At 47.0% G+C, this 57671-nt stretch carries 59 protein-coding genes and 1 other annotated feature (1 of these 60 only partly in view); of the genes, 34 read left to right on the top strand and 25 right to left on the bottom strand.

From position 1 onward, the window contains the following. The first annotated feature begins 40 nt into the window (after positions 1 to 40). The gene (gene lipA, locus A8709_RS03125; RefSeq protein ID WP_084224643.1) at positions 41 to 988 is read left to right on the top strand and encodes a lipoyl synthase; all 948 of its coding nucleotides are present in this window, start codon (positions 41 to 43) and stop codon (positions 986 to 988) included. Between the two features lie 40 nt (positions 989 to 1028). After that, positions 1029 to 1349, top strand: coding sequence for a YutD family protein (locus A8709_RS03120; RefSeq protein WP_065850742.1), 321 nt, complete (start codon positions 1029 to 1031; stop codon positions 1347 to 1349). Between the two features lie 65 nt (positions 1350 to 1414). Here the strand turns inward: A8709_RS03120 and A8709_RS03115 are convergent, their stop codons facing one another. The 4 genes from A8709_RS03115 to ylbJ form a co-directional block, all read right to left on the bottom strand. Further along, entirely contained in the window at positions 1415 to 2227 is an 813-nt protein-coding gene (locus A8709_RS03115; RefSeq protein WP_065850741.1) for an NAD kinase, read from the bottom strand. Between the two features lie 82 nt (positions 2228 to 2309). Beyond that, entirely contained in the window at positions 2310 to 2981 is a 672-nt protein-coding gene (locus tag A8709_RS03110; protein ID WP_065850740.1) for a flagellar brake protein, read from the bottom strand. Between the two features lie 134 nt (positions 2982 to 3115). Continuing rightward, a complete protein-coding gene (glgP, locus tag A8709_RS03105; protein WP_065850867.1) occupies positions 3116 to 5665 on the bottom strand; it encodes an alpha-glucan family phosphorylase in 2550 nt (849 codons plus the stop codon). 46 nt (positions 5666 to 5711) lie between these two features. Beyond that, positions 5712 to 6950, bottom strand: a complete 1239-nt coding sequence (gene ylbJ, locus A8709_RS03100; protein WP_065850739.1) for a sporulation integral membrane protein YlbJ — start codon at positions 6948 to 6950, stop codon at positions 5712 to 5714. Between the two features lie 325 nt (positions 6951 to 7275). Between ylbJ and A8709_RS03095 the strand changes: the two genes are divergently transcribed. Further along, on the top strand, positions 7276 to 7668 hold the full coding sequence (locus tag A8709_RS03095; protein WP_065850738.1) for a globin domain-containing protein: 393 nt from the start codon (positions 7276 to 7278) through the stop codon (positions 7666 to 7668). A gap of 51 nt (positions 7669 to 7719) precedes the next feature. After that, a complete protein-coding gene (locus A8709_RS03090; RefSeq protein ID WP_065850737.1) occupies positions 7720 to 8421 on the top strand; it encodes a DUF2225 domain-containing protein in 702 nt (233 codons plus the stop codon). A 66-nt stretch (positions 8422 to 8487) separates the two neighbouring features. Here the strand turns inward: A8709_RS03090 and A8709_RS03085 are convergent, their stop codons facing one another. The 3 genes from A8709_RS03085 to A8709_RS03080 are packed head-to-tail and all read right to left on the bottom strand — an operon-like array spanning position 8488 to position 10039. Continuing rightward, entirely contained in the window at positions 8488 to 9597 is a 1110-nt protein-coding gene (locus tag A8709_RS03085) for a GGDEF domain-containing protein (RefSeq protein ID WP_065850736.1), read from the bottom strand. Positions 9598 to 9624: 27 nt separating this feature from the next. Next, positions 9625 to 9870, bottom strand: coding sequence for a hypothetical protein (locus A8709_RS33475; protein ID WP_084224625.1), 246 nt, complete (start codon positions 9868 to 9870; stop codon positions 9625 to 9627). 4 nt (positions 9871 to 9874) lie between these two features. Then, positions 9875 to 10039 (bottom strand): YycC family protein, encoded by a 165-nt coding sequence (locus A8709_RS03080; RefSeq protein ID WP_065850735.1) that lies wholly within the window; start codon positions 10037 to 10039, stop codon positions 9875 to 9877. A 146-nt stretch (positions 10040 to 10185) separates the two neighbouring features. Between A8709_RS03080 and A8709_RS03075 the strand changes: the two genes are divergently transcribed. Next, positions 10186 to 12003: a M3 family oligoendopeptidase gene (locus A8709_RS03075; RefSeq protein ID WP_244163077.1), complete on the top strand. Its 1818-nt coding sequence runs from the start codon at positions 10186 to 10188 to the stop codon at positions 12001 to 12003. Between the two features lie 118 nt (positions 12004 to 12121). Here the strand turns inward: A8709_RS03075 and A8709_RS03070 are convergent, their stop codons facing one another. Continuing rightward, complete coding sequence (locus A8709_RS03070; RefSeq protein WP_065850734.1) at positions 12122 to 13381, bottom strand: methyl-accepting chemotaxis protein; 1260 nt, start codon at positions 13379 to 13381, stop codon at positions 12122 to 12124. 329 nt (positions 13382 to 13710) lie between these two features. Between A8709_RS03070 and A8709_RS03065 the strand changes: the two genes are divergently transcribed. Further along, entirely contained in the window at positions 13711 to 14064 is a 354-nt protein-coding gene (locus A8709_RS03065; protein WP_208607632.1) for an O-methyltransferase, read from the top strand. Between the two features lie 36 nt (positions 14065 to 14100). On the opposite strand, the gene A8709_RS03060 is transcribed toward A8709_RS03065, so the two are convergent. Genes A8709_RS03060 through A8709_RS03050 form a run of 3 tightly spaced genes read right to left on the bottom strand, consistent with a single transcriptional unit; the run spans position 14101 to position 17037 of the window. Then, positions 14101 to 14931, bottom strand: coding sequence for an ABC transporter ATP-binding protein (locus A8709_RS03060; RefSeq protein ID WP_065850732.1), 831 nt, complete (start codon positions 14929 to 14931; stop codon positions 14101 to 14103). A 37-nt stretch (positions 14932 to 14968) separates the two neighbouring features. After that, positions 14969 to 16018 (bottom strand): FecCD family ABC transporter permease, encoded by a 1050-nt coding sequence (locus tag A8709_RS03055; protein WP_065850731.1) that lies wholly within the window; start codon positions 16016 to 16018, stop codon positions 14969 to 14971. After that, the gene (locus A8709_RS03050) at positions 16015 to 17037 is read right to left on the bottom strand and encodes a FecCD family ABC transporter permease (RefSeq protein ID WP_065850730.1); all 1023 of its coding nucleotides are present in this window, start codon (positions 17035 to 17037) and stop codon (positions 16015 to 16017) included. Before A8709_RS03050 ends, A8709_RS03055 begins: the two co-directional genes overlap by 4 nt. A gap of 187 nt (positions 17038 to 17224) precedes the next feature. Between A8709_RS03050 and A8709_RS03045 the strand changes: the two genes are divergently transcribed. Next, positions 17225 to 18220 carry an ABC transporter substrate-binding protein gene (locus A8709_RS03045; RefSeq protein ID WP_065850729.1) on the top strand — a complete coding sequence of 332 codons (996 nt, stop codon included), beginning with the start codon at positions 17225 to 17227 and terminating at the stop codon, positions 18218 to 18220. A 70-nt stretch (positions 18221 to 18290) separates the two neighbouring features. On the opposite strand, the gene A8709_RS03040 is transcribed toward A8709_RS03045, so the two are convergent. Next, positions 18291 to 18527: an alpha/beta-type small acid-soluble spore protein gene (locus A8709_RS03040; protein WP_056613391.1), complete on the bottom strand. Its 237-nt coding sequence runs from the start codon at positions 18525 to 18527 to the stop codon at positions 18291 to 18293. Between the two features lie 156 nt (positions 18528 to 18683). On the opposite strand from A8709_RS03040, the gene A8709_RS03035 reads away from it, so the two are divergent. From A8709_RS03035 to ilvD, 6 genes are all read left to right on the top strand, one after another. Beyond that, entirely contained in the window at positions 18684 to 19181 is a 498-nt protein-coding gene (locus tag A8709_RS03035; protein WP_065850728.1) for a hypothetical protein, read from the top strand. A 1-nt stretch (position 19182) separates the two neighbouring features. Continuing rightward, positions 19183 to 19830, top strand: a complete 648-nt coding sequence (rnhA, locus tag A8709_RS03030; RefSeq protein WP_065850727.1) for a ribonuclease H — start codon at positions 19183 to 19185, stop codon at positions 19828 to 19830. A 164-nt stretch (positions 19831 to 19994) separates the two neighbouring features. After that, the gene (locus A8709_RS03025; RefSeq protein WP_065850726.1) at positions 19995 to 21083 is read left to right on the top strand and encodes a sugar ABC transporter substrate-binding protein; all 1089 of its coding nucleotides are present in this window, start codon (positions 19995 to 19997) and stop codon (positions 21081 to 21083) included. A 68-nt stretch (positions 21084 to 21151) separates the two neighbouring features. After that, a complete protein-coding gene (locus tag A8709_RS03020; protein WP_065850725.1) occupies positions 21152 to 22669 on the top strand; it encodes a sugar ABC transporter ATP-binding protein in 1518 nt (505 codons plus the stop codon). A 10-nt stretch (positions 22670 to 22679) separates the two neighbouring features. Further along, on the top strand, positions 22680 to 23666 hold the full coding sequence (locus tag A8709_RS03015) for an ABC transporter permease (RefSeq protein WP_065850865.1): 987 nt from the start codon (positions 22680 to 22682) through the stop codon (positions 23664 to 23666). Positions 23667 to 23793: 127 nt separating this feature from the next. Further along, positions 23794 to 25479: a dihydroxy-acid dehydratase gene (gene ilvD, locus A8709_RS03010; RefSeq protein WP_065850724.1), complete on the top strand. Its 1686-nt coding sequence runs from the start codon at positions 23794 to 23796 to the stop codon at positions 25477 to 25479. A gap of 114 nt (positions 25480 to 25593) precedes the next feature. On the opposite strand, the gene A8709_RS03005 is transcribed toward ilvD, so the two are convergent. Continuing rightward, complete coding sequence (locus tag A8709_RS03005; RefSeq protein WP_065850723.1) at positions 25594 to 26766, bottom strand: permease; 1173 nt, start codon at positions 26764 to 26766, stop codon at positions 25594 to 25596. A 118-nt stretch (positions 26767 to 26884) separates the two neighbouring features. After that, positions 26885 to 27154, top strand: a binding site (T-box leader). 73 nt (positions 27155 to 27227) lie between these two features. On the opposite strand from A8709_RS03005, the gene trpS reads away from it, so the two are divergent. Further along, a complete protein-coding gene (gene trpS / locus A8709_RS03000) occupies positions 27228 to 28211 on the top strand; it encodes a tryptophan--tRNA ligase (RefSeq protein ID WP_065850722.1) in 984 nt (327 codons plus the stop codon). Positions 28212 to 28279: 68 nt separating this feature from the next. Here trpS and A8709_RS02995 read toward each other — a convergent pair whose 3' ends face one another. Further along, on the bottom strand, positions 28280 to 28465 hold the full coding sequence (locus A8709_RS02995; protein ID WP_065850721.1) for a DUF5325 family protein: 186 nt from the start codon (positions 28463 to 28465) through the stop codon (positions 28280 to 28282). Between the two features lie 152 nt (positions 28466 to 28617). Between A8709_RS02995 and A8709_RS02990 the strand changes: the two genes are divergently transcribed. Further along, positions 28618 to 28848 (top strand): alpha/beta-type small acid-soluble spore protein, encoded by a 231-nt coding sequence (locus A8709_RS02990; protein ID WP_065850720.1) that lies wholly within the window; start codon positions 28618 to 28620, stop codon positions 28846 to 28848. Positions 28849 to 28995: 147 nt separating this feature from the next. Here A8709_RS02990 and A8709_RS02985 read toward each other — a convergent pair whose 3' ends face one another. Beyond that, positions 28996 to 29982 carry a metal-dependent hydrolase gene (locus A8709_RS02985; protein ID WP_065850719.1) on the bottom strand — a complete coding sequence of 329 codons (987 nt, stop codon included), beginning with the start codon at positions 29980 to 29982 and terminating at the stop codon, positions 28996 to 28998. A 125-nt stretch (positions 29983 to 30107) separates the two neighbouring features. Between A8709_RS02985 and A8709_RS02980 the strand changes: the two genes are divergently transcribed. Beyond that, entirely contained in the window at positions 30108 to 30404 is a 297-nt protein-coding gene (locus A8709_RS02980; RefSeq protein WP_065850718.1) for a hypothetical protein, read from the top strand. 46 nt (positions 30405 to 30450) lie between these two features. Here the strand turns inward: A8709_RS02980 and gerQ are convergent, their stop codons facing one another. The 7 genes from gerQ to urtA all read right to left on the bottom strand — a co-directional run bounded on the left by gerQ (position 30451) and on the right by urtA (position 36860). Next, positions 30451 to 30903: a spore coat protein GerQ gene (gene gerQ / locus A8709_RS02975; RefSeq protein ID WP_065850717.1), complete on the bottom strand. Its 453-nt coding sequence runs from the start codon at positions 30901 to 30903 to the stop codon at positions 30451 to 30453. Between the two features lie 164 nt (positions 30904 to 31067). Further along, positions 31068 to 31760 carry a response regulator transcription factor gene (locus A8709_RS02970; protein WP_065850716.1) on the bottom strand — a complete coding sequence of 231 codons (693 nt, stop codon included), beginning with the start codon at positions 31758 to 31760 and terminating at the stop codon, positions 31068 to 31070. A 219-nt stretch (positions 31761 to 31979) separates the two neighbouring features. After that, a complete protein-coding gene (urtE, locus tag A8709_RS02965; protein ID WP_065850715.1) occupies positions 31980 to 32675 on the bottom strand; it encodes an urea ABC transporter ATP-binding subunit UrtE in 696 nt (231 codons plus the stop codon). Next, on the bottom strand, positions 32668 to 33462 hold the full coding sequence (urtD, locus tag A8709_RS02960; protein WP_065850714.1) for an urea ABC transporter ATP-binding protein UrtD: 795 nt from the start codon (positions 33460 to 33462) through the stop codon (positions 32668 to 32670). The genes urtE and urtD overlap by 8 nt, the downstream gene beginning before the upstream one ends. A 41-nt stretch (positions 33463 to 33503) precedes the next feature. Further along, positions 33504 to 34580 carry an urea ABC transporter permease subunit UrtC gene (gene urtC, locus A8709_RS02955; protein ID WP_065850713.1) on the bottom strand — a complete coding sequence of 359 codons (1077 nt, stop codon included), beginning with the start codon at positions 34578 to 34580 and terminating at the stop codon, positions 33504 to 33506. 21 nt (positions 34581 to 34601) lie between these two features. Next, positions 34602 to 35507 carry an urea ABC transporter permease subunit UrtB gene (gene urtB / locus A8709_RS02950; RefSeq protein WP_065850712.1) on the bottom strand — a complete coding sequence of 302 codons (906 nt, stop codon included), beginning with the start codon at positions 35505 to 35507 and terminating at the stop codon, positions 34602 to 34604. Positions 35508 to 35603: 96 nt separating this feature from the next. Next, complete coding sequence (gene urtA / locus A8709_RS02945) at positions 35604 to 36860, bottom strand: urea ABC transporter substrate-binding protein (RefSeq protein ID WP_065850711.1); 1257 nt, start codon at positions 36858 to 36860, stop codon at positions 35604 to 35606. Positions 36861 to 37143: 283 nt separating this feature from the next. Between urtA and A8709_RS02940 the strand changes: the two genes are divergently transcribed. From A8709_RS02940 to A8709_RS02905, 8 genes are all read left to right on the top strand, one after another. Next, positions 37144 to 37446: an urease subunit gamma gene (locus tag A8709_RS02940; RefSeq protein ID WP_065850710.1), complete on the top strand. Its 303-nt coding sequence runs from the start codon at positions 37144 to 37146 to the stop codon at positions 37444 to 37446. 39 nt (positions 37447 to 37485) lie between these two features. Further along, positions 37486 to 37869: an urease subunit beta gene (ureB, locus tag A8709_RS02935; RefSeq protein ID WP_065850709.1), complete on the top strand. Its 384-nt coding sequence runs from the start codon at positions 37486 to 37488 to the stop codon at positions 37867 to 37869. Continuing rightward, complete coding sequence (ureC, locus tag A8709_RS02930) at positions 37850 to 39565, top strand: urease subunit alpha (protein WP_065850708.1); 1716 nt, start codon at positions 37850 to 37852, stop codon at positions 39563 to 39565. Before ureB ends, ureC begins: the two co-directional genes overlap by 20 nt. Before the next feature lie 29 nt (positions 39566 to 39594). After that, positions 39595 to 40347, top strand: a complete 753-nt coding sequence (locus tag A8709_RS02925; RefSeq protein WP_244163076.1) for an urease accessory protein UreF — start codon at positions 39595 to 39597, stop codon at positions 40345 to 40347. 52 nt (positions 40348 to 40399) lie between these two features. Further along, positions 40400 to 41059 carry an urease accessory protein UreG gene (gene ureG, locus A8709_RS02920; RefSeq protein ID WP_065850707.1) on the top strand — a complete coding sequence of 220 codons (660 nt, stop codon included), beginning with the start codon at positions 40400 to 40402 and terminating at the stop codon, positions 41057 to 41059. Beyond that, a complete protein-coding gene (locus A8709_RS02915) occupies positions 41052 to 41912 on the top strand; it encodes an urease accessory protein UreD (RefSeq protein WP_065850706.1) in 861 nt (286 codons plus the stop codon). The genes ureG and A8709_RS02915 overlap by 8 nt, the downstream gene beginning before the upstream one ends. A gap of 787 nt (positions 41913 to 42699) precedes the next feature. Continuing rightward, complete coding sequence (gene cyoE, locus A8709_RS02910) at positions 42700 to 43677, top strand: heme o synthase (protein ID WP_065850705.1); 978 nt, start codon at positions 42700 to 42702, stop codon at positions 43675 to 43677. A gap of 23 nt (positions 43678 to 43700) precedes the next feature. Next, positions 43701 to 44333 carry an SCO family protein gene (locus tag A8709_RS02905; protein ID WP_065850704.1) on the top strand — a complete coding sequence of 211 codons (633 nt, stop codon included), beginning with the start codon at positions 43701 to 43703 and terminating at the stop codon, positions 44331 to 44333. 7 nt (positions 44334 to 44340) lie between these two features. Here the strand turns inward: A8709_RS02905 and A8709_RS02900 are convergent, their stop codons facing one another. Both A8709_RS02900 and A8709_RS02895 read right to left on the bottom strand, forming a co-directional pair. Then, positions 44341 to 44694 carry a toprim domain-containing protein gene (locus A8709_RS02900; protein ID WP_065850703.1) on the bottom strand — a complete coding sequence of 118 codons (354 nt, stop codon included), beginning with the start codon at positions 44692 to 44694 and terminating at the stop codon, positions 44341 to 44343. Positions 44695 to 44864: 170 nt separating this feature from the next. Continuing rightward, on the bottom strand, positions 44865 to 46031 hold the full coding sequence (locus A8709_RS02895) for an MFS transporter (RefSeq protein ID WP_065850702.1): 1167 nt from the start codon (positions 46029 to 46031) through the stop codon (positions 44865 to 44867). A gap of 109 nt (positions 46032 to 46140) precedes the next feature. Between A8709_RS02895 and A8709_RS34380 the strand changes: the two genes are divergently transcribed. From A8709_RS34380 to A8709_RS02855, 9 genes are all read left to right on the top strand, one after another. Further along, positions 46141 to 46296, top strand: coding sequence for a hypothetical protein (locus tag A8709_RS34380; RefSeq protein WP_167356985.1), 156 nt, complete (start codon positions 46141 to 46143; stop codon positions 46294 to 46296). 54 nt (positions 46297 to 46350) lie between these two features. Then, positions 46351 to 46785: a hypothetical protein gene (locus tag A8709_RS02890; RefSeq protein ID WP_065850701.1), complete on the top strand. Its 435-nt coding sequence runs from the start codon at positions 46351 to 46353 to the stop codon at positions 46783 to 46785. A gap of 34 nt (positions 46786 to 46819) precedes the next feature. Continuing rightward, complete coding sequence (locus A8709_RS02885) at positions 46820 to 47968, top strand: transglutaminase domain-containing protein (RefSeq protein ID WP_065850700.1); 1149 nt, start codon at positions 46820 to 46822, stop codon at positions 47966 to 47968. A gap of 46 nt (positions 47969 to 48014) precedes the next feature. Continuing rightward, positions 48015 to 48740: an HAD-IA family hydrolase gene (locus A8709_RS02880; RefSeq protein WP_065850699.1), complete on the top strand. Its 726-nt coding sequence runs from the start codon at positions 48015 to 48017 to the stop codon at positions 48738 to 48740. Positions 48741 to 48767: 27 nt separating this feature from the next. Beyond that, a complete protein-coding gene (locus A8709_RS02875; protein WP_065850698.1) occupies positions 48768 to 50831 on the top strand; it encodes a peptidoglycan D,D-transpeptidase FtsI family protein in 2064 nt (687 codons plus the stop codon). A 332-nt stretch (positions 50832 to 51163) separates the two neighbouring features. Beyond that, positions 51164 to 53038: an asparagine synthase (glutamine-hydrolyzing) gene (gene asnB / locus A8709_RS02870; protein WP_065850697.1), complete on the top strand. Its 1875-nt coding sequence runs from the start codon at positions 51164 to 51166 to the stop codon at positions 53036 to 53038. Positions 53039 to 53083: 45 nt separating this feature from the next. Continuing rightward, positions 53084 to 53821: a Cof-type HAD-IIB family hydrolase gene (locus tag A8709_RS02865; RefSeq protein WP_065850696.1), complete on the top strand. Its 738-nt coding sequence runs from the start codon at positions 53084 to 53086 to the stop codon at positions 53819 to 53821. Positions 53822 to 53899: 78 nt separating this feature from the next. Then, positions 53900 to 54379, top strand: coding sequence for a DUF456 domain-containing protein (locus A8709_RS02860; protein ID WP_065850695.1), 480 nt, complete (start codon positions 53900 to 53902; stop codon positions 54377 to 54379). Between the two features lie 48 nt (positions 54380 to 54427). Further along, positions 54428 to 56119: a putative polysaccharide biosynthesis protein gene (locus tag A8709_RS02855; protein WP_065850694.1), complete on the top strand. Its 1692-nt coding sequence runs from the start codon at positions 54428 to 54430 to the stop codon at positions 56117 to 56119. On the opposite strand, the gene A8709_RS02850 is transcribed toward A8709_RS02855, so the two are convergent. After that, positions 56120 to 57424 carry a DUF2515 family protein gene (locus tag A8709_RS02850; RefSeq protein ID WP_084224624.1) on the bottom strand — a complete coding sequence of 435 codons (1305 nt, stop codon included), beginning with the start codon at positions 57422 to 57424 and terminating at the stop codon, positions 56120 to 56122. 196 nt (positions 57425 to 57620) lie between these two features. Here A8709_RS02850 and A8709_RS02845 point away from each other — a divergent pair, with 196 nt between their 5' ends. Continuing rightward, positions 57621 to 57671: the beginning of a DUF4183 domain-containing protein gene (locus A8709_RS02845; protein ID WP_167356984.1), read on the top strand. 297 nt of this gene lie beyond the right edge of the window; 51 of the gene's 348 nt are visible here — the first part of the coding sequence; the start codon lies at positions 57621 to 57623; its stop codon lies beyond the right edge, outside the window.

Raw genomic sequence — 57671 nt, 5'->3', positions numbered from 1 at the left:
TTGGTCCATCTTGATCAGTGTATCACAACTGACCCCCAAAGTGGATTGTTTTGTCAGTCATTCATGTTATAATAACATCATTGAGAAACCAAATAAAAAGGCGGGAAAGACAGTGCCTAGAAAAGTACTAGAGAGAAAACCAGATTGGTTAAAGATCAATCTTAAAACGGATGAGAATTTCAAAGAAATCAAGTCCATGATGCGTTCCAAAACGTTGCATACGGTTTGTGAAGAAGCCAAATGTCCGAATATCCATGAATGTTGGGCGAATCGGACAGCGACTTTTATGATATTAGGTGATATTTGTACGCGTGCTTGCCGTTTCTGTGCAGTTAAAACAGGTCTCCCAACGGAGCTTGATCTAGAAGAGCCAGAACGTGTTGCGGATGCTGCGTTACAAATGGGACTCCGCCACTGTGTTGTTACTTCTGTGGCGCGCGATGATCTGGCAGATGGCGGCGCGAGGATCTTCGCTGAGACGATCAAAGCGATTCGGCGCAAGCTGCCGATGTGTACGGTCGAAGTGCTGATTCCTGACTTCTTGGGTCGAGAAGAGTCACTGGCTACCGTGCTTGCAGCAAAGCCTGATATTCTGAATCACAATATGGAAACGGTTGAGCGGATGTCTGACCGTGTGCGTTCCAAAGCTAAATATTCTCGTTCGCTGGAGTTGCTGCAGCGTTCGAAAAAGATCGCACCGAACATCCCAACGAAATCCAGTGTCATGATTGGTGTAGGGGAAGAGTGGGACGAGTTGCTTCAAACGATGGAAGACTTGCGTAAGGTTGACTGTGATATCATGACGATCGGTCAATATTTACAGCCTTCCACAACACACTTGTCTGTGGCTAAATACTACACACCTGAACAGTTCGCTTTGCTGAAGGAAGAAGGCATGAAACGCGGCTTCAAACATGTGGAATCGGGGCCTTTGGTACGCAGCTCCTATCACGCCCACGAACAGGTGAAAGCAGCTTCTAATGTCTAGAACTATGAACGGATCATAGAAAGGAGAGCTTCCTACCACCATGATTCATATCGCAAATAAAACATATGAGCTCGTCACCGATCACAAAAATGGTTGGAATTTCGAAGTATTCAAAGAACGCTTCAGCGAAGTGCTGGAGCGATATGATTATATTGTCGGCGATTGGGGCTACAGTCAGTTAAGGTTAAGAGGATTTTTCAAAGAAATCCATCCGAAAGCGACGAAAGAATCATCCATCGCGGCACTCCAAGATTACCTGAATGAGTACTGCAATTTCGGCTGTGCGTATTTCATTATCGAGAAAGTTAATGCACCGAAGCAGCAAACACCAGCGGAAGTGATTAGTTCAACAACGGTCTAATCGCTTTATCCAAAAAAACGCCATCTGAACTCCAAAAAAGGAGAGCGGATGGCGTTTTCTTATATTTATTTGACTTCAAGACCAACGAACGCTTCGCGGACGCGATTCCAGAAAGGAAACGAACGAAACCGTGCGAATTTCACTTTCACATTGGGTGCTACTCGGCAGCGAATGGAAACGACATCTGCACGTTGCATATATTTATGATCCAAGGACAGCAGCATATTCTGCTGCGCTTTTGGATAAATGTCGCAGTGATGATGCTTCGGCAAAATCATTGACGAACCTAACGTACGGTACACGCGATTGTTAATCGACGCGATTTCGGCAATTTGGATGGCTTCCAATGATGGATGGACCATGGCGCCGCCTAAGCTCTTGTTATAAGCCGTGCTTCCTGCGGGTGAGGAGATACATATGCCATCTCCGCGGAACATTTCGAACATTTCGTTGTTGACGTCAAGTCTAGCGACGAGTGACACTTCAATGCCTCGAATCGTAAATTCGTTGAGTGCCAGATGCGTTTCAACACCCTTGTCCGTTGTGATTTCAATCTCGACAACAGGGTACTGCACGACTTGCAGCTCCTCGTGCGTCTTCACGCTGAACATGAGCGAAGCTAAATGATCGAGCTCCTTAGGTTTCCAATCCGCGAAAAAGCCAAGGTGGCCCGTATGGATCCCGACGAATGCAATGTGGTCTAATTGGTCGACATATTTATGAAAAGCTTGCAGCATCGTGCCGTCTCCGCCGATGGACAAAACGATATCGGGATTGACTTCATCCCTTGGCATACTGTGCTGAGCGGCGAGAGTGTGGAACCGTTCGGTCAGCTCCTTGGAGATGTCATCGCCTCGTTCAATGACGTTGTATTTCAATCTTGTTCCTCCTAAGAGTTTTCGTGGAAAACCTTCTTTATAAGCATGCGCTGAGGTTGGTCAGCGTCCGCTTTCACGTTCATTAAAAATTGGAGCAGTACGCATCTATTTCTTGGAGAATGGACTCAGGCGTGTGCTGAAATTCAGCAGCGATCCGATAGAAGTCATTGCTAAAATGCGTAACCCTGACAATTTCACCATAGACAGTAATCGGTTGTGAGAAATTCGGAAGTATGAAGCTGAACTCCAGAATCAATGGGTAGAATAGTCGGTTGGATGTAACAAATGACAAACCGCCTGCGCTGATATCGAGAAGTTGTCCAGTAAAAGCGACACCTTTCTGTACAGATAAACTTCTTATGCCAGCTACACGTAATGTGATTGGTGTACGCAAGGTCAGTTTAGCTCGCGGATAGCGTCTGTTTTGATGCTGAAACACTTCTTCAGGAAGAGATAAGGTCAAATAGCAGATCGTCTTCTTCAGTTCAAGCTGAATCAAATCGACATATGCATAATATAAAAGGGGACCGTCTTTAAATGAAAACTCGACGAATGAAACATGTTCAAGTTTGTCGAAAGGGTAGAGCCCCAACTGTTCCAGACAAACCGTTATCGAATCTTCACCTATTTTGTCGATGGCAAAGTTATCTTCAAAACAGAAAGGCTGGCCATCTTTACACTCACCAACAATGATAATATGACAATCCTGATTGGGAGAGATGGGTGCCAATTCTAGTACCTTATTCCATTCCATAGCATCACCAAGTCGTTAGATTTACATGCACATCTGCCTACACATCCAGTAAATTCTCTTCTCATCATAATTTATATATGACAATAAGAAAAGCCCCAAACGGGGCTTTATCAGCGGTTTTCGGATTTTTTTTGTTAAGACAAGGTGCTCGTAACTAACGAAAGTTCAAAGGAGTGAGCGAAGTTGGTTGAGATGGGTCGAACGCGAATGGAGAAGTGGGGTCCATGGATCAGATGAGAGGGAATCGTCGCTTGAAAGCTCTGTGTTTGATCGAGCAGCTCCCCAATCGGCGTCATGAGGATCATTTTTTGCTCCCAAGATTCGTCATTTTCTTCATAATAAATGACTTCTACTGCCGTATCCTGCGGCCAAATCGGACCGAATTGTATTTGCGCTGTAATCTCTTTCGTTGAGGGAGCGATTTCATCTAAAGGGACTTCAGATGTTGATTTATCCGAGTGATCATCGATGCTTATGATTCGGACTTGATGCCAATTGCTGCGAATGAATTGCTTGTAATCAGCTACTTTGGTAGCTACATCGTAGTGATCGGCAACGAAGAGACGCGCTCGTTTGGCCGTTGGTAAATAAGTGAGATTCGTATAATCCTGCACCATCCGATGTGTATTATAGACGGGACTTAGCGTTTGCACAGAGCGCTTCATGCGCTGAATCCACTGATGAGGAAGATCGCCTTGATTGTAGTAAAGCGGAATAATCTCATTCTCTAGAAGGTGATAAATCGCTTTCGTATTTTCTTTCTCCTGTGCTGCCCAATCTGCAGCGCCGGTCGTTCCGATGGCCCAGCCATTCGAACCGTTGTAGCCTTCCTCCCACCAGCCATCTAGTACGCTGAAGTTAAGTACACCATTCATAGCGGCTTTCTGTCCGCTGGTACCGCTTGCTTCAAGGGGCCTGCGCGGGTTATTTAACCACACATCAACACCTTGCACGAGATAGCGCGCCATATGGATATCATAATTTTCGAGAATCACAATTTTACCGAGGAACTCCTTCAACTGCGAAATCCGATAGATTTCTCGTATTATATCTTGACCTGGGTAGTCCGCAGGGTGCGCCTTGCCGGCAAAAATAAATTGGACCGGACGGTCCGGATCATTAATTATTTTACGGAGCCGATATAAATCATTGAAAATGAGATTGGCCCTTTTGTAAGTGGCAAATCGCCTAGCGAACCCAATGGTTAATGCCTTTGGATTCAAATAGTTTCGAACCTCTTCGATCCGTTCTTCGGACTCTCCGTTTCGCTTGCGCTGTTCCATGAGGCTATGGCGTGCGTGACGCACTAAATCCTCTTTCAGTTGCTGATGCACCTTCCAAATGGATTCGTCAGGAATAACCTCGACTTGTGCCCATTGATGGTGATTGGATTGCTCTGCTCGCCAGGTTCCTGGCAGGAACCGATCGAATAGCTCCTTCCACGCTGGCGCCGTCCATGTATCTAAATGTACACCGTTGGTAATGGAGCCTATGGGCACTTCACTTGCATCGATATGCCCATGAAATTCTTTGAACATTTCGCGTGAGACTTGCCCGTGCAACTTGCTGACCCCATTGCGAAGCCCCGCGGTATTCATGGCAAGATGCGTCATATTGAATTGCCCTGACTTATGATCAAGCCCTAAAGCAATGATGCTTTGCTTGTGCTTAGGAATTTCGCTGAATAAGGGACCGAGATAATGTTCAATCATCCCGACAGAGAACGTATCATGACCCGCGGGTACCGGCGTATGGGTCGTGAATACCGTAGCTGAACGGACCGTTTCTACCGCAACGTGAAAGGAGAGGCCTAAGTGCAGTAATTCCTTCAATCGTTCTAGGGTAAGGAAGGCGGCGTGCCCTTCATTGATATGATACACATTCGGATAGATACCCAGTGCTCGGAGGGTCTTGACGCCGCCGATGCCAAGCACGATTTCTTGGGCGATGCGCGTATCTTGATTGCCGCCATACAGCTGCGAAGTTAGCGTTTTGTCTTCTTCATCATTAGCCGCATGATCGGAATCAAGCAAATACACCAGGTTCCGTCCTACGGTGACTGCCCAAATATTCAGGTGGATCGTGCGGCCGGGTACATCTATCGAAACCGTTAGTTGCTGGTCATTTTGCATGACAGGGCGAATCGGTAATTGGTTAAAATCATACGGAAACAGTTCACTTTGTTGGCTACCGGAGGCATCAATCTTTTGCGTAAAATAGCCTTTCTTATAAAGAAGGCCGATGCCAGCAAGCGGTATCCCTAAATCACTGGAGGACTTGATGTGATCACCAGCGAGAATGCCCAGCCCCCCTGAGTAAATCGGCAGTGATTCGTGGAATCCAAACTCCGCTGAGAAATAGGCAATTTGCACAAAATCTTCTTGGGGATGATTAGTCTGATACCACGCAGGATCGTTCATATACATATCGAATCTCGACATCACTTGTTGGTAGCGTTCTAGGAATGCACTGTTCTGACTTAAGGCTTGCAGATCTGGTGTATCTAGATTTTGAAGCAGACGCACAGGATTATGACCGGAGGATTTCCATTTCACAGGGTCCATACTTTCAAAAAGCTGCAGCGCATCTTGGTTCCAACTGAACCATAGATTGAATGCCAGCTCGTTTAAACGCTCAATCGGTGAAGGCACATGTATCGCCTCGTGGGGGACGGTTGCTAACATATCTGAGTGTTCTCTCCCTTTATATACATGATCGTAGTTACCCATATTATCTTGTTCCACCAACCTTTTCATACACCAGTTTAAGTAAGGAATATGCAAGGAATAGGCCTATGATGACTGTAAAAGCGAGGGCAATGACCATCGCACTCAGGGGTACAAGCAGCTTGATATAGCTCATAATGGGTGTCGCGGTATCATATAGAGGCTTGAATACAGCCTGAGGGCTTCGGAATCGCTGCATAGGGTCCCAAATCAGGAGAACAATAACAGCAGAGAGTATAGCATGAATGAAACGGGCAAAAAGAAAAGGAAGATAGCGCATATTCGTATGGCTTAATAAGCTGACAACTTGGGCATGTACAGAAAGTCCGCCCCAAGAGAGGATGAAGGCACCGATTGCCACTTTACTGGCAAGGGCTAGATCGGCGGGAGCGCCACCGGCGGCTTTGGCCCCGAGCGTTACTTCGAACAACCCATTCATAACGGCTTGCGAGAGCTCATGCGGTAATCCTGTAATGGTCAACACGGATGTGATTAATACATAGAACACATTCATCACTTGAGCGGATGTAAGGATCGTTAGAACGACGGAGAAGAAAACAACCAGTCCGCCAACGACGAAAATTAATCGGAAGGAGTTCAAAATGGCGTCGCTTAACAATGTTCCTAAGGGTCTGCCATCTAAATTTCTTGCTTTATGCATCGTTATAAAAGCCTGCTTCCATACGGAGCCTTTTTCTTTCGGCGGCTGAGGTGTAGGGATGCTTTTCCTGCCATGAAACCGCATGAGCAGGCCGATTAAGAACGAGCCTCCATAATGGGCAACGGCTAAGATTAGCGCTAGGGACGCGTCGTGGAAAAAGCCGATCGACACTGCTCCGATCAGAAAGATCGGATCGGAACTTGTCGTGAAGGCTACGAGCCGCTCACCTTCTTCACGATTCACCAGCTTCTGGTCCCAGAGCTGGGAAGTCAGCTTTGCGCTGACTGGGTAGCCAGCAGCGAAGCCCATAGCCAGCACGAAGCCGCCGATGCCAGGAATACGGAAGACAGGGCGCATCATGGGATCCAGGAGTGTACCGAAGAAATGAACAATTCCGAAGCCCAGCAGAATTTCGGATATGACAAAGAAGGGGAATAGGGCTGGGAACAGCACATCCCACCAAATAGAAACGCCACGAACAGCTGCTTGAAACCCGTCATGGGGGAACAGGACTAAGCATATAATAATGGCAACAATCACGAACGAGATGAGTAGCGCAGGGGTGAAGTCACGTTTGGGCATAGACGGTGGATACCTCCTCTTATTCCACTATATGAACAAGCCCATCTATACATGCCGTCCCGAATTTCTGGAGTTAGCAGTTGCGTCCGAGTAGGACTGTACTGCCGTTTATTTTGGTGCTTGGGACTGTTCAGTCCCTCTTTTTATGGTAAAATAGAACTAGTAAGTTTCAAATCCTATACATCGGGAGTGATTCAAATGACAGGTGTCATTGCCGGCTTGATTGTCTGTATGTTCGTGTTTGTCATTCGGGAAACGCTCATGCACGCAGGGGATGAGGATTTAGAGAACTATTGAACAACAATAGAATTGCGAGGTTTATGGCATGTCAGGGAATGAGAATAGAACGTTATACGAATTACTGGGAGGTGCGGAAACGCTTAGCCGTTTAGTAGAAGCCTTCTACTCGAAAGTACAGCAGGAGCCGTTACTTTCGCCGCTTTTCCCCCAAAATATAGGTCCGGTTATAGAGAGACAGACGATGTTTTTGACCCAATTTTTCGGAGGGCCGACACTGTACTCTGATCGCCATGGACATCCCATGATGCGTGCTCGTCATATGCCTTTTCCAATTACCAAAGAACGTGCGGATGCTTGGTTAGGATGCATGTCGGAGGCCATGGTTGAAGTGGGCTTACCGGAAGATCTGAAGGCATTTTTAATAGAACGACTAAGAGGTTCTGCCTATCATTTCGTGAACACACCAGAGGAAGAATAGTCCGTTCTTCCTACTGACTACATACAATCTTAGGAAAAGGCGGGAATTTAAGTGGTCGAGCCCTTATATGAGATTTCAGTGACTTGCACCTATTGTACGAATACGTATAAATCGAAAAAAGTTCGACCAAGCTTCAAAAAAGCTACGAAGTCAGATTCGGATTTCTGCCTGCATTACAATGAAATTAATCCAGACTACTACGTCGTTCGGATTTGCCCATTTTGCGGGTATGCACATACGGAGAATTTCTCGGAAAGCTGGAGTCCGGCCCAGAGAGCTGTGTTCCAAGAGAAAGTAGCGCTGAACTGGTCGATGCGTGATTATTGCAGAGAACGGACATGGGAAGATTCGCTGCATTGCTTCAAACTAGCACTCCTGTGTGCGCAGATTAAGAATGAGAAATCGCGCGTAGTTGCAGGTCTCTTACATCACTTGGCTTGGTTGTACCGGAGCAAAGGGGACAAGGAACAAGAAGAACGGTTTCTCTCCTTCGCGTTGGATGCGTATGTGAACGTATTCGAAACCGAAGGCATGGATTTGAATAATGCGAGGCTCATGTATTTAATGGGCGAGTTGAACCGTAGATTGAAACGCTTTCCGGATGCGATTAAATGGTTTTCGAGAATCATTAACGATCGCAAGATTATGGATGCCGGCATGATTAGAGCCAGTCGTGAGCAATGGATAACAACGCGTGAGGATATGCTCGCCCTGCGCTTGGAATTGCCAGATGAAATGAAGCAAGCAACCTAATCGTTAAATGAGTAGGCTGAAACGAAAATGAACGCTAACCATGACCCAGGGAACGACGGGGATCGGTTAAGCGTTCATTTTTTGTTCATCTAGGTAGGTGTGGCCATAGAGCGTTGGTTGGTTTTTGCCATTATGCTTAGATTGATAGAGCGCAAGATCTGCTTCAGAGATCAGTGTTCTCAGATCAACCAGAGAGGTTTGGGCTGTCGAGATGCCAATGGATATGGTAATAGGAGCAGCTTCCAGGCCATTCTTTTTATAAAGGAATAAATCGGCAATGGATGTACATAACGTCTGACCATAGTGGAGAATACGGCTAGGATCTGTCTCCGAACTGAGCAGAATGAATTCTTCTCCGCCATATCTGGCTAAGTAATCGTGTTCATCAATGAGTTGACGTAAAACGGAACTAACCTCTTGGAGCAGCTGATCGCCTTCCAAATGTCCAAATCGATCGTTAAATAATTTGAAATTATCGAGATCGATCATCATGATTGACACTTTCCGTTTGTGAAGGGCGCCTTGGGCAATTGGCATAAAGCTTCTTAAATTAGGCAGCTTCGTTAAGCTATCTTGATTGGCTTGTAGTTCAAGCCTTCGCTGCAGCCGCCAGCTTTTGTTCTCGTCATTCACCATAATAATGATCATGACGAGCGTGATGAATGTAATCACAAATATAAACAGTTGATCGAGTGAATACGTCCATGTCAAACCCTTGGTCAGGATGCCTTGTGTAATTAGGTGCAGCAGGAAGACGAATACACATATTTGCAGGGCATGTCGAATAGGAATGTCCAAGAAACCGTTGCGATATTCTTTGTTGTGGAAGAAAGAACTAATGAATGCCGGAGCAATGAGGTCTTGTGCGATGATGTACCAGGCATGATTTTCTTGTAAGTAGAGACCCAGACCTGCAGGCAGTATCGTTGATAAGAGAGCGACAGGCAAACCATATCGCAATCCTGCCATGAAGATCGGGAGAGAACGCAGATCGATTAAACCAAAAGACTCCGGCAAGGGAACCAGCATCATGATGATACTGGCTAGACCTGTGAGAACCGGAGCAAGCAGGTGTTCGTGGGAATCGATCAACATCTTACTGTGCGCCTTAATGGCCAAATAGTTTAAGGTCACTAAGGTACATGCGCTTGTCAAAGGAATGAGGTACTCATTCATAAAGGTTAATTGGCTCCTTGCAATGAACTACGAGTTAAGTTTATTTCGTACCGCGGTATCTGCTAATAAATAATCACGATCCGTATCAATAAGTGTCAGTTTATTATGACAGCAAGGAAAGACGAGAAGCTTCTTTTTACCTTCATGTATGGATGTGAGTTCATGAATTTTGAGCGGCAGCAGTACATTAGGGCTCAGACAAAAGGGACATTGGGCCACATAAACGTCCTTCATAATAATGTCGTAAGGCCACGTATTAGCAAAAGGAATCAATGTTCTACTTCGTTTCCGGTTCGCTGTTTTCCGAAGTGGAATTTTTGGCGAGTTCGGCTAATTTCTGCAAAAGAATGTGTTGTGGCATATGCATGAGATGTTCTAAAGGTACTTTCAGCTGCTCAGCTAGCTTGACGGCAGTTTCCGGAGATATTTGTAACGGTTTCATAAAAAATAATCACCCATCCTGTTCCAATTTAGTCCGAAGGAACTATACATAATTGAATCATACTTTTTAGCTAGAAGCAATGAGGAAGATGAGGATAGTTGGCGATTAGGTAGTGGATATGATTTAATTAAAAGTGGAAAGGATAGGTGATCGCATTGTTAACATTACCTCTCAATCAAACATGGAATCTTGAAACTTTTTTCCCTGGAGGAAGTGATTCTCCGGCATTCGCAGCCCATCTGAAGAAGCTTCAGGAATCGATTGCAGCTTTTCAAGAGCAAGTACATAAGACGGCATCGCCACAACGTGTAGAGGATACCTCAGCCCTGGCACAGCTAATCGAGCTGCTCCAGCACAATGTCATGCATATTCATGAGGCGGATTCGTTCGTTGGATGCTTGCAAGCAGATAATCAGAAGGATAAGAAAGCGCCTGTGCTAAGCGGACAAGTCAAAAGCTTATATGCCGAGCATTTATCCTCTCTCACGCATTTTGATCAAATTCTGACTGGGGTTCCGGATCAGGTTTGGGCGGAAGTGCTGAAGCAAGAACCATTCAAGTCTATCGCTTTCTCGTTGGATGAACGCCGCTCGTTAGCGAATGAAAAGCTGCCTCCGGAGCAAGAAGCGCTAATTAATGATTTGGCCGTAGACGGCTATCATGGGTGGAGCGACTTGTATAATTCGACCGTTGGTCAATTCACAATGGCAGTTGAAGTAGATGGCAAGCAGGTTGATCTATCAGCAGGTCAAGCTTTTAATAAGCTGCATACGGAGAATCGTGAAGAACGTTTGGACTTGTTCGAGAGGTGGGAACAGGCTTGGACGGATAAAGAAGAATACTGTGCAGAAGCACTCAATCACTTGGCCGGTTTCCGTCTTCAGGTGTATAAGGCTAGAGGCTGGAAGAGCATACATAAAGAGCCCTTGGCGATCAATCGGATGGAAGAAAAAACATTGAACGTCATGTGGGACGTGATTGATCGTAATAAAGGCATTTTCGTTGATTATCTAAATCGCAAAGCAAAGCTGCTTGGCGTCGATAAGCTTGCTTGGGTTGATGTAGATGCGCCGCTTGGCGATTCTTCGAAGAAGATTTCCTATGACGAGGGTGCAAGTTTAATTATTGATCAATTCAAGCGGTTCAGTCCTAAGCTGGCTGCTTTCTCTGAGGATGCTTTCGAGAAACGCTGGATTGAAGCGGAGGATCGCCCTGGAAAGCGTCCAGGCGGCTTCTGTACCTCGTTCCCGCTAGCAGGTGAGACGCGTATCTTCATGACCTATGGCGGGACGCTGAATAACGTGTCTACGCTGGCTCATGAGCTGGGGCATGGCTACCATCAGCATGTGATGACGGATATGCCAGCACTTGCACAAGAGTATGCGATGAACGTTGCCGAGACGGCATCTACCTTCGCGGAGATGATCGTAGCGGATGCTGTGGTGAAGAGCGCGTCCACGGATGATGAGCGAATTGTATTGCTGGAGGATAAAATCCAGCGGGCGATCGCGTTCTTCATGAACATTCATGCGCGATTTATTTTCGAGACCAATTTCTATGCGGAACGCAGTCAAGGATTGGTCAGTGTGGAGCGCTTGAATGAGCTGATGGTGGATGCGCAAAAACTGGCATACAAAGATGCATTAAGCAGCTACCATCCGCATTTCTGGGCAGCGAAGCTGCATTTCTATGCGACGGATGTACCTTTCTACAATTTCCCGTACACATTCGGGTACATGTTCAGCGCAGGTATTTATGCCAGAGCGGTACAGGAAGGTGCCAGCTTCGAAGACAAGTATATCTCCTTGCTAAGAGATACGGGCAGTATGAACGTGGAAGAGCTTGCTCAGAAGCATCTAGGCGTGGATTTGACCGAGCCAGATTTCTGGCAAAGTGCTGTTGACATGGCTGCACAGGACGTGAAGCAGTTCATGGAGCTGACGGAAGCGAAGGTTCGCGTATAAGCGAGCTTGTGCACTTCACGGGCTCAGGTGATCAGTAGAGCCCATTAAGGGCGGCATAGTGGATATGAATGCACAACCCCCTGAGGCCAAGACCTCAGGGGGTTGTTTGTTCTATGTATTAAAGTTTGAATATCTGGATCGTTTGTTGCAATTGCGTAACCACGCGTGTCATTTCTTCTGCTTGGGTAACGATACCTTGTACCGTGTTAATTTGTTCATTCATCGAAGCCGAAACCTCTTGCGTGCCAGCCGCGGATTCTTCCGTGATCGCGGAAATGTTTTCCATAGCAGCAGCAATTTGTCCAGAGCTCTGCAGCATGCTTTCGCTTTCTTCCGCGAAGCGAGTAATCTCTTCCGAAATAAATCCAACGCTGCCAACAATCTCAGCAAATACGATTTCGGTCTGATCGATGAGGACGGTTTGTTTCTTAACGACATCCTCATTCACTTGAATGCTGCGAATCGCATCCTTAATACCTTGCTCAATGCTCTTGACGAATCCGAAAACTTCGCGTGTAAGTGAAGTGGATTCTTCAGCTAGCTTACGCACTTCCTGTGCGACAATCGCAAAGCCGCGTCCGTGTTCACCAGCTCGAGCGGCTTCAATGGAGGCGTTGAGGGACAATAGGTTGGTTTGCTCAGCAATCTCAGAAATGGAACGCGTAACATTCGTAATACCTGCTGCTTGGCGGGCAAGCATATCGATCGTATCAGATACTTGACGTGTAACTTCCACATTTCGTTTCATACCTACGCCTTGGCTTTCAACAGACGTGCGTCCCTTCTCAACGAGGGTCATCATGAGGTCGGAACGGTTTTTCATTTCTTTGGCCGATCCGGCATAGTTCACGATCTTCACTTCAATATCTTTGGAGGTAATGGATACGCCCGAAATCTCTTCGGAAATTTGTCCTGCACCAGCAGCTAGCTCATGGGCCGAAATGCTCACTTGCTCTAGGACTGTGCGGAAGCTTTCATTCTTCACATAGATATCACGGCTTGTTTGGAAAACTTGCTTCGAAATAGAACCGGTATCGCGTAAAATATCGCGAAGCTTATCAATCATTTTATTAAAGGATTGGCCGAGTTGACCAAGGGAATCATCCGAAGTAATCGCTACCTTCTGAGAGAAGTCACCTTTGGAGATGTTAAGTGCAATGCGGGAGATCCCGTCAATTGGCTCTGTAAGCTGCCCTTCAAACCAACGAATGAACGGATAGCTGCCAGCGAGGATAATAATTAGGAAAACAATACCAAGTAAGCGGTTCCAGTCTGAGGCAAATGTGACAATCATCATGAAAAGTGAATTTAAACCAATGAGTGCAAAACAACCAAGTTGTAGTTTCTTTCTAAACGATAAGGATGATAGTTGTTCCATTCAGACCGACTCCTCTGCAAAATTTGTCTACCACATAGGAAAGTATACATTTTCGGTAATCGAAAACGGCTTGCATGTTGGCGATATTCAAAAATTATATCATTGAACTTGGAAACATTCTACAGTTTTTCGACAACAATCGCTCGATAATTACAATAAAATTGGGATTTATATAAAGTGAATATAAAGAAAATAGCGAATTATTCAAATATTGGAAATTTACTGTTGAATTATGTAAATCCTATAGGTATAATAGGTCTACAGTCACATTATTAACATAATTAGTAAATAATTTTAATTTAAGGAGGAATAAGATTATTTTGGAAAATATGACTTTGGCAAAACAAATTGATGTAGTATTTCGGAAGCTTAAGGATGAGCTTTCACATGTGAGTTCTGGTACGGTATTCGTTCACATCCGTAACAATGAGATTGGTAAATTTGGCATTAAGCATTTGCCGTTCGAAAGCTTAGATGGGGTACTGCCAGCGGTTTGGAGTGCGGGGCTTTCGGAGTTGCAATATCAATCCTTCCGTCAAATGGCGATTGAATCCCTTAAACGTAAGAAAAGCTGGACGCATGGCGAAATCATGTTTGATTTTACAGTAAGGAAGAATATCATTTCACTTAGCGTCATGTTCGAGAGTAACTATAATATGGCTTCTTATGCACGTACGATTTAGCACTTATACCTCTTATACCGATGAAGGCAACCCCGATCACAATTGTGATTGGGGTTGTTTGTTCAGTAAATTGCGACCCTTGCCGTAAGGGATGCACATGGGCGTACCAAAGATCGGATCTGTCGTCACTTCGCTCTCCATATCAAACACATCTCGCAGCAATTGGGCATTCACGATGTCTTCCGGTTTTCCTTCCGCGTACACGGAACCGCGCTTGATACTGACGATATGGTGTGCATAGCGGCAAGCTAGATTGATGTCATGGAGCACCATCACGATCGTGCGCTGCTCTTGTTCGTTCAGTTCGAATAATAAATCGAGCACCTCGATTTGGTGGGTTAAATCCAGATACGTAGTCGGCTCATCCAACAGCAAAGTAGGTGTGTCCTGAGCCAAGGTCATGGCGATCCAAGCGCGTTGGCGTTGGCCGCCGGAGAGCGAGTCTACGGTGCGATCGCCGAACTCAAGCATATTCGTTAGCTCGAGTGCACGCATCACCTTGCTTTCATCCTCAGCGGACCATTGCTGCAGCCAGCTCTGATAAGGATAGCGGCCCTGCTTGACGAGCTGCCTGACGGTGAGCCCTTCGGGCGCTGTGGGCCCTTGCGGCAGGATAGCCATCCGTCTAGCGACTTCTTTTGTAGAAAGCTTGGCGATTTCATGGCTGTCTAAAAGAATGCTTCCCGAAGTCGGCTTCATGAGCCGGGCAAGCGAACGAAGTAAGGTGGATTTCCCACAGCCGTTACTGCCGATAAAGACCGTTATTTTACCCTTCGGAATTTGTAAATGTAAACTTTGGAAAATGGTTGTGTCCCCGTATGTTAATTGAAGTGATTGGGCTTCGAGTGCCTTGTCTGAGGTAGTCATGAGCTCGTTCTCCTTTATTTAGGTAGAAAATGCGGGGTTATCCGCGATTTCTACTGCGATATAGCACGTAGATGAAGATAGGGGCGCCGATAGCTGCTGTGAAGACGCCTGCTGGAATGTCATGGGGCTTGAACAGGGACCGACCAACTAAGTCTGCAAAGAGCAGAAGCAGCGAACCCGTAAGCGCCGAAACAGGAATCAGGGCACCAAAACTAGGACCAACCAGTTTCCGAGAGATATGTGGCGCCATGAGGCCGATGAAGTTAATAGCACCGCCGAACGCGACAGCAGCCCCGGACAGGGCAACACTGAGCATGATCAAGAGGAAACGCTGACGTTGAACCCGACTTCCCACACTCTGGGCGATATCCTCTCCCAAGGACTGAACCGTGATATGCCGCGCATAGATGAAAATGATGGGTATCAAAACAATAACCCAAGGAAGCAAGGGATAGACCGCTTTGGTCCAGGATACCCCGTAAATGCTGCCCGTCATGAAAGTAAGTGATTGCTGGGCGAGCACAATGGGGCCAGTGAGCATCATCAGATAGGATAACGCACTCATCGCAGCAGTGAGCCCCGTTCCAATAAGAACAAGCCGCAAGGGTGTAATGCCATTTTTCCAAGACAGGATATAAACGAATAAGGTTGCAAGGAATGCGCCTAGAATAGCCGCTACGGGCAGCCAATGAATGCTGAGCTCATCCGAGAAAAAGAAGAAGAAAGCCACTGCGCCTAAAGTAGCGCCTCCTGTTGTGCCAATCGTATCTGGGGAGGTTAACGGGTTACGTACAATCCCTTGTAGAATGGCACCTGAAACTCCTAAAGATGCGCCAATCAAGACGGCGATAATGACACGTGGTAAGCGCAGCGTCCGAACAATCATTGTACTGGGACCTTCCCCATGGCCAAATACGGCTCGAATGACATCAAATGGTTTGATCGTAATACTGCCGATCCCTGTGCTCACAATCATCATCAAGATAACGGCGATGAAGAGGGCTAGTATAATCATGATCGCTTTCTTGCTTACTAGAAATGAAAAGCTTTTACTTCGAATTGTGAGATCGCGCTCGGAAGCTCTCATTTGAGCAGCCCTCCTTTACGTGCAATGTAGACAAAGAATGGAACGCCGAGAATCGCGGTCATCACACCAACGTGGACTTCCTTTGGCATGATAATGAAACGGGCTCCGATGTCTGCGCCAACAAGTAGAATGCCACCAAGTACAGCGGAATAAGGAATGACCCAACGATAATCAATGCCTACGAGGAAACGCACGATATGAGGAATCATCAGCCCGATGAATACAATAGGCCCCGCAACTGAAACCGATCCGCCAGCAAGGATGACAATAATGATCGCGGTGATAAGTTTTATGTAGACTGTGTTTTGCCCCAACCCTTTGGCGATATCATCGCCCATGGCCAAGACGTTAATGTGGGGCGATAAAAGTAAAGCGCCGATAATGGCAACGACCATATAAGGATACACAGCTTGGAGCATGGCCATCGTCCGTCCTTCAACAGAACCAACCAGCCAATATAAGACTTGCTCGAAAGCTTTACCGTTACCAAGTAAGATCCCCTGTGTAAGTGAAGCGAAAAATGCGGTCATAGCAGAACCTGCAAGTGTGATCTTCATAGGTGTTAAGCCATCACGGCCAAGGGAACCGAGTCCATAGACGAGAACGGAACTGATTGCCGCACCTAGAAAAGCGATCCAAGTATATTGAATAAGGCTGGATACATTAAAAAAACTAACCGCCAAAACTATGGCAAAAGCTGCTCCTGAATTGATGCCAAAAATACTCGGGGAAGCCAGTGGATTCCGTGTCATGGCTTGCATTAATGCGCCAGCGACCGCAAGAGCACCGCCAACTAGTGCAGCAATTAATGCCCTCGGTATACGAACAGTTTGAATAATAATAAAATCATTAGAAGTTTGATTAGAAGAGTCAAAGGATGAAACGACTTGATCCCACGTATAGGAATGGAGACCGAAACGGACACTGCTGATCATGAGTGCGAGAAGAACACAGACGGCAACTAGTAATCCTAAGCCTTTATAATAGTGAGAGCGACGTTCAATAGATGAAGATTTCATGATGGTTACCTGCTTCCCTTCCTACATTTCCTGCTTTGTATAGTTTAAAGATTCATGTAGTTGAAGTCAACGATTATGAGAATCATTATCAAATAAGTTGACAAATCGTGACGAATTCTAGTACTATATTTCAAGAGAATGAGAATCGTTATCATATTATAGACAACTAAGGGGGAACATCATCATCATGTTTAGTAAAAAAAGTCGCAGATCAGGAAGAGCTTGGGCTCTTATTTCATGTTTATTTGTATTGAGTATTATCGTAACTGCTTGTGGAGATAAGCCAGCAGCTGAAACTGCCGCATCCAAAGCGCCGCAAGAAACAGCCAAATCGGATGCTCCGCGTACGATTAAGCACGCAATGGGAGAAACCGTCGTGCCTGCGAATCCGAAGCGTGTCGTTATTTTGACGAACGAAGGTACGGAAGCTTTACTTGCACTTGGCATTAAGCCAGTTGGTGCAGTTGAATCCTTCTACGGTAACCCTTGGTTTGATCACTTCAAAGCGGACATGCAAGGTGTAACAACAGTGGGTGTGGAAGGGCAGCCGAATCTAGAAGTGATTGCTTCACTTAAACCAGATTTGATTATTGGGAACAAGCTTCGTCAAGAGAAAGTCTATGAGCAATTAAAAGCGATAGCGCCGACTGTTTTCTCCGAAACTTTGCGTGGTGAATGGAAAAACAACTTCAGCCTTTATGCGAATACACTAAACAAAAAAGCCGAAGGCGACAAAGTTATCGCTGATTTCGATAAACGAATTGAAGATTTCAAATCTAAAGCTGGAGATAAGCTGAAGGAAAAGATTGCTGTTGTTCGGTTTATGGGCGGTAAATCTCGTTACTATTATGGTGACATGTTCTCAGGCGTTATTTTCAAACAACTTGGATTTGCACGTTCGGATGCGAAGAGTGATGAGAAGTCTTTCGAAGACATTACCAAAGAACGTCTAACGGAATTAGACAATGCGGATCGCGTGTTCTACTTCACGTATGAAATTGGTGATGGTAAAGGGAATAAGCAAGAGCAAGAGTGGATGAACGACCCGCTTTGGAAAAATTTAAAAGTGGTGAAAGAAAATAAAGTTATGAAAGTCAATGATGCCACTTGGAATACTGGCGGCGGTGTGAGATCAGCCAATATCATGCTGGATGACTTATACAAAATATACGACATTAAATAAGTAAAAAAGGGCTTTCACCGAGTATCTACCCGGGAGAAGGCCCTTTTGATGCTTAAGTATAGGTGAATCATTATCTGCTGAATTTGTTGCTAGTACCAGCAAGTTGTTGTTCAGCAATTTGAACGAGACGACGCGTAATGCTGCCTCCGATAGATCCTGTGTCATAAGACGTCATATAACCATAGTAGCCATCTTGAGGAATTTGGATGCCCAATTCTTGAGCAACTTCATACTTCAATTGGTCTAGGGCTGATGAAGCTTGAGGAACTACTAAGGAGTTACTGCTGCGAGATTGTCCTGTAGCCATCTGATATCACCTCCAGTAATAGGTAGTATAAACAATTTTGTTAATATTACTCATTTAAAAATTGGTAATTTTCTCCTTTCGTTTTTATCTTAAAAGCAGGCGTGTTTCGATTTTGTTATAATGGAAAAATGAAAGTCGGGAGAGCGGGGAGAAATCATGTTTGAACTAGCGATTAAGGGCTGGTCCCTGGATAAAGATTTACAAATCATTCAAGCCGATGTCCATATGTCTGTAGAAGATAGTGTTATCATCGAAGAACCATTATGCATTGATGTAGGCTTACCAGCCTTACTGTATAGTGCGCTGCATGATACAGCTCCGAATCGCTTTGCACCTGCGGATGAGTGGGAGAAGATGCCGTTTTTCGTATGCGGATGCGGCGATCCAGAGTGCAGAGGATTCTCATTCGTTGTCCATCATGAAGCGGATGAACATATCCAGCTCTCCTATGTGGAAGAGCGTACCAACGGCACGTACCGCGAACTTGAAACCCATGTGATACCAAGCCAAGAATATCGCAAACAAATTGCAGATATTGGGGAGACGTATCTACGGTTTATTGCTGATTTGGATTACCGCCCTTATTTCGGGAACACGGTAAAGGTCGTTGAAGAGCTTGTTGAGCAAATACATCTTACATTACGGAGTGAATAATATGGCTGCAGCGAAATTTTATGTCGTTTGGGTTGGGCACAAGCCTGGTGTTTACCGTTCATGGGCAGAATGCCAGGCACAGACCAATGGGTACCCGCAAGCGAAGTTTAAGTCCTATGAATCCGAAGGTGAAGCACGTCAGGCATTGGAAAAGGGCTGGCAGAAGTCACTGAATTTCACGGGGAAAGGGACCGGTGGATCAGGGAGTGTCAAGAAGTCGGCGACACCAGAATCAGCACCAGAAGTCGATTACGATAGTATTTCTGTGGATGTAGGCTGCTCAGGAAATCCTGGTATTGTCGAGTACAAAGGTGTGGATACGCGAACAGGCGAAATTATTTTCTATCAAGGCCCGATATCCAAAGGAACGAATAATCTTGGCGAGTTCTTAGCCATTGTACATGGACTTGCTTACCTGCAGAAAAAAGGGAGTAAACAAACCATCTACACGGATTCGGTCACAGCGCTAAGCTGGATTCGGAAGAAAGAAGTATCGACGAATTTAGTTCGAGATGCATCCACGGCCGAGATATGGACCTTAGTGGATCGCGCATTGAAATGGCTGCATACGAATTCGTACTCCAATAAAATCGTGAAATGGGATACAAAAAAATGGGGCGAAATTAAGGCTGATTTTGGCAGGAAATAAGTAGAGTTAGTTGGCATGTAAAATGTTGTCGGAAAATCTAAAAATGTTATTGACGGAAGTCCCCTCCAATGCTAGTATAATGTAATTCCTACTGGATAACTTGGTATAATAATCCGATGAAGATAGTAGGGAATATAGAGAGAGTATGATCGGGAGGGAAATTCATGAAAAGAACCAAATTACTTAACGTTTTCATTAGTTTATCTTTAGTAGGAAGTGTGCTGGCTGCTTGCGGACAAAAAAATAGTGCAAGCGAAACAGCCTCACCTGCAGCAAGTGCATCTGCAGCTGCGAGTGCAACGAACTTATCTGGTAAGAAAATCGCACTTGTTATGCAATTCAATACAGGAACGTTTTCTTCACAGTATGTTGAAGGTGTCAAAGAACAAGTTGAGAAACTTGGCGGTAAGGTTACGGTTTTCGTAGCGGATACGGATTTGGCGAAAATGGCATCTAACTTAGATGCAGCGATTAACCAGAAATTTGATGGGATCCTTATCGATCATGGTACAGCGGAAGCACTTGAAGCTGGTGTGAAGAAAGCGGTAGAGAAGAAAATTCCTGTTGTTAGCTTTGACTCGATCCTAACGGTTCCGAATGTAACATCTTTGGAACAAGGCGATCAAAAAATGGCAGATGCAACGCTTGAGCAGCTAGCTAAAGATGCTGGCGGCAAAGGGAACATCGTTAAAGTATGGGTAGCTGGCTTCGCACCAATGGAGCGCAGACAACTGGCTTACCAAGCTTTTCAAAAGAAATATCCAGACATTAAAGAAATAGCCGCTTTCGGAACAGCGAAAGATCCGGCCTTAGATACACAAACGCAAATGGAAGCTATTTTGAAGAAGTACCCGAACAAAGGTGATATCACAGCAGTTTGGACAGCATGGGATGAGTTCGCTAAAGGTGCTTCCCGCGCAATTCAGCAAGCTGGACGTACGGAAATCAAGGTATATGGTATTGACTTAAGCGATGAAGATTTGCAGCTTCTGCAAGATCCGAAAAGCCCTTGGGTAGCATCATCTGCCGTAGATCCGAAAGATATCGGTCGTGTCCAAGTTCGTTACCTGTATCAGAAGCTGCATGGCGATCAAACGCCTGAGAAAGTGGTATTGGAGCCAGTGTATGTATCCAGAGACCAACTTCCTAAAGACAAACAAATCAACACTACGCAGCTTAGCGAGTACGTAAAAGGCTGGGGCGGAAGCCAACAAGGCTATACGGACTGGATGAAAGCAGCAGAAAAAAAATAAGGTTTTCTATAAAGTCCCATCGCTCTTATGCGGTGGGACTTTCAGATTGAGAAGTGAGGTGGTAAAAGATGCCGATTGAACAGGCTGCTTTGCCTTCATTATTGCAAATGAAGGGCATTACGAAATCCTTCCCTGGTGTGAAGGCGCTCCAAGAAGTGGATTTTGACCTACGTTCGGGTGAAATTCATGCTTTGCTCGGGGCTAATGGTGCAGGTAAAAGCACCTTGATGAAAATTTTATCCGGTGCTTATACGCACGATGCAGGGCTTCTTTCCATCAATAATCAACCGTTGGTCATTCGTGCACCCAAGGATGCTATGGATCAAGGTGTGTATTGTGTCTATCAAGAGGTGGATACGGCCTTAGTACCGGAATTGACAGTTACGGAAAATATCATGATCGATAAGCTCGTTCAAGGCGAGGCCTGGGTGAGTTGGCGCAAGCTGCACAAGGAAGCTGAAGCGATTTTGGCGAAAATTGGTGCGACGTTCTCTGTGCGGAGCAAGCTGGATGAGCTGAGCATTTCACAGAAGCAGCTCGTGTTGATTGCCAGAGCGATGGCACATAAAGCGAAGATCATTATCTTCGACGAGCCGACGGCGCCGCTCAGCTTGGAAGAGTCTGAACGGCTGTTCCGCATTATGGACAGCCTGAAGCAAGAGGGAGTGGGCATCATCTTCATCTCCCATCGGTTGCAAGAAGTGTTCCGTGTCGCGGACCGGATTACGATAATGCGTGACGGCCGCCATGTGCTTACGCAGGCGGCCACAACCATGGACATCGCCTCCGTTATCGAGGCGATGCTCGGTAAAACCTTCACCGAGGAGTTCCCGAAAGCCAATGTACCCATTGGCGATACGCTCCTCGAGGTGAAGGGCTTGCGCCGCGGCACCAAGGTGCGCGACGTCTCTTTTGACCTCCGCCGAGGGGAAATCCTCGGGGTGGTCGGTTTAGTCGGCGCCGGCAAAACGGAGTTAAGCCGGCTAATCTTTGGCGCCGACGCCGCGGACGGCGGCGAGGTGTGGTTGAACGGGCGTAAACTCGTGCTGCGCCAGCCGGAGGATGCCGTGCGCGCGGGCATCGCGCTCGTGCCGGAGGAGCGCCGCAAGCAGGGCGTCCTCGTGGAAGAGACCGTGAAGCGCAATCTGTCGCTGCCGATTTTGCGCAAGCTGAGCAGGCTCGGCTTCGTGAAGCGCAGCGAGGAGACTGCACACGCCGCTAAGATGGTCGGGCAGCTAGGCGTACAGCCAGGCGATCCCAACCGCACGGTGAAGCATCTAAGCGGCGGGAATCAGCAGAAGGTGGCTGTAGGCAAATGGCTGCCGACCAACGCCGACGTGTACATGTTCGATGAGCCGACCAAAGGGGTCGACGTCGGTGCCAAGAGCGATATTTATCGCTTAATTGGTACGCTGGCTTCGGAAGGTAAAGGAATTATTTATTTATCATGTGAATTGAATGAAATTATTGGAATTGCTGATCGCATCATCGTAATGAGTTATGGGTCTGTCGTGAAGGAGCTGTCCCGCGCGGAAGCGACGCAGGATCTCATTTTAACGTATGCGAGCGCGGGGGAGGCTGAATAGATTGAATAGCTTGAAAGAAAAAAGCTTAGATTTTTCATTTAAATACGGTGCCTTGTTTATCATCGCACTTGTTCTTATCGTATTTTCCATCATTAATGAAAACTTTATGACGTATGACAATATCGCGGATATTTTACGTTCGATTTCGATTGTGATGTTTGTCGCGATTGGGGTAACGCTATCTCAAATTGTAGATGGCTTTGACTTATCCGCTGGGTCTACAGTGTCATTAGCCACAGTATCTGCAGCGGCAATGATGGTGTGGTATGACCAACCGCTCTATCTTGTCATTCTAGTGCCGTTACTCATAGGTGCGATCATCGGATTCTTAAACGCAGTGCTTATCGTGAAAGTGCGTATTCCTGATCTACTAGCCACGCTAGCCATGATGTATATCATTGGCGGCATCCAAAAAACGTATACGAAAGGGTTCTCAATTTACAATAATATGAGATTCCAAGATGGCACGGTAGCGCCAGGGAAATTCACTTCCGAATTTCTATGGATTGGACAAGGCAAGCTACTAGGTGTTCCTGTTCCGGTTGTTATCATGATTGTTGCGGTTATTGCGGTTCATGTGTTCCTAACTTACACACGTTGGGGCCGCCAGCTGTATATTACAGGAGGGAATCGTGAAGCAGCTCGTTTATCCGGTATTTCCGTGAACAAAATCCGCTTTGCAGCTTATGTACTTTCTGGTATTTTTGCAGCGATTGGCGGTATTCTGTACGCATCTCGTGTAGGTTCTGGGCAAATTGATGCGGGTGCACCGCTCTTGATGGAAGCAGTAGCCGCTGTTTTCGTAGGGTATTCTGTGCTAGGAGCAGGGAAACCTAATGTGATTGGTACGTTTTTTGGAGCTGTACTCATCGGAGTGCTTCTAAATGGACTCACGATGCTCAATGTACCCTATTTCGGTTTCGATATTGTTAAGGGCGGCGTGCTCGTCTTAGCACTTGCGATTACGTTCATTCATTTGAATCGTCGGAAAGCTTAAACGGTTGTACACGCTGTTCCTACTGCGTTGATGCGTCATCACACTAAAGTGAGAAATTTTGCGAGAAGTGTGGTATGATAGATTCATTATTTTTTATAACTGAAATGAATTCTAGGAGGAAACAAGAATGGCACATCCAAAACAACGTAGTGACATGATTAAAAAAGGTTTCGATCGCGCTCCACACCGTAGTTTGCTTCGTGCAGCCGGCGTAAAAGAAGAAGATTTCGGTAAACCGTTTATCGCGGTTTGTAACTCTTATATAGACATTATTCCTGGCCATGTTCACTTGCAAGAATTTGGTAAGCTTGTGAAAGAAGCAATTCGCGAAGCTGGCGGCGTTCCATTCGAATTCAACACGATCGGTGTTGACGATGGTATCGCTATGGGACACATCGGTATGCGTTATTCCTTGCCAAGCCGTGAGATTATTGCGGATTCCTTGGAAACCGTTGTTAATGCTCACTGGTTTGATGGCATGGTTTGTATTCCTAACTGTGACAAAATTACACCAGGCATGATCATGGGTGCTCTTCGCGTTAACATCCCAACGATGTTAGTAAGTGGTGGACCGATGAAAGCTGGTAAAGATAAAAACGGTAAATCCATTTCACTTTCCTCCGTATTCGAAGGCGTTGGTGCTTTCCAAGCGGGTAAATTGGATGAAGCTGGCCTAGAAGAGCTTGAGCAATACGGTTGTCCGACTTGTGGATCATGCTCCGGTATGTTCACAGCGAATTCCATGAACTGTCTAGCAGAAGGTCTTGGCATTGCAATGCCAGGTAATGGTACGATTCTTGCAGTTGCTGAAGAGCGTAAGCAATTCGTTAAAGATTGTGCGAAACAACTTATGACTCTTATCGAAAAAGACATCAAGCCGCGTGATATCGTAACGATTGATGCGATTGATAACGCATTTGCTTTGGATATGGCGATGGGTGGATCCACGAACACGGTTCTTCACACATTGGCTATCGCGGCAGAAGCGGGAATCGAATACCCAATCGCTCGTATTAACGAAGTAGCAGAGCGCGTTCCGCATCTTGCGAAAATTGCTCCAGCGTCCGATTACCATATCGAAGATGTGCATTTGGCGGGCGGAGTAAGTGCAGTTATTAATGAGCTTTTGAAAAAGCCAGGTGCTTTCAACGGAGATTGTTTATCCGTAACAGCACAAACACTTCGCGAGAACGTGGCTGGTTGTGAGATTCAGAACTTTGACGTCATTCGTCCGTTGACGAACCCGCATAGTGAGCGCGGCGGTTTGGCTGTTCTATTCGGTAACTTGGCTCCTGAAGGCAGTATCGTTAAAGTCGGCGCTGTTGACAAGTCCGTTGGTGGACGTCACGTTGGCCCAGCGATCTGCTTCGACTCCCAAGACGAAGCTTTGTATGGTATCGCTAATGGCAAAGTAAAAGAAGGACACGTAGTTGTCATTCGTTACGAAGGACCAAAAGGTGGACCTGGTATGCCAGAAATGTTGGCACCAACATCCCAAATCGTAGGTATGGGTCTTGGCGCGAAAGTTGCCTTGATCACAGACGGACGTTTCTCCGGCGCATCCCGCGGAATCTCGCTGGGTCATATGTCTCCTGAAGCTGCTGAAGGTGGACCACTTGCTTTCGTACATGATGGCGACATCATTGACGTAGACATGGATGGACGCAAAATCGAATTGCAAATCAGTGATGAAGAGTTTGCGAAACGCCGCGAGACATGGGCAGGTTTCCAACAAAAGATCACGACTGGTTACTTAGCTCGTTATACGAAAATGGTAACGAACGCAAGTGCTGGCGCAATTTTGAAAATCTAATTTGTACGACATACAGCCCTCCTCTCAGGCAACGGAAACGTTGGTGGGAGGGGGGCTTTTTATGTTGTGTTACGAAGGGACATCATTGGACGGACTCCTAGCACATCTATAGGACTAAACCAGAAAAAACCGCATAAATAACAACGAACCGATGAGTACAGTTATCGCGACAACAACAGCTAGCGTCAAGACGAAACGGGCCTTGAAGACGGAAAGCAGCATCATGGTGCTCTTAACGTCAATCATAGGGCCGAACACAAGGAAGGCGAGTAAGGAGCCAGGTGAGAACGATTTGGCGAAGGAGACGGCGACGAAGGCGTCTGTCGTTGAGCATAGGGAGAGCAGATAGGCGAAGCCCATCATGAATACATGAGAGATGAAAGGGCCTTGACCGATGGCGGTGAGGCTGTCCTGTGCGACGAAGGTTTGAATGAGTGCAGTCAGGAGGGCGCCGAGCATCAAGTATCTGCTCATCTCGAACAACTCGGAGGTACCGTGGCTGACCATTGTCATCACTCGACTGTCTCCATGCGCATGGTTGTGGCCGTGGTGGTCATGCCCATGGTCATGGTCATCATGGTGGTGATCGTGCTCATGCTTGTGAACATGCTCATGCCCATGATCGTGTACTTGGTTGTGTTCGTGCTTATGAGGGCCGTCATGTCCATGCGTATGCTTATGTTCACCATGAGGCGTATGCTCCTGCTTAGGTAGGTGTAGAGGGCCTCCAACAGGCTGAATAGGATGCCTTAAAGGATTGCTCTTAAGAAATCGTGTGAGCAGGAAGCCGATCACAAGTGCTACACCAAACGTAAGCCCCATACGTGAATAGGCCATGGCCGGGTTACCGCGGAAAGCCATCCAGGTGGAGGCAAAGACGATAGGATTTAGAATAGGCCCGACGAGTATGAAAATGACGGCGATGTAGACAGGCATTCCTTTGCGCATCAGTCGGCGAACGAAGGGAATCATCCCACACTCGCAGAGTGGAAACATAATCCCTAGGACACAGGCAAATAAAATGCCACCCAAAGGATGCCGAGGTGTCATGCGTTGGATGACCCCCTCAGGGATGAAATTCTCAACCACCGTGGAAAGCACGACACCTAGGATCATGAAGGGGAGCGCATCTAGAAATATGTCCATAAACGCCATGAACACACTTCGAATCGGCTCCATCACGAGCATGAACGGTGGGAGCTGCCTTGTCGTCACGATAAGAATCAAGAGAAACGCGCAAATCACCGTGGAGATGGGAAGGCTCCAGCGGTACAGAGTTGATGACAATGCGTTGACACCCCTTTACCGAAAGGATTGATATGTATCTATCCTATGTACATGCTCGGCTATCTAGGACAACGTCATCGATTGACATTGATCTCGAAGGGTGTATAATAATAACAAATCAATTGCGATGATAGGAACAAGTACGTTTGTCTCACGTTTCTCAGAGAGCCGGTGGTTGGTGCGAACCGGTGAAACAAGCAGACCGAATGGATCCTTGAGCTTGAAGCTGAACACTGTGTTGAATCACCGGAACCTAGGCCGGACTAAAACCACAGTTAATTATGCTAAACGGTAGCTCTCCGTTATCAGAGCCTGAAGGTTTACATGAGCATAACTTGGTTATGTGCGTAGACAAATTAGGGTGGTACCACGGTCTCTCGTCCCTTGCGGAGGGAGGCTTTTTTGTTGTCTTTTTTAGGGATACGAAGTGAACACAATCACATTTTCAGGAGGGTTTCAACATGAAACGAGTACTATCTGGTATGCAATCCAGCGGTCAGCTGACGATTGGTAATTATATTGGCGCACTTCGCAATTTCGTAAAGCTGCAGGAGCTTCATCGCTGTTATTTCATGGTCGTGGATATGCATGCCATTACGGTGCCGCAAGATCCAGCAGCGCTGCGGGAGCAAACGGAATCCATCGCTTCGCTTTACATCGCGTCGGGTCTAGACCCGAATAAAGCATCTGTTTTCCTACAGTCCCATGTACACGCGCATGCCGAGCTTGGCTGGATTATGACGACACTTACTCACATGGGTGAGCTGGAGCGTATGACGCAGTTCAAAGATAAGTCCGAAGGCAAAGAATCCGTGGGCGCAGGGCTGTTCACGTATCCGTCTCTGATGGCTGCTGATATTTTGCTATATAATGCGGATTTAATTCCTGTAGGCGATGATCAAAAGCAACATTTGGAGCTGACGCGTGATTTGGCGAACCGTTTCAACAATCGATTCGGTGAGATGTTCGTGATGCCGCAGCCGTATATGCCAGAAGTTGGGGCTAGAATTATGTCCTTAGATGATGCTTCTAAGAAAATGAGCAAGAGCAATCCGAATGCTGGCAGCTTTATCGCGATGCTGGATAGCCCTGATGTGATTCGTAAGAAGCTTAGCCGTGCCGTAACGGATTCCGGTCGTGAGGTGAAGTATGATCCTCAGAACAAGCCTGAAGTGAGTAATCTGATGTCGATCTACTCTCATTTTGCAGAAATGAGCCTAGCGGAAATTGAGGCGAAATATGATGGGCAGGGTTATGGTCCGTTCAAAAAAGAGCTCGCTGAAGTAATTGTGTCTGTTCTGGAGCCGATCCAAGAGCGCTACCAACAGATTCGCAAATCCGGAGAAATTTTTGATATTTTGAAAAAAGGTGCTCAGGAAGCAGCAGAAGTTGCTAATCAAACGCTGCTTGAAGTGAAAAAACGCATGGGCTTTATTGTTGGCTAAGCCTAACCTAAATAATCAAAAAAGTGCAAACAGCCTATAAAGGCGGTTTGCGCTTTTTCTATTGAGGGTTACTTCGAAGGTGTATTTTTCCTGCGCATCTTCACTTTGACAGCGAAGCCGTAACCGATGAAGCCTAATGCAATAAGGGAACTCGCGAGCACCATCCAAGGTAGTCGGAGCGCGATAAATAAGGAGATACAAGCGAGCAGCAGTGTGCCGACAACTGCGAATAGGAGTGCTAATGGTTTACTCATGTGTGTGACCTACTTTCTAGAAGTTTCGTGCGATCTTCTTATTCTAAACTTTTTTGAGCGCCGTGCATATAAATTCATTTCCTCCACATACTATCTTTGCAAGCTTGCAAATACATCAAAGATCATAGTTGACTGAAAGGAGTTCGATCCTTATGGCACAATCTCGTAGCAGCAATCAACTGGTAGTTCCGCAATCCAATCAAGCTTTAGATCAATTGAAATATGAGGTAGCTCAAGAGTTGGGCATCCAAATTCCTCAAGATGGGTACTATGGCAACATGGCGACCCGCGACACAGGATCTATTGGTGGTGCCATTACTCGCCGCTTGGTACAAATCGCCGAGCAATCACTTGCGGGGCAATCTGGATCTAATTATCGTTAATTAGATCACTTGTCACCGTACTAGCATACCCGATCTATGTAATATTAAAGCCTAGGAGCCCTAAACAAGCTCCTAGGCTTTTGCTCGTGGACTCACAGACATATGCCAGCGCATGAAAAAAGGCGCGTTATTACACGCGCCTTCTCTTTAATATAGATCAACTCGCAGCTTTTTGCCGAGCTTTGTATCGTTCACCCAGCCGACGTAGGAGTCGAGGGTTTGGTAGTTGTGATCCATCAGGATCACGCCGACGAAGGGATACTGCTTGCGATGACGGTAACGAACATCCGCCCATCTTACTTCATAGCCCCAGCGATGCTCTTTTACTTCCGCACAAGTGAAGGAAGAGAAGTAGAGCAGGGCTTGAATGTCCTCATGCTGCTTGGAAGCCTCGATAGCAGGATGGTGGTCTGCGCATTTGATCGTATCTAACCATTTCAGCTTGCCATTCTTAAGCTCACCTAATTGATACGTGCCATCCGTGCGCTCTTTTACAATATTCCAGACATAAAGGTTGAATGTTACAATGAGGGTATATTTATCGCCAGGCTGATAGGTCGGATCTTTGCGAAACAGACCTTTTTCAATAATGGCATGATCAAGTGTTCGCCAAATGTAATACAGTGCGAGTATGCCGTACAACGTTGGGAAAATGAGCTGTGGCTTCGCTAAGTGGAAGGACCACATGAAGATTGCAGCCAGGTGGCTCGTGAAAATAAAAGGATCAAAGATGTGAATGATATTCCACGATACCCATTTTTCCGAGAAGGGTCGAACAGCTTGGGTACCATAGGTGTTGAAGCAATCGGTAAACACGTGAAAGCATACGGCAATACCAATCCACATGGCAAGATGCAGGAGCGGGATACCATGAAAAAATGGCGATAGTGCCCCTGTAATCAGCAGCGTCCATAAAGGAAGAGCTGGAAGCGAATGAGATCGCCCGCGGTGATTGCGAATATAGATGGCGTTCCCTTTGAATCGGAGCAGCCCATCCAGGTCCGGAATCTGTGAACCAACGACAGTTCCAATAAAGACAGCAGTGGTTGCCGCCGTACTTGCGGAAATGCTCGGATCAATTTGCGAAAGACCCGCTAAGCCTAAGCCAATGACAAGATGAGTGCCTGTATCCAACTGATTTACCTCCTAAGTATTTCTGTACAGATGGTTATCTGTATCTGGGGTGGGAAGGTTCTATAGACATCTTCCTCTTAGTTTACCATTTTAGAGTAAAAAATAAATCAGAAGGAGATCTAAAAATGTCTAAAGTTTTTGTAGAGTATGCCATAAAACCCGAATGTAGGAACTCTTTTCTCATCTATATGCAAGGAATTAAGCAGCGGGAAGGGCGTTTGGAGCTATTGGAGGGTACAGATCAGGAAGGACTTTATGTAGAAATTTGGAATGAGGTCACTTACGAGGAGTACCTGAAGTTGAAACAAGAGCGCTTGCAGGGGAGTGATCATGAAGAAGAGCGCGGCGATTGGGACAACTGGGTACAAGGCGGCCTGAAAAAGGTACATATGTGGCACTTCTCAGAAGTTGCCTCAACCTAACAAAAAACCGTTGCTCTGGTTACGGAGCAGCGGTTTTATTTACAAATTATCTTTTTGGGCCAGTTCCGCCTTGGAAGGGGTAGAAGTAGTTTAATTCTTCGTCAAATGTAATGTAATCCAAGTTCACCATAAGTAAGAGGAACCGCATACCTGTAACGGGGTCACTGATAATGATATGATCACGTCCAGCTGCTTCTAATTTTCCTTTGAAAATTTTGGCATTCCACTCGGAGTTATTTTCGTATGTCATGTAGAGGGTTGCCATTTTACCAAGGTTCAAACGAAGGATATTTTCAATGTATGATTCTTCGATTGGAAGTGCAGGCACATTCACGCCTGTTTGAAGTCCGCTTCCTGGTTGCGTAAGTACCGTGCCATTAGGTGTCATGGGAACCATTTGGTTCGTCACACTTGTTGGAACGGGATAAGCCGGATATGGCGTACCGTATTGCATCTGAGGCATTGCTTGATTTCCAATTTTGTACGGGTTATTCAACATTAGGGTGTTTCCTCCTTGAGCTTTCAATAGGAAAGCTTTCTTCGTAAATGTGATTTCAAAACAATTCGTTTGGGTCATTTTCCATAATCATCATATTGTGCTCATGCCCATTTGGTGACGAATTCCTCTGTATTTTCGCAAACAAAAAAAGCCCCCAAGGGAGCTTACAGGAGTAAAAATTTATATCCAACCCCCCACACGGTCTTAATGTGCTTGGGTTCTTTGGGGTCATCTTCTATTTTTTTTCGAAGATTGGCAATATGTACATCGATCGCACGCTCAGTGACATGGGAGTCAAAGCCACGCACCCGATTCAGCAGCTCTTCACGACTGTAAACCCTGCCTTGATTTTGCCAGAAAAGCTTCATGATTTCGAATTCCGAGAATGTCGTGTCAATGCTTTTGCCAGCTACAAATAAACAGCGTTTCTCGACATCTAAGTTAATCATGGCATGAATCACCGTATCGGATGATGAAGGTGCCTGTGGTGTGAAGGTGTTGGAGCGCCTGAGCAACGCTTGGATTCGGGCAGATAGCTCGCGCATCGAGAAGGGTTTGCATAAATAGTCGTCAGCACCTGTCTGAAGTCCCTTCACGCGGTCTGAAACTTCGTTCTTCGCCGATACCATCAAGATCGGAATGTGGGAGGTTTGGCGAAACATCGTGCACAGCTGGATCCCATCCACATCAGGCAGCATCAAATCGAGAACGATCATATCCGGTTGAAATTCTCGAAACAAGGTCTCGCCTTGTCGGCCATTCTCTGCTCGTTTCACTTCATAGCCATCTTCATATAAGTAAATGGACATCATTTCGCCAATACTTAAATCATCTTCGATGATCAAAATTTTTGACATACAGGTTCCCCTCCTTCACCTTAAAAAGGCTAGGTGCTCGATATGCCGTACGCAATAATCGATCCTATCTATATGTCATGTTATCCTATCCATTTTGAGACGTCCAGTTTAACTTATTTTCCATGGGCTAAAAAAAAGAAGCTGACCCTTACTTGCTGCCTAATTGCTTAGGTCAAGTGGGTCAACTTCTCTTGGGTATTAGGAAGTGTAATTGTAGCCTCATACGGTTAAATGCTTACGTACGAGTTCTTCGCTCAAATGTTCTGCATTTCCTTCAGCAGCAATGGTGCCGCGGTCTAGTACATAATAGTAATCGGCGATACTAGTAGCGAATTCCAAGCTTTGCTCGACCAACAGCACGGCGATTTGGCGATTGCGCTTAATGGTTTCGATGATCGCTTCAATCTCCATGACGATAGACGGCTGTATGCCCTCCATAGGTTCATCCAGCAGCAGAAGCTTAGGGCTAGAAGCGAGTGCTCTTGCAATCGCTAATTGCTGCTGCTGACCGCCGCTGAGGTCGCCTCCTTTGCGATGAAGCATCTGGCGGAGCACAGGGAATGTATCGAAGAGGGAATCAGGCAGTTTTTTTCTGCGATCTGTTGCGGCTTCCAGACCAAGTAACAGATTTTCCTCAACGCTGAGTTGTGGGAAGATTTCACGGCCCTGAGGGACATAGCCAATTCCTGACTTCGCTCGGCGATCGGGGGAAGCGGAGGTGATAATCGATCCATTATAGTGGATCGCACCGGATCTTGGTTTAATTAGACCCATAATACTTTTCATCAATGTGGATTTCCCAACTCCGTTACGCCCCATCAGACAGACGATCTGTCCAGGCTTTACTTCGAGGTTGACACCCCGAACGACCATACTCTCCCCATAACCGGCTTCTATGTTCTGTAGTTTAAGCACCGCGCTCCACTCTCCTTCCGAGGTACACTTCCGCTACTTTATCGTCATTCTGAATATCCGCCATGGTGCCCTCTCGCAGGACAGTCCCTTCGTGAAGCACGGTTACTGTTCTTGCGAACTGGCGAACGAACGCCATATCATGTTCCACGACGATAATCGTTTGATTCGCTGCAATGTCATGGAGAAGTTCACCGGTTTTCTCGGTTTCGCTGTCGGTCATCCCGGCTGCGGGCTCATCCAGCAGCAAGAGATCAGGCTCCTGCATGAGGAGCATCCCGATCTCAAGCCACTGTTTCTCCCCATGGGACAGGGAGCCTGCACGTTCTTTGGCCTTGCTCTCCAGGCCAATCATGCCTAACCGGAGATGAAGCCGTTCTCGTTGTTCACTTGTTGTTTTGGTCCAGAGCGCACTCAAGAGTCCGCGTTGCTGTTTCATCGAAAGGGCCAAATTCTCAAACACCGTTAAGGTGGAGAAGACAGTTGGCGCTTGAAACTTGCGACCGATGCCAAGCTGCGCAATTTGATGCTCTTGATGTTTGGTAAGGTCGATGGCATCTTTGAAAAAGACCTGGCCCTGCGAAGGCTTTACTTTGCCGCAAATGACATCCAGTAAGGTCGTTTTGCCAGCACCGTTCGGTCCGATCAAGAAGCGAAGCTCGCCGTATTGTAAAGAAAAGTCTAGGTTTCGTAGAGCTTTGAATCCGTCGAAGTTCACCTCAAGTCCTTTGATGCTCAGGATTTTTTTCTCGTCAGTTGTTTGTTCTTGTTTCGCTAATTGTCCTAGCATTGAAATGTTCCCCTTTCGGTGTTCATAAGCAGCGTTTATCGTTATCTGGCTTCTTGGGATGATGAGATCGGCTTAGGAAGCACGGGCTTTTTCCAATTTGAGAAAAAGTGGGTAATGGTGCCGACGATTCCTTTCGGCAGGAATAGGACGACGATGATGAACATGGCTCCTAACATGATCGGCCACCAAGCAGGATAGGCTTCGCTGAAGGTTGTTTTGGCCGTGTTGGTAACTAAAGCGCCAAGAATGGCTCCGCCTATGGTGGAACGACCGCCTATGGCAACCCATAGCACCATTTCAATCGATGGTACAATCCCCATTTGGGCAGGAGAGATGATGCCTTCTTGAAGAACGAACAGTACGCCAGCAAGCCCAGCTAATCCCGCGGAAGCGCAGTAGATGAATACTTTGTAAGTGACGGGATTATAACCGATGAAGCGAACGCGGTTTTCCCCATCTCGAATAGCGGTAAGAATATTGCCAAGACGACTTGTGACAAGTAAGGAACTTAGCACCAGAATGACCAGGACAACGGCAAGCGTGAGATAGAAAAACAACAGCTTCGTGGACTGTGCCTGCAGGTTCAATCCTAGGAACGTCGTGAAGTTGGTCAGTCCATTCGTGCCACCTGTGTAACCTTGCTGTCCGACGAATAACGTCACCGTAATGATGACTAAGGCTTGTGACAAAATGGAGAAGAAAGCCCCTTTGATCCGATTACGGAAGGTGAAATAGCCCAGAATGAAGGCGACAATCATAGGTACAATGAGCGCCAACAGGAAAGCAGCAGCAGCGCTGTGGAAAGGGACCCAGAACCAGGGCAAGCTTTCGACACCGCTCCAGGACATGAAATCGGGCAATTGTTTCGGCGCGGATACGAGCTTCAAATGCATCGCCATGCAATAAGCGCCAAGTCCGAAGTACACCCCATGGCCAAGGCTCAAAATACCGGTAAATCCCCAGATCAGATCAATTCCGATCGCAATAATGGCATAAGCGAGATATTTGCCAAGTAAGGATAAGCGAAAGTCTGACAAGAAGAGAGGGGCGAGCGCAATGAGTATGAAACATAGGCTGTAAATCGAAAGTTTGATCTTAGATTGTCTAGCAAAGAGCATAGAGATGGCCACATCCTTTCTTCAATCTAAGGATCTCGAACGGATCGTCACAAGCCCCATCGGTTTCCATTGCAGGAAGGCGATTATAAGTGTAAACACCAGTACTTTGCCAAGCGTAGCGCTGGTCGTATACTCCAGAGCGGTATTGAAAACCCCGATGCCTAATGCACCGGCAACAGTACCGATGAGCTTGCCAATGCCGCCGAGCACCACGACCATGAAGGCATCGACAATGTAGTACGTGCCAATCGTGGGACCGATCGGTCCTAGTAAGGAGAGTGCGCAGCCTGCAATGCCTGCCATCGCAGAACCGAAGGCGAAGGATTGGGCATCCACACGGCGTGTGGAAATGCCAAGACATGCGGCCATTTCTCTATTTTGCATGACAGCTCTCATCCGTCTGCCACCCGCAGAATGATAGAGATACAGGTAGATGATGAAGATACATAAGGCAACGAGACCGATAATGAACAGCCTTTTATAAGGAAGAATTAGGTCCGTTGTTACATGCAGTCCACCTTCCAACCATTGAGGTGCTTTCACAGCGACGTTGGGAGCGCCAAAGATGGAGCGTGCGATTTGTTGAAGGGCTAGGGATACGCCCCAGGTTGCGAGTAGGCTGTCTAGCGGACGGCCATACATAAAGCGTATGAGGAGAACCTCGAGCAGCCAGCCGATGGCAAAAGCAACGACAAAGGCGACACCGAGCGAAACGACGAAATACCAGCCGAACGCAGAAGCGGGCATATAGGATTGAAACCATTTCTGCACGAGATAAGCCATGTAGGCGCCGATCATAATAAACTCGCCATGCGCCATATTCATCACATTCATGAGACCAAATGTAATCGAAAGGCCGATTGCGATTAAGAGCAGAATGGAGCTTAAGCTGAGTCCGTTAAATAGTTGCAGAAGCAGCAAACTCATGGCAACTTCTCCTTCCTTGAACCGAAGTAAAATAATGAAATCCAGGACTGCGGTCAGGCAGTCCTGGTTTCTAATGAACTTACAGAAGGAATATGCTTATTGTTTCGTTACTTCTCCGCCCCAAGAATACGTTTTGAGGAATGGATCTGGCTTGAGTGTTTTGCCGGAGTTCCAAATTTCTTTAATTTGGCCATCGGCTGTAATTTGACCGATACGTGCCGTTTTATAGATATGTTGGTTGTCGCCATCAATCGTAACTTTACCCTCTGGGGAATTGAATTCAATGCCTTTGGCAGCTGCTTTTACTTTCTCTACGTCAAAGGAACCCGCTTTCTTCACGGCCTCTGCCCAGAGATAAACAGCTGTGTAACCAGCTTCAATCGGATCATCCGTTACACGATCTTTGCCGTATTTCGCTTTGTAAGCTTCAACGAATTTTTTGTTTTCAGGAATATCCGTTGTTTGATAATAGTTCCATGCTGTGTAATGACCTGCGAGAACGGAAGCGCCAATACCACGAACTTCTTCTTCCGCGATACTGACGGACATCGTTGTTAAATCTTTGGACGTAATGCCGGCATCTTGCAATTGTTTGAAGAAGGCAACGTTACTATCCCCGTTCAATGTGTTGAAAACAACATCGGGTTTTTCCTTTTTAATCTTACTAATGATTGTATTGTAGTCCGTGTGTCCAAGCGGTGTGTATTCTTCAGCCACGAGTGTTCCGCCATCTGCCTTTAACTGCTCTTTAATAATTTTGTTGGCTGTTCTTGGGAAGACGTAATCGGAACCGAGGAGGAAGAATTTTTTGCCTTTGTTTTGCAGGAGCCAAGTGACTGCGGGGATGATTTGTTGGTTCGTTGTTGCACCTATGTAGAAGATGTTGGGTGAAGACTCTACGCCTTCATATTGAACCGGGTACCACAGTAATCCTTTGTTCTGTTCGACAACGGGTAGAACGGCTTTGCGGCTGGCTGATGTCCAGCATCCAAAAATCGTCACCACGCTGTCTTTTTGCAGGAGCTTCTTTGTCTTCTCTGCAAAAGTTGGCCAATCCGACGCCCCATCTTCGATGATGGGTTTAATCTTTTTGCCCAATAATCCCCCAGTTGCATTAATTTCATCAATTGCCATAAGCTCAGCATCTCGAACAGATACTTCACTAATGGACATTGTACCTGTTAGTGAGTGAAGAATCCCCACTGGTACGGTGTCGCCAGATGTTGTTGAAGCCGCAGGTGCAGTCGTCGTTGTAGAGGTGGTAGATTCTGTCTTCGCACAGCCGGCGGCAACTAACATCAAAGCCATGCTTAATGCAACTGTAAGCTTACCCTTGTTTCTTATCTCTCTCATTCACGTCCCACTCCCTTGCCTTACAAGATTTGGATTACATGGCTAATAATAAATTGTGAACCAAGATTGTGTCAACATATGTGACATTGACGAAGTGATTTTTGTTTTCAATGCACAATTAAGTGTAAAATTTTTGTGAAAATAACATGAATACGAAATATGTCTTCAATAAGTTATGATTTAATGTCACTATAACTAACATAAAAGATTTACAACTTCCCAATACACGAATATAATGAGTGTAAAGGATTGCCATTATTCGGTTTTCGAAGAGGTGACAAACGTGCATTTAACGGAAAGAGAAAAAGAAAAGCTGCTCATCACCGTAGCTGCCGACTTAGCCAGACGCAGACTTGCCAGAGGCTTGAAGCTGAATTATCCCGAGAGCATAGCTTTACTGACTTCCGAAATTATGGAAGGAGCTCGAGACGGCTTGACGGTCGCGCAGCTCATGGCGTTCGGTACAACGATCTTGACAGCGGAACAGGTCATGGAAGGAGTGCCTCAGATGATTCATGAGGTGCAAGTGGAAGCGACGTTTCCTGATGGAACGAAGTTAGTGACGGTTCATGAACCGATCAAGTAAGAAATAGGTAGACATGACCTAATCGAGAGGGGCGAGCACATGGTTCCGGGAGAATATCGAACAGCCAAAGGTTTTATAGAAATGAATGTAGGACGACAGACGATTGAAATTATCGTTACCAATACAGGAGATCGGCCGGTTCAAGTGGGGTCGCATTTTCATTTTTTTGAAGTGAACAGAGGCTTGGATTTCCCGAGAGAGCGTGCATTTGGTATGCGCCTTGATATTCCCGCGGGGACGGCTGTTCGATTCGAACCAGGAGAGCAGAAGCCTGTTCAGCTTGTTGAGTTAGGTGGAGCGAAGCTGAGCTATGGACTGAATAATTTGAGCCAAGGCTTGGCGGAGAAAGACAAAATGTCGAGCGAAACGCGAGATAGATGGCAGGCTTGGGAGGGATTGCTTGGTGAGTCGAATAGATCGTAAGAACTATGCATTAATGTTCGGTCCTACAACAGGAGATGCCATTCGATTAGCAGATACCGAGCTTTGGGCACAAATTGAGCATGACTACACCGTTTATGGCGATGAATGTAAGTTTGGCGGCGGGAAGGTCATCCGTGACGGCATGGGTCAGTCCAGCGGTGCGACAAGAGCTCAAGGTGTGCTGGATACGATAATCACGAATGCTGTCATTATTGATCATTGGGGCATCGTTAAAGGCGATATCGGCCTTCGCGATGGTCACATTGTCGGGATCGGGAAGGCGGGTAACCCTGATATTATGGATGGAGTTCATCCCGATATGATCGTAGGTGCGAGCACCGAGGTCATTGCGGGAGAGGGTAAAATTGTGACGGCAGGCGGTATTGATGCCCATATCCATTTCATTTGCCCGCAGCAAATTGAAACGGCACTATCCTCTGGCGTGACAACAATGATCGGTGGCGGCACGGGACCGGCAACGGGGACGAATGCTACGACGTGTACGCCGGGTGCTTGGCATATGCAGCGTATGCTGGAGGCAGCCGAAGGCTTTCCGATGAATCTCGGCTTTACAGGAAAGGGGAATTCCTCCTTCCTTGAACCCTTGACGGAACAAATTGAAGCCGGCGCTATTGGTTTGAAGCTGCATGAAGATTGGGGAACTACGCCAGCTGCAATCGACATGTGTTTGGATGCCGCGGATCGCTACGATGTGCAAGTGGCCATTCATACCGATACATTAAATGAAGCGGGATTTCTCGAGGATACGTTAGCCGCTATTAAAGGACGTACGATCCATACGTATCATACCGAAGGCGCAGGAGGCGGGCATGCTCCGGATATTATCCGTGCCGCGGCTGAGCTGAATGTCCTGCCTTCCTCGACCAATCCGACACGACCTTACACGATCAATACCATAGAAGAACACTTGGATATGCTGATGGTTTGTCACCATTTGGATAGTCGTATTCCAGAGGATGTCGCTTTTGCAGATTCTCGGATTCGTCCAGAAACGATTGCGGCTGAGGACATTCTTCATGATATGGGCGTGTTCAGTATGCTGAGCTCTGATTCCCAGGCGATGGGCAGAGTCGGCGAGGTGATCATTCGAACATGGCAGACGGCGGATAAAATGAAAAAACAACGCGGTCCGCTGGCGCCAGATACCGAAGCGAACGATAATTTCCGCATTAAGCGCTACATGGCGAAATATACCATTAACCCTGCGATCACGCATGGGATCTCGCATCTTGTCGGTTCGATTGAGCCGGGGAAATTTGCGGATCTTGTGATTTGGAGCCCGATGTTTTTCGGCGTGAAGCCGGATCTTGTGCTCAAAGGCGGCAGCATAGCTTACGCGCAAATGGGGGATCCGAATGCTTCGATTCCAACGCCGCAGCCTGTCTTCGGGCGGCCGATGTTCGCTGCATTTGGCAAAGCGTTGACGCAGAGCTCGATTACCTTCGTCTCTCAGGCAGCGTATGAGAATGGAATTGCGGAACGATTCGGCTTGCAAAAGCGGGTCGAACCCGTGAAAGGCTGCCGCAGCATTTCGAAGAAAGACATGATTCATAACAACGGGACGCCTTCTATTGAAGTTAACCCAGAAACCTATGAGGTGAAGGTTGACGGAGAGCCTGTGACCTGTGAGCCGGCGACGGAGCTGCCAATGGCGCAGTTGTATTTCTTATTTTAGGTGGAGATGACCCTAGTGGGGTGATAGGTGTGATTGGAGTAAATACGGCAAAATTCGAACTTAGCACCGTAGAAGATATAACCGAGAAGGCGGTTCCCTTGTTTCACTGGTTGGCTTATCAGCAGCTATTGGATTCTGCGCTTCCGATTGGCGGGTTTTCGCACTCGTTTGGACTCGAAACTCTTGTTCAGCAAGGAAGGTTGACGACGATCACACAGCTCGAAGCTTACATTCGTTCGATGCTCACTAATAGCTGGGCATCCTCAGATGCGATGGTGATTAAAGCGGCGTATACGCACATCCCTCGCGGCGAATGGGGCCAGCTGTGGGATATTGACCATATGCTGCATGTGCAGCGGGTGGGGAGTGAGACGCGGAGCGGTGTTCAGAAAATGGGACGCAGATTGCTCCAACTGTCACGTTCATTATATCCGGAGCTAAATTGGCAGCCGATGGATGACGCTGTGAGTGCAGGACGATGCAGCTCGAATCATCCGGTTGTACATGGTTGGGTGAGCTACCATCTGGGCGTACCGCTGAACCTGGCGGCTGAAGGGTATTTGTATACCTGTATCATGACATGTATCAATAGCGCGCTTAGGCTCATGTCCATAGGTCAAACACAAGGCCAGATGCTCTTGGCGAAGCTCGTTCCACTAACTGGAAGCGAATGGAAGCGGGTCGCACCTATGGATCCGTTGGACGCCTATTCGAATTCACCTGCGGCTGATTTGGCGATGATGCAGCATGAGACGTTGTATTCGCGTTTATTTATGTCGTGAAAATTAAAATGAGGCGTTGAGGTCTAAATAACTATTTTGAGGAGGAATGACGATGTGTCAAGGTAACGGTCATCATCATCACGAATGGGAGAAACCGGCGGTAGATCGTACTCGCCCTATGCGAATTGGTATCGGAGGACCTGTAGGTTCAGGCAAAACAGCGCTCGTAGAGCGCTTAGCACGGAAGCTGAATAGCCGCTATAGCATCGCGGTCATTACGAACGACATTTATACGAAGGAAGATGCCCGTATTTTGATTAGTTCCGAGGCACTGCCAGAGGAGCGAATTATTGGGGTAGAAACAGGCGGATGCCCGCATACGGCGATTCGTGAGGATGCTTCGATGAATTTTGAGGCGATTGAAGAGTTGGAGAAGCGTTTTGATAATCTGGATATTATTTTCATTGAGAGCGGCGGCGATAATTTGGCAGCTGCATTCAGTCCGGAGCTTGTGGATCGCTTCATCTATATTATCGACGTGGCCCAAGGGGAGAAAATCCCGCGTAAAGGCGGACCTGGCATCATGCGTTCAGATATGCTGATCATTAACAAAATCGATCTTGCCCCTTACGTTGGCGCTAGCTTAGAAGTGATGGATTCGGATACGAAAAGGATGCGCGGCGAGCGTCCGTATATTTTCTCTAATCTGATGGGTGGAACGGGTTTGGATGATATCGTGAGCTGGGTGGAGACGGAGTTCAGTCATGCCTAAGCTGACAGGGGAGATTTCCGCACAATTTGCAGTGCGCAGCGGCTTGACGCAGCTCATTCACAAATATCATGCCTCCCCGCTCAAAATCGCCAAAACGTTCCGCTACGAGAACGAAACGTTTCTGGCAGATGCCAATGCCGCGCCTATGGACCAGTTGGGCGTCTATATGATGGACTGCTCACCTGGCCTTATGGCCGGTGATCACTATGACATTAGCGTGCGCCTTGAAGAGGGCGCACGTGTTTTTCTAACGAACCAGTCGTTCACGAAGGTTCATCCTTCATTGGGGATGGAGGGCAGCACGCAGCGACAGACACTTCGGTTGGAAGCTGCTGCGTTGCTGGAGTACATCCCCGAGCCATTAATGCTGTATAAGGACGCGAACCTGTTCGCGGAGACAGAGGTACATCTAGCAAAGGGATCAGCTTTGATCTTCTCCGATGTCATCTGCCCGGGGCGCACGCAGCGGGGGGAAATCTTTCAGTATTCACGCTATGCCAACCGAATGAAAGTATGGTACGAGGGAGAGCTGATCTTCTATCAAAATCAGCGGATTGAACCCGCGGCGATGCTGCTCACTTCCCCAGGCTGCTGGGAGAATGAGACGCACATGGGAAATCTGTTTATATTCTCAGATCGTCTTCAGCAGCGTCATCTTGAGGCGGTCATGGAGTGCTTGGATCACATGAATGGATTAGCTGTTCGCGTGGGGGCGAGTCTCACCTACAAGCACGGACTCGTCATTAATGTAATGGGCCGGCATGCGTGGGAAATCCAATCGGCGCTTACCCAAGCATGGCACCAAATCCGCAGGAGTTTGTGGGAACTAACGCCGTTATTGGTTAATAAATAGGTGGAAGAGGGGCGAGGGAGAGTTTGCCTCTTCTTTTGTTTGTATGGGCAGATGAGGGGAACGATGGATGATGAGTTAAAAACTGCGAAAGCATTCGCAGGTATTCTAGTTATTTGGGTGGGAAACAGCAAAAAAGCTGCATAATCTCAGGTATGTAGAGTAGAGAGTAATTTTTTATTGAACAAGCTAGTGCTGTAACGCCCTTTTTGGGCGTTACAGCACTCCCGGCGCCATCGTACGCTACTGTAAGGCCCATTTTGGGCCTTACGAAGTTCACTCGGCCCTAAAAGCCGAGCAACTACCAAATGTAACGCCCTTAAGGGGCGTTAAAGAACTCCCAGCGCCATCGTGCGCTACCGTAAAGCCCATTTTTGGCCTTACACACCACGCCGCTCGGTCCCGACAAACTTACCCGCATCGTCAATTCCCACCATGCTTACCTAACCTCTCGGATTCTCGCAATTACTGCTCGCTCATCTCGCATCCCCGCGCCATCTTAATTCGCTGACCACCGGCCCTTTCAGCCTCATCCATACGCCCACACACCCACGCACAGCACACAATGCTGCCACGAAGTATCCACATCCGTGCCACAATTTTCATGTTTTTCATCGATTATAAGAATGGAATCGAATGGTAATCTCATTTTACACGCATACTGGAAGGAGAATCGACAATCTGATGACAACTGCCCCAGCTTCATTGTCAAATGGTGTATGGGTTGGTATGATGAGATTGTTCATTTAGAAGTGTGATCGGAAATTCGGCATAGAGGAGGACAAAGTAGATGGATAATCAAGTCACTTACGAAAATGTTTCGACCGGCTCGTCCCAAGGGTCAGCTGGAACGGATGCTATAGATGCTAGCTCGACGAAAGGTGCTCATGGGCCTGTGACCCTGAAAGAATATTACCAACTGGTGAAACCAGGTATTATTTATTCGAATCTGATGACAGCATTCGCCGGATATTGGGTAGCGGCCAAATGGGATGTGGACTGGATCCACCTGATCATGACGATGCTAGGAACTGCGCTGGTCATGGCAGGGGGCACGGTGCTGAATAATTATCTGGACCGCGAGATGGATGCGAAGATGGAACGTACACAGAACAGAGCACTGCCAAGTGGACGTTTAACCGCCAATTTTGTGTTATGGTACGGTATTATTCTGGGTACGATCGGATTAGGGGTTCTTTACTTAGGGGCACAATCGCCTCTGGCAACATTAATGGGTCTGATCGGATTGTTCTTCTATGTATGGATCTATACAGCATGGTTCAAAAGAACTTCCGTCTGGAGCACATTCGTAGGCGCGATCTCAGGAGCAGTACCGCCGCTCATTGGCTATTGTGCAGTTAGCGGGACTGTTGATCTTGGAGCGATCTTGGTGTTCTTGTTCTTATTCTTGTGGCAGCCTCCGCATTTCTGGGCGCTGGGTATTCGCCGCATGGAAGAGTATCGTGCAGCAGGCTTTCCACTGTTACCTGTTGTCAAAGGAAGCTTCGTAACGAAAATTAGCATGGTACGCTATGTTGTTCTACTGGTACCACTTACGGTCATGTTAACCGCTTTTGGTTATGTTGGTTATGTCTTCTTAATCGTCTCAACGATTCTAGGGTTAACGTGGGTTTTCATGAGTGTCAAAGGTTTCAAAGCAACTGGGGAAGCGGAAATTGTATGGGCAAAGCGTATGTTCTTGTTCTCCCTACTATATTTAACGCTGCTATCGATCATTATGGTCCTTGATACTACAGCGAAATTTTAGTTAGTCTGGGGGAATAGAGGCAAATGGGGACGTTTTTCGAGAAAAATTGGTTTAAGCTAGCATTGGGTGTGATTTTAATTGCAATGATCGCATCCTTTGCTTATAAATTAGTGGCCAACAATGATAAACCGGATGAACGATTAACCGCGATGAAGGCAGCACCGTCATTCCAACTGCAGGATTTAGATGGCAAAACGGTGAGTTCCGATAGTATGAATGGCAAAGTGCGACTTGTGTATTTCTTCTACTCGTATTGTCCGGATGTGTGCTTGCCGACAAGCGCAATCCTTTCCAATGTACAAGAAGAATTGAAGAAGAAAGATTTGCTGGGAAATAAAGCGGAGATTCTATCTATTTCGATAGACCCTAATCGGGACACACCTGAGGTGTTAAAAGCATTCGGAAACCGCTTCGAATCGAAGCCGGTTCCAGGCGGATGGACGTTCCTTCGGGGTGAGGAAGCGAAAGTTCAGAAGCTGGCTGAGGACTTCGGGATCACGGTGATTAAAGAGAAGGACGGTAATTTCTCGCATGCCAATGCGATTTTATTGGTGGATCCGAAGGGTCAATTAAGAAATTATTATAATGCAAGCAATCCAGAGCTGGATGCGGATCATATCGTCAAAGATGTTGTTACACTTTCCAAAGGGAAATAATACGTCATTATTCATAAGCAGGGTTGGGCGCAGGGTAGATAATATACGCGTCCAGTCCTGCTTTTTCTAATTGCCCAATGAGGTACTCCTCGGGGGTGCCTTCCACACCAGCGTAGCCTTTGCGCGTGTACATGTGTTCAGCGTCTGGAAACGTATCACGCAGCAGAGAGCGAATTTTTTTACCGGAAGCGTCATTATCGGTGAAAATATAAACAGGCAGATCGCCTACTTTTTTGCGCAGCGCATCCAAGGTAATGGAACTAGGGGTTCCGAAGGTGCAATGGATGCTGACCGTGTCGTCAACGACGCGTTTTAAGCGGCTTTTATCATTTTTCCCCTCAACAATAATAGCGATAGACATCGGTTCACCTACATTCCTTTTTAGAGTAGTATACCCTGTTTGGCGTGGTGATCCAAGTGTTGCTGCGGCGCACCATTTCCCGGGAAATGACAGTGATTGACAGCGGTTGACAATAAATAAACAAAACAAAAAACGGCTTGATAAGTATCAAGCCGAGTTCCAAGTCATCATTATGTTGTTGTTACTGGCGACTTGAACGTACGAAGCGGCAGTAGGGAAAGTGCCAGCATGAGAATGAAAAAGGCGATGAAATAGGAGGAAATATGATCGCGAAGCTGGCCAGCCATCATCGGACCAATGAATGCGCCTACCGAATAGGAGATCGATAGCAAAGAGAAAACACGTCCATATCGAGAACTGCTCGTAATACTAGCAAGAAGCGCAGCGAGGGCGGGATAAATAATGCCTTTGGCCATCCCAATTAAAAACAAGGAAACCGTTAATGGAATCGGCCACTGAATTGCTAGACCAAAGAAAACGACCGCCAGTGCGACGCTTCCACCAATGGTTCGAATAAAAGGAGACACCCGATTCAAGAACCAGAAAGAGATACTGAGTAACGCTCCCAAGCTGACAAGTGTGAAAAAGACACCTGAAGTAAGAATGGAATCGCGCGCCGATTGCATCAGCGGAAGCTCGAAGAACAAAATCCCTTGTGAGCAAGAGAGCGCCATGGGAATGAGAAAGAATAGCCAAGGAATCGAAACACCATCTGAATGATCGTTCTCTTCAAGTGCCAGATTGTGGCCGTGGGGGTCTAAGAGCAGGTTTTCTCTCCCTTGCGCTAGGAGTTCCTTCTCTTTGACCCCGAAAATGGCGAGAATGCCGGTGATAATCAAGATCCAGCCTAACACGGAGAAAGCTGTCGTGAAACCAATCTTGGCCACTAACACAGCGCCAGCGGCAGGGGATACGACGGATGCGAGTGTGTGAACAAGGCCGTTGCCAGCCATGAGCTTACTCTGATGAATACGGTCACGGGCGATACGGGCGAGCAAGGTTAAACAAGCCGGGGAGAGGAAGGCAAGTACAAATCCGCTGATCGAACGAATGTAGAGCAGGTGCCAAGGGTCTTTGACGTTAGATTGAAATAGTAAGATGATCCCTGCTACAATTAAGCTAAAGACAATGAATTTCTTGCTGCCGTATTTATCCACACCATAGCCAGCGATCAGGTTCCCTGGTAAATGCGTGAGCGAGTATACGCCCATGATGAGCCCTATGAAAGAGGGAGCAGCTCCCATGGATAAGGCGAAAGGGGATAGGATTGGGTACTGCGCGTGTAAATCAAAGAACGCAACAAACATAAATAAGTACAACCATATGGCTGTTCGCATGGTCTCACCGCCTTGATCATTTAGTCTTGTCTCCTCTTCATTTTTACGCCGCTCGTCCTATGGATATGTCCTTTCCCCACAAATGACACAATTACGCACAGGAGGAATCATGGATCCCTTTGTTTTTATTTTACTAGCCGCTGTTGGCGTCTTTCTTATTTTTCGCTTAAGGCAGTCCTTCCGAAGAACGGGAAAGAGCGTAGATAAAACGAAAGAAATCGAACAGAGACTAGCTCAGTTAAGGAAAAAAAGAGATGAAGAGTAAGATGACCCTGTAGTATGATAGGAAGGGACTTTTGGATAATGAGGAGGAATTAGTGTGGATCAGTGGATTTCATTTGCACAGGATCGTTGGTATTTAATTGTAGGGGCTATTATTGTTCTTTTTATCGTGATCGGAATAGTAAAAACCGTAGTGAAATGGGTCTTAGTCCTTGTCATTGTAGGGGCACTTATCGTTTATGGAGCTAACTACAAGGATAAAATAAAAGATATTGGGGCAAGCGTAGTTTCCCAAGTCAGTGACGATATCAAGGATAAAGCGGTGAGCGCTTTGACCTCCGAGGCCAAAGAAGCACAATTCAAAGCGAATCCGGACGGTTCCTTTCTCATCACAACCAAAAGTTTGAAGCTGGAAGGTAAGCCGGGATCAGATGAAGTTACGGTGACGTTTCTAGGTAAATCTTTTAAAATGAATGCGAACTCGGCCGTCAATGCGTTTATTGACCAAGCGAAGAAAAATGCCAAGCCATAACTAGCCTATTAATCTCAAAGGAAGGTGAGTACACATGACGGATATTTCGTGGCTTTCAAGCACATCATTTAATCTCATATCCATCCTGCTCGTTCTCACTATTGCGGCTTCGGTGTTTCAAGGCTTTTTCCGTGGAGGCTCAGGCTCCGCGAGACACTTCGTTGCGATGCTCGTAGAAGCCGGTATTGCCATTCTTTCTATGCTTCTGGCATGGAAAGGGGTACAATTGGTTTCACCTTGGATCCAAACGTGGTTAAAGGGATTGAATTTGCAAGTTCCAGCAGTTGAAATAAGTTCGCTGAAACAAGCTTATTATACCGTCATGACGAGTTTGCGTGATTTTCCGCTGCTTCGGTTTGGTGTTATTTTTCTACTTGGCTATGTGGTGATCAAGCAAATTCTGAATCATGTAGTGGATCTCCTGCTTGGACGTTGGCTCGCAGAACGTTATGCGATGCCGAATGGCAGTCATTCCTTTCTTAGCTCTGTTTCAGGCGGGGCGATCGGTTCCATTGCGGGTTTCGTTAGAGCACTGATGGTAATCGCGGTTTTGTTCATTTATGTCACCTTATTCCCACACTCGATGGTTACCCCCTATATTGAGTCATCCCATATGTATCAAAAAGGGGCCAAAGAAGTGATCTCTCCCTTCACAGGAGATTTCATCGCAGAGAAAGCGCCTGTTTTCACGCGTGCGGTGGAACAGGAATTTTCGAATATTTTACAACGGAAATATGAAGTGCTCGATGCCAAAATACCGAACAACATCGCCGATGCGGCCAGAGAAATTACGGTAAATGGGAAAACTGATGAAGAGAAAGCCAAACTGTTATATACCTGGGTTGGCAGCCGAGTCCAGTATGATTGGGACAAGGTGAAATTATATGAAGAACAGCGGATCTGGAAAGAACAAACGCCGGAAGACACATTTAACACCCGTGAGGGCGTATGTATTGATTACTCCAGACTGTATGCTCAAATGGCAAGAGCGGTTGGACTAGAAGTGAAGGTTGTTACAGGGCTTGGTTACGATGGACAAGGCGGATACGGTCCGCATGCTTGGAATGAAGTATACCTCAAAGAGACGAATAGCTGGGTACCCTTGGATTCCACATGGGAATCAAGTGGAGGCAATTGGTTCAATCCGCCGAATTTTGACCAAACCCATGTAAGGGACGTTTAATATAAATAGATGAATACATTCATGTGCTAACATAGAGGGAGACGAAATGCGAAAAGCGTTAAAAGAATATAAGATGATCTATCTAGATGCGGGAGATACGTTAGTTACGATTCCTGCGGCGCAGACGATTTTGAAGCAATACCTGCAATTACGCGCGGTTGACCGAGATGAAGCTCATATCCATGAACTTTTTACAGAGGCATTTCGTCTTTTTTATTATGTGGAGAAAAAAGATAACTTCGTGGTGTGCAGTCCCGAGTCAGATCGGGAATTCTGGGTAAACCTATACCAGCACGTGCTACATAAGCTAGGTATTCATGAAGAGTGGTCAGAGGAAGAGATTTTCAACTGCTGCCATGAGCTTTACGAGATTTTCACAGCACCGGAGTATTATGATTTATTTGATGATGTAAAGCCGTTTCTGGAAGAACTGAAGAACCAAGGCTTTCGCATTGGCATTATCAGTAATTTTGCTCCTACCTTGAAAGCGATTTTGGCTGATAAAGGTGTGCTTCATTATTTTGACCCTGTACTCGTTTCAACAGAAGTTGGTTTAGAAAAGCCTGATCCGGCCATCTTCCAGTTAGCTTTACAAATGGCTGGTGTAGAAGCCGAGGACGTTCTGTATGTTGGGGATCATGAGACGAATGACATCTGGGCACCGAATCAAGTCGGCATCGATGCTGTTCGTATCATCCGGTATTCGTACCACACGGGAGAGGGGATTCGTTCCTTGCTCGAACTGATCCAGGAGCCTGCCCTCGAAGTATGAGTTAAGTGAGAAAGGATCTGAACAAGCATGAAGTCATCCATTATGGATGATCCGAAGAAAAAAGAAATCACACAAAAACGGCACTTTTCGTTTCGGATCAATATATTTTTCTTCATTACATTTCTCTTGTTTTCTGTGCTCATTGTACGATTGGCGATTCTCCAATTTGTTCAAGCGAAAGATTTGAAAGCAGCAGAGAATACGAATACGAACCAAATTAATAAGATTGCCCCTATTCGCGGGAATATCTATGATTCAACCAAGTCCCCACTGGCCTATACGATTCCTGTACAGTCCTTATTTTTCCGCATTGAACCAGGGCAGCAGGATAAAGATGCTGTTATTGATTTAGCAAAACGCTTAAAGACTGATGTTTTTGACAAATATGCCAAACCGAATGTCGTAAGTCCTACACCAGAAGAGATCGTGCTCGCGATGGATCTGGGTTATGACATTAATAAGAATAAAGTGAAAGACCCGAGCTATTATTACGTGCCACGTCGGATTAAAGCCGATTTATCCAATGCAGAAATCGCCTATTTACTCGAGCATCGGGATGAATTTAAGTGGCTGGAAGTGACGGAAGAAAGTATCCGTACCTATGAAATGGATGATGACAACAAGACGACGATTGCGACGCAATTAGTCGGTTATACCAATACATTTTCCACCCAAACGGCTAAGGAAATCTATAAAGATAATCCGAATAGTGAGGAATATCTAAGCAACGAGAACGTCGGTTTTGACGGTATCGAGCGGATGTACCAAGATGAGCTGCGCGGCAAGAATGGCAGTAAAAAGTATCCCGTTAACGCCGCGATGAAGATCATCGGAAGAGCAGAAGTGACCGCGCCAATTAAAGGGAATAATATTTATTTGTCCATTAACAAAGATATTCAGAAGACGACGGAGAAAATGCTGCAAGATCATATCACCTATCTGCGTGATCCTTCGCATGCCAATGATGCATATTTGAAATGGGGGATGAAAGCGTCCTCGGGCTTCGCGGTAGCGATGGAAGTAGATACAGGTCGTATCGTGACGATGGCCAATTATCCGGATTATGATGCGAATTCTTGGACCGGTGGTATCTCACCGACGACTTATAAGGATATTAGTACGTTCATTTCGAATGGATCGATCATGACCGCTAAATCGAAGTATCCGGATGAGAAAGAGAATGCCAAGCATCCTTCTTCGATTGTTTTCATGGGATCCACGATTAAACCCCTATCTGTCTTAATTGGACTGAAAGAGAAATTGTTTACAGCGGGGCAGACCTATTATGATTCGGGTACCTTCAGCTTTGGTAAAGATAACAAAAGTTCGATTTCAAACTCCGATAAAGCAGCGTATGGGGCGTTAACTGCCTCAACAGCCATTGAGCATTCCTCTAACACGTATATGTCAGCGATGGTAGGGATTCCTTTCTGGTCGAAGTACGGGAGGGAGAACCCGAACGTAACAGCCAAATGGGCGGAGTATCTGGCTAAATTTGGGATGGGGATCAAGACGGGAAGCGGCTTGCCTGGTGAATTTGCAGGTTCGAATGACTTTATTAAAAACGCAGAAAAAGATAGTTATCAATCCGCGATGGTCTATGCCTCGTGGGGCCAGAATGAGAAAACAACAACCCTGCAGTTGGCCCAATATGCAGCAACGCTTGCCAGTCACGGTAAACGGATGAAGCCGCAATTTGTCGATGAAATTCGTGATTATCAAGGGGAATTGGTGAAGAAGATTGAACCTGAAGTTCTGGATGATGTCTCGAAGGACTTCGCTCCAGCAGATTGGAACACTATTGTTCATGGCATGAAGAGTGGTGCCGAAGGGATTGAGGATTTGCCTTACAATGTTGCCCGTAAAACGGGGACATCTACACAGGCAGTTTCCGGCGGTACAGTAGAGAACGCGGTGTTCATCGCTTTCGCTCCGGTGGAGAACCCTAAGTTGGCGGTGGCTGTCGTTGTGCCTGAAGGCGGATTCGGACGGTACGGGGCATCCCCGATTGCGGCGAAGATCTTCCAAGCGTATGACGCGGCGAACGATGGGATATTAACGAAACTTGGCGGCGGAAAGAGGCCGTGGTAATAAGAGAGAGCTCGCCTATGGCGGGCTCTTTTGCATGCATCATGCACCAGGTGCACAGTGGCAGCATATCCTATAGCAGGGTAGGAGCATGCTTCACCCTAAAAGTTGCACAAGGTAAACATTTGTGGACGAAGGAAAGGTGGTCGAACCTCATGAAAAAAAGCCGATTGTCTGCTTCTTTAAAACGACTCCTCATTTCCATCATTTTTCTATAGGATAAGGCGATTTGCGTGCCCTCATTGTATTTCCAGAATGACAGGCTGGTATGGTATACTAATATATCGGTTGTCGAAGAGAAAGAATGATGAGAGTACGGAGGAGTGAGTCTCACCATGTGTGGTATTACAGGTGTTATGTATTTTGAAGATAGAGAACCAACTGAGGCGATGCTTCAACAGATGACAGATGTGATCGTGCACCGTGGGCCTAATGATGTTGGCTTTTGGACAGAGAATCGCATCGGGTTAGGATTTAGACGTCTTTCTGTTATTGATATCAAAGAGGGACATCAGCCTTTAACGAATGAAGATGAAACCGTGTGGATTATTTTCAACGGTGAAATTTATAATTACAAAGAACTGCGTACGATGCTGAAGGAACGCGGACACATTTTCCGTACACAGAGTGACACGGAAGTTATCGTCCATCTCTATGAGGAGTTCGGTGAAGATTGTGTGAAGCACATGCGCGGGATGTTCGGTTTCGTGATTTGGGATCGGAAGAAAAAGCAGCTGTTCGGTGCGAGAGACCACTTCGGCATTAAGCCATTCTATTATCATTTTAGTAACCGCCAATTCCTATTTGGTTCTGAAATCAAGAGCTTGCTGGCGGCAGATGGCATGAATCGGTTGATCCATACGGACAGCTTGTTGAATTATTTGACCTTCCAATACGTGCCAGAGCCGAATACGATGTTCGAAGGCATCTACAAGCTGCCACCGGCGCATTCTGTGAAAATTACTTTTGATGGTGAAATGACCATCCATAAATATTGGGATCCGATGTTTGAACCGGAGGACAAGCCTTTCGACTACTACGTAGAGCAAATTCGTGAAGGGCTCAAAGAGTCCGTTAAGCTCCACATGGTCAGCGACGTGGAGCGTGGATGCTTCCTGTCGAGCGGCATCGACTCGACGGCTATTGCAACCCATATGCGGAATATTGAGCCGATCCGCACCTTCTCTGTTGGCTTCGATGGCGCCAACAACGAGACGCCGATCGCTGCACAGACCGCAGCAACGCTCGGTACGGATCACTACGACAAAATCATCACGCAGGATGATTTCTTCGCGACGATGCCGAAGGCGATCTGGCACCAGGACGAGCCTGTCGCCGATCCTTCGGCCATTGCGCTCTACCACGTGGCGCAGCTTGCGCGCGAGCACGTGACGGTGGTCCTGTCCGGCGAAGGCGCGGACGAGCTGTTCGGCGGCTACCGCATTTACCGTGAGCCGCAGTCGCTGAAGCCGCTGGATCAGCTGCCGGCTTCCGTGAAGCGCATGCTGAACCGCTTCGCACGCATCCTGCCAAGCGGCGTGAAGGGCCGCAACTATGTGTTGCGGGGGACGACACCGCTGGAAGAGCGATTCCTCGGGAATGCGAAGATCTTCTCCGAGGATATGAAAGCAGAAGTGCTGCGTCTCGATACCGAGATGCTGCGCGCCTATAAGAATCCCGTGCAGATTGCCGGAGATTACTATAACAAAACGAAGCATCTCGACCCGGTTAGCCGGATGCAATACATCGACATGAATCTGTGGATGCCTGGCGATATTCTGATGAAGGCCGACAAAATGACGATGGCGCATTCCCTGGAGCTGCGTGTTCCTTTCCTGGACAAGGAATTGTTCGAGGTCGCTCGCCGCATTCCAGCCAAATATCGCATTGCGAATGGGACGACGAAATATATTTTCCGTAAAGCGATGGAAGGGATCATTCCAGATCCGATTCTGAATCGTCCGAAGCTGGGCTTCCCCGTACCGCTGCGCGATTGGATGAAAGGTGCCATGGGCGATATGGTCATGGATCAAATCAAGTCCAGCGGCATTGAGGATTACATCGATATCCCTGCGGTAGAGAAGATGCTGCACAAGCATCGGAATGGTCAAGGGGACTACGCTCGTCGCTTATGGACCCTGTATATCTTTGCACTTTGGCACAAAACCTTCATGGAAGAGCTTCCGAAAAAGGTACTTACTGCTTACTAGGTCGACAGATAGATATCGGCACCATAGAGACGGGAGTTGAACAGTATGGGATCTTATAAATTAATTGCACTCGATATGGATGGTACTCTGCTTAACGAGGACAAACGAATATCTGCCGAAAACCAAGCCGCTATCCGTGAAGCCACGGCACAGGGGAAAATTGTGATCATGTCAACGGGGCGAGGGGCGATCAGTGCAATGCCCTATATTCAAGAGTTGGGGCTCACAACACCGCTTGTCGTGGTAAATGGCAGTGAAGTGTGGGCTTCGCCGGATTCATTGCTGAGACGTACGTTGGTACCGATGGAAACGATACGGGAATTGCACAAACTCGCTCTCGAGAACGATTGCTGGTGGTGGGCCTATTCCGTGGAAGGCGTGTTTAATCGTGAAAGCGAAGGACTGGATATCAAGTCTCAGGAGTGGTTGAAATTTGGCTACTATAGCGATAATGCAGAGAAATTACAGCGTATTCGCGAGGTTGTAGCGGGGTGGGGAACGCTTGAGATTACCAACTCTCACCCTAGCAATCTTGAGTTGAATCCGCTAGGTATCTCCAAAGCAAAAGGTGTGGAAGATGTTTGCCAGCTGCTTGGCATCTCTATGTCCGAGGTGATTGCGATGGGAGACAGCGAGAATGATATCGCCATGATTCGCGAAGCAGGTCTGGGCGTTGCTATGGGCAATGCACAGGATGAAGTGAAGCGAATCGCCGATATCACGACGGTTACGAATGAAGAACATGGTGTGGCGCAAGTCATTCGTACTTATTTATTAACTTAGAACACAGAGAACCAGCACATTCTTGCATGAAAAAATATAGGATTCTATCTGTTTCACAAATGGAGGAAGGTACTGAGCATGATAACCTTAGGTTGGATTGTCGTTATTCTTTTGTTTGTCATCGGTATGGTTGGTGCTGTGTATCCAATTCTGCCAGGTGTTCTCGCGATATATGCCGCTTTCTTCATCTATGGTTGGCTAATTAGCTGGGAGCACTTTGGCTTCTGGTTCTGGACGATTCAAACCTTAATTGTGATCATCATTATTGTGGCGGATTATGCGGTCAGTGCTTTAGGCGTCAAAAAGTTCGGCGGCTCCAAGGCTGCGATTATCGGGAGTACCATTGGACTCATTATTGGTCCTTTCGTGATTCCAGCTTTCGGGATTATCCTAGGTCCATTCATTGGTGCTGTACTAGGTGAACTGATCATCGGAACGTCTTGGCAAAAAGCAGTAAGCGCTGGTATTGGTTCTGTACTTGGCTTCTTTGCTAGCAGCGTCGTCAAAATCGGGCTGCAGCTGGTGATGATCCTTATTTTCTTCCTTTGGGTTTTCTAATCAGAAGGACGAATGCATGTAAAACTGTAAGAGAGAGTAGGAACGGACTTGACGAAGGTAACCAAAGATTCCCTAGTAAAAGGGACGCTCATTCTCACCGTGGCCGCGCTTGTAGCGCGGTTTCTCGGCGTTTTCCAGCGGATACCGCTGGTGCACTTGCTGCATGAAGAGGGAATGGGGAGCTACTCCATTGCTTTTAATCTATATTCGATTCTGCTTGTCATCGCAACGGCAGGTATTCCGAGTGCTTTGAGTAAAATGGTCGCTGAGAAAAATGCGATCGGCCGTCCACAGGAGGCCCAGCGCATCTATCGGGCAGCGATTTGGTTCGCTGTTGTGACGGGTGTGGTGATGACCGTAATTTTGTACGTCTTCGCGCCCATCTATGCGGAAAATATTTCGCATGGCGGACCCGATGCTACGCTTGCTACGAGAGCGATCGCACCTGCCATGTTGTTGTTCCCGCTTATTGCTATCATGCGGGGGTATTTCCAAGGCAGGCAGCATATGATGCCGAATGGCGTTTCGCAAGTTGTGGAACAAATTTTCAGACTGATTACTTCGATTGCACTTGCCTATTTCTTGTTAGATATTTCGCTTGGATGGGGCGTTGCTGGTGCCTCTTTCGGCGGCGTTGTAGGGGGGGCAGCAGCCCTTGCTGTAATGCTGTATTACGCCATGAAGCTTAAACGGCATGACGCCTTGCAGACGCGTCAACCTGCTGCTTCGCAAGCCGCGGCTGCGCAGATCGGTGCTACTATGGCGGACGGACAGCCGAAAGAGCTGACGAGATACCGGGATATTTATCGCAGCTTATTGAAGCTGTCGATCCCAATCGTGGTCTTCTCAGTGACCGTGACGCTCGTCTATGCCATCGATACTTCGATGATTATTCCGCTGCTTGAAGATGCCATTGGTCGAAACGAAGCCCTAGGCTTAGTTGGGATTATTGGTGGACGCGCACAATCGCTTGCGGGAATCCCGATTATTTTGGCCATCGCATTAAGCCAATCGGTTGTACCGATTATCTCAGCAGCTTACTCGCGCAAAGATTTGAAGCAAGTAGGCGGGCAGACCACACGTGTGCTTCAGCTTGCGATTCTCTCTGGCTTACCTGCTGTGTTGATGATCAGTATCGCCGCTAGACCACTCGACTTCTTCTTGTTCGGCTATGAGGATTCCGCTTATGGGATCGCACACGGTCCTGCGATGATCTCCTTATTGACCGCTGGCGCAATGTTCCAGATCGTCATGCAGACCTCAGGAGCTGTTCTCATGGGGATGGGGCGGATGAAGCCACTGATGACCCATGTTGCTGTCGGAATCGCAATTAAGCTGCTAGGCAGCTTCGTATTGGGCCAATGGCTGGGGATTTACGGTATTATTATTTCAACGGGACTATGCTTCATCGCGATGTCATGGTTGAACATTCGTACCCTCCGTCAAGAAGTGACGTTCACGATTTTAGGTCGCCGTTTCGGCGGGCTTATTCTCACCATCATCGTGATAGGTGCGCTTGGTTTTACAGCAGAATGGTTAACGCACACGTATGTGGTGCCAACACCATGGTTCCGTTTGAACCAAGGCATCCAAGCGGTACTCATCTGCGGATTTACCGTGGCCTTATACCCGATTATGCTTATGCTGACGAAAGTAGTCACGAAGGATGATGTGAAGAACTTCCCGTCACCTGTTCAGAAACTCATCGGTAAAGTAAGCCGCGTATTAAAGCGTTCCTAGCTAAAAGGGGACAAACTTTTTGAGCGCCTGGGCGCCGAGCACAGCCAGCTCAATCTTACTTAATCCAAGGCACATGTCTTGTGTCACATCATAAGCCTTTGGAACTGAAGTGGGCCGTAAATGTTTCAGCGGTTCCTTTCCGTCCGTGAACCAATCCCCGCGCTCCACTGTCGCAATCGGCCTGTCAGGCCATGCGGAGCGAAGTGGCGGACTATAGAACGGCGCAGCGCCTTGCTTAAGGCTGTAGCCATCGAGCCTCTCCTGATACTTGCGATCAGGAGGGGTTTTTCGTATTGGAGCGAACAAATGAGGCCAATAGTCGGAACGCGATCCGGTGTGCGGGGTCGCGCTTGCAAAAGCCTGCACACCCTGCAGGATACCAGGAGCCTTGAATAGGATCGCGTATAGGCTTTTGCCAAATTCAATACGCTCGGAGAGATTTTTGAAATTTTCAAGAATGAGGCCGGCTAGATGGGGTTGAGGGGGGAGAGCATCAATCGCCATCGACCGAAAAGGGAATCCCACTTGATTCAATTGCAGGATGGCTTGTGTTTTGAACAGAGGTGTATCCAGTACAGTACGCTGGTAGGTGGGATTACGAACGATACGTTGCTCGATGTAGCTCTGTTCATTAATGATCAAGCCTATTGTCAGCAGGGCTGTGTCCTGAAATTGCCAGAAGTCCTGCCACATGGGAGTCATCCAGGTTGAAATATGTAAATGCGGAAGGAGGTGAAATAAGCTTCGCTTTCTTCGTTTGCTTTCCGCGTACAGGAGCAATTGTGGATAGGCGTCTTGGAAGACTAGCGCATTCGCACGTTCGAGAAAGGAAAACAAATGCTCAATCGTTGCCTCACTGATCATGCGTGGCAGCAGTTCTCCGCGTAGATCGGTCATACTCCACCCGCCGTTACGAGAGACCATATGTGCGAGAAGCGCCCAGTGGAGCTCTGGATGATGATGATAACAAGTCCAGTAGGCCTGTGTGCGTGTGACATTATTCCGATTATTGAGCTGGGTTTGAAGGATGATTGCTTCAAGAATACCTTGATCTTCAGCTGTTAAGGAGGAGCTTGTAACACCACCTTGCAGAAGAGCCTGATGATGAAGTATCGCTTGTTCTATTCGATCAAGGGTAACCGCCGTAAGCGCGATGCCTTCGGATGGGGAACTGGATGGGGCATTCGAATCCAGCCATGCAGATGTTTGCTGTTTGATCAGCTGTACGACTGCTGAGGGGATCCCTCTTATTTTGCTTACAATCGCACGTCGCTGTTTCTCTTCGGATTTCATCCCGTCACGCATAGTACCTCCAGATACCCATGTTGGGCCTATCAGTTGTAGTGTTTACTCTTTTACTAACAGGTATGTGAACGGAACGAATAATAGATCAACGAGTTCATGAAGCTAGTCATAAATGGGGGGAATTACTGAGAATAATATCCAATTTTAGCCATGGTTTCATGCATATCATATTCTAATAGTTCAAGCAGTTAGCGGGGTGATTCACATCCAAGTACCAGCGTTACTTCGAATATCGGCCATAAAACGA

Source organism: Paenibacillus pectinilyticus, from assembly GCF_001700435.1.
GTDB classification, from domain to species: Bacteria; Bacillota; Bacilli; order Paenibacillales; family NBRC-103111; genus Paenibacillus_E; species Paenibacillus_E pectinilyticus.
This window is presented reverse-complemented; position numbering and strand designations above follow the sequence as displayed.

Coding starts and splice junctions, on each gene's coding strand:
- A8709_RS02875 (WP_065850698.1), top strand. CDS start 48,768: ATGAAGTCATCCATTATGGATGATCCGAAGAAAAAAGAAATCACACAA.
- A8709_RS03040 (WP_056613391.1), bottom strand. CDS start 18,527: ATGGCTACAGGACAATCTCGCAGCAGTAACTCCTTAGTAGTTCCTCAA.
- cyoE (WP_065850705.1), top strand. CDS start 42,700: ATGGATAATCAAGTCACTTACGAAAATGTTTCGACCGGCTCGTCCCAA.
- A8709_RS02880 (WP_065850699.1), top strand. CDS start 48,015: ATGCGAAAAGCGTTAAAAGAATATAAGATGATCTATCTAGATGCGGGA.
- A8709_RS02980 (WP_065850718.1), top strand. CDS start 30,108: ATGTCTAAAGTTTTTGTAGAGTATGCCATAAAACCCGAATGTAGGAAC.
- A8709_RS34380 (WP_167356985.1), top strand. CDS start 46,141: ATGGATCCCTTTGTTTTTATTTTACTAGCCGCTGTTGGCGTCTTTCTT.
- A8709_RS02885 (WP_065850700.1), top strand. CDS start 46,820: ATGACGGATATTTCGTGGCTTTCAAGCACATCATTTAATCTCATATCC.
- A8709_RS02915 (WP_065850706.1), top strand. CDS start 41,052: ATGCCTAAGCTGACAGGGGAGATTTCCGCACAATTTGCAGTGCGCAGC.
- urtA (WP_065850711.1), bottom strand. CDS start 36,860: ATGAGAGAGATAAGAAACAAGGGTAAGCTTACAGTTGCATTAAGCATG.
- urtC (WP_065850713.1), bottom strand. CDS start 34,580: ATGCTCTTTGCTAGACAATCTAAGATCAAACTTTCGATTTACAGCCTA.
- A8709_RS02990 (WP_065850720.1), top strand. CDS start 28,618: ATGGCACAATCTCGTAGCAGCAATCAACTGGTAGTTCCGCAATCCAAT.
- A8709_RS02900 (WP_065850703.1), bottom strand. CDS start 44,694: ATGTCTATCGCTATTATTGTTGAGGGGAAAAATGATAAAAGCCGCTTA.
- A8709_RS02860 (WP_065850695.1), top strand. CDS start 53,900: ATGATAACCTTAGGTTGGATTGTCGTTATTCTTTTGTTTGTCATCGGT.
- A8709_RS03110 (WP_065850740.1), bottom strand. CDS start 2,981: ATGGAATGGAATAAGGTACTAGAATTGGCACCCATCTCTCCCAATCAG.
- A8709_RS03085 (WP_065850736.1), bottom strand. CDS start 9,597: ATGAATGAGTACCTCATTCCTTTGACAAGCGCATGTACCTTAGTGACC.
- A8709_RS02895 (WP_065850702.1), bottom strand. CDS start 46,031: ATGCGAACAGCCATATGGTTGTACTTATTTATGTTTGTTGCGTTCTTT.
- A8709_RS02905 (WP_065850704.1), top strand. CDS start 43,701: ATGGGGACGTTTTTCGAGAAAAATTGGTTTAAGCTAGCATTGGGTGTG.
- ureG (WP_065850707.1), top strand. CDS start 40,400: ATGTGTCAAGGTAACGGTCATCATCATCACGAATGGGAGAAACCGGCG.
- urtB (WP_065850712.1), bottom strand. CDS start 35,507: ATGAGTTTGCTGCTTCTGCAACTATTTAACGGACTCAGCTTAAGCTCC.
- A8709_RS03065 (WP_208607632.1), top strand. CDS start 13,711: ATGACTTTGGCAAAACAAATTGATGTAGTATTTCGGAAGCTTAAGGAT.
- A8709_RS03055 (WP_065850731.1), bottom strand. CDS start 16,018: ATGAGAGCTTCCGAGCGCGATCTCACAATTCGAAGTAAAAGCTTTTCA.
- A8709_RS02850 (WP_084224624.1), bottom strand. CDS start 57,424: ATGCGTGACGGGATGAAATCCGAAGAGAAACAGCGACGTGCGATTGTA.
- urtD (WP_065850714.1), bottom strand. CDS start 33,462: ATGCTAGGACAATTAGCGAAACAAGAACAAACAACTGACGAGAAAAAA.
- ylbJ (WP_065850739.1), bottom strand. CDS start 6,950: ATGCCCAAACGTGACTTCACCCCTGCGCTACTCATCTCGTTCGTGATT.
- A8709_RS03020 (WP_065850725.1), top strand. CDS start 21,152: ATGCCGATTGAACAGGCTGCTTTGCCTTCATTATTGCAAATGAAGGGC.
- A8709_RS03120 (WP_065850742.1), top strand. CDS start 1,029: ATGATTCATATCGCAAATAAAACATATGAGCTCGTCACCGATCACAAA.
- A8709_RS03070 (WP_065850734.1), bottom strand. CDS start 13,381: ATGGAACAACTATCATCCTTATCGTTTAGAAAGAAACTACAACTTGGT.
- ilvD (WP_065850724.1), top strand. CDS start 23,794: ATGGCACATCCAAAACAACGTAGTGACATGATTAAAAAAGGTTTCGAT.
- ureB (WP_065850709.1), top strand. CDS start 37,486: ATGGTTCCGGGAGAATATCGAACAGCCAAAGGTTTTATAGAAATGAAT.
- A8709_RS03060 (WP_065850732.1), bottom strand. CDS start 14,931: ATGACTACCTCAGACAAGGCACTCGAAGCCCAATCACTTCAATTAACA.
- rnhA (WP_065850727.1), top strand. CDS start 19,183: ATGGCTGCAGCGAAATTTTATGTCGTTTGGGTTGGGCACAAGCCTGGT.
- A8709_RS02865 (WP_065850696.1), top strand. CDS start 53,084: ATGGGATCTTATAAATTAATTGCACTCGATATGGATGGTACTCTGCTT.
- asnB (WP_065850697.1), top strand. CDS start 51,164: ATGTGTGGTATTACAGGTGTTATGTATTTTGAAGATAGAGAACCAACT.
- A8709_RS02995 (WP_065850721.1), bottom strand. CDS start 28,465: ATGAGTAAACCATTAGCACTCCTATTCGCAGTTGTCGGCACACTGCTG.
- gerQ (WP_065850717.1), bottom strand. CDS start 30,903: ATGTTGAATAACCCGTACAAAATTGGAAATCAAGCAATGCCTCAGATG.
- A8709_RS03080 (WP_065850735.1), bottom strand. CDS start 10,039: ATGAAACCGTTACAAATATCTCCGGAAACTGCCGTCAAGCTAGCTGAG.
- trpS (WP_065850722.1), top strand. CDS start 27,228: ATGAAACGAGTACTATCTGGTATGCAATCCAGCGGTCAGCTGACGATT.
- A8709_RS02970 (WP_065850716.1), bottom strand. CDS start 31,760: ATGTCAAAAATTTTGATCATCGAAGATGATTTAAGTATTGGCGAAATG.
- A8709_RS03050 (WP_065850730.1), bottom strand. CDS start 17,037: ATGAAATCTTCATCTATTGAACGTCGCTCTCACTATTATAAAGGCTTA.
- A8709_RS03095 (WP_065850738.1), top strand. CDS start 7,276: ATGTCAGGGAATGAGAATAGAACGTTATACGAATTACTGGGAGGTGCG.
- A8709_RS03045 (WP_065850729.1), top strand. CDS start 17,225: ATGTTTAGTAAAAAAAGTCGCAGATCAGGAAGAGCTTGGGCTCTTATT.
- A8709_RS03035 (WP_065850728.1), top strand. CDS start 18,684: ATGTTTGAACTAGCGATTAAGGGCTGGTCCCTGGATAAAGATTTACAA.
- A8709_RS03025 (WP_065850726.1), top strand. CDS start 19,995: ATGAAAAGAACCAAATTACTTAACGTTTTCATTAGTTTATCTTTAGTA.
- glgP (WP_065850867.1), bottom strand. CDS start 5,665: ATGTTAGCAACCGTCCCCCACGAGGCGATACATGTGCCTTCACCGATT.